The 55,089-nt window shown below is 62.9% G+C and carries 57 protein-coding genes (1 of these 57 only partly in view); 30 read left to right on the top strand and 27 right to left on the bottom strand.

From position 1 onward, the window contains the following. On the top strand, positions 1–343 hold a 343-nt coding region (locus JV241A_RS17615; RefSeq protein WP_134063742.1), incomplete at its 5' end, for a transposase. Between the two features lie 134 nt (positions 344–477). Here the strand turns inward: JV241A_RS17615 and JV241A_RS17620 are convergent. Together JV241A_RS17620 and JV241A_RS17625 are read right to left on the bottom strand one after the other, a co-directional pair. Beyond that, a complete protein-coding gene (locus JV241A_RS17620; RefSeq protein ID WP_010223065.1) occupies positions 478–1,077 on the bottom strand; it encodes an FMN-dependent NADH-azoreductase in 600 nt (199 codons plus the stop codon). Between the two features lie 109 nt (positions 1,078–1,186). Beyond that, a complete protein-coding gene (locus tag JV241A_RS17625) occupies positions 1,187–1,501 on the bottom strand; it encodes a 3-phosphoglycerate kinase (RefSeq protein WP_115088191.1) in 315 nt (104 codons plus the stop codon). 49 nt (positions 1,502–1,550) lie between these two features. Here JV241A_RS17625 and JV241A_RS17630 point away from each other — a divergent pair, with 49 nt between their 5' ends. The 4 genes from JV241A_RS17630 (at position 1,551) to JV241A_RS17645 (ending at position 5,749) form a co-directional block, all read left to right on the top strand. Next, the gene (locus tag JV241A_RS17630) at positions 1,551–2,474 is read left to right on the top strand and encodes a LysR family transcriptional regulator (protein ID WP_038996518.1); all 924 of its coding nucleotides are present in this window, start codon (positions 1,551–1,553) and stop codon (positions 2,472–2,474) included. A gap of 14 nt (positions 2,475–2,488) precedes the next feature. Then, the gene (locus JV241A_RS17635; protein WP_134063743.1) at positions 2,489–3,301 is read left to right on the top strand and encodes an alpha/beta hydrolase; all 813 of its coding nucleotides are present in this window, start codon (positions 2,489–2,491) and stop codon (positions 3,299–3,301) included. After that, entirely contained in the window at positions 3,295–3,852 is a 558-nt protein-coding gene (locus tag JV241A_RS17640; RefSeq protein ID WP_115088193.1) for a peptidylprolyl isomerase, read from the top strand. Before JV241A_RS17635 ends, JV241A_RS17640 begins: the two co-directional genes overlap by 7 nt. Positions 3,853–3,916: 64 nt before the next feature. Continuing rightward, the gene (locus JV241A_RS17645) at positions 3,917–5,749 is read left to right on the top strand and encodes an ABC transporter ATP-binding protein (protein ID WP_115088194.1); all 1,833 of its coding nucleotides are present in this window, start codon (positions 3,917–3,919) and stop codon (positions 5,747–5,749) included. Positions 5,750–5,830: 81 nt separating this feature from the next. Here the strand turns inward: JV241A_RS17645 and JV241A_RS17650 are convergent, their stop codons facing one another. From JV241A_RS17650 to hrpA, 6 genes are all read right to left on the bottom strand, one after another. Next, on the bottom strand, positions 5,831–6,955 hold the full coding sequence (locus JV241A_RS17650) for a GNAT family N-acetyltransferase (protein WP_134063744.1): 1,125 nt from the start codon (positions 6,953–6,955) through the stop codon (positions 5,831–5,833). Positions 6,956–7,039: 84 nt separating this feature from the next. Continuing rightward, entirely contained in the window at positions 7,040–8,353 is a 1,314-nt protein-coding gene (locus JV241A_RS17655; RefSeq protein ID WP_115088196.1) for an OprO/OprP family phosphate-selective porin, read from the bottom strand. A 198-nt stretch (positions 8,354–8,551) separates the two neighbouring features. Continuing rightward, positions 8,552–8,782, bottom strand: a complete 231-nt coding sequence (locus tag JV241A_RS17660; protein WP_115088197.1) for a zf-HC2 domain-containing protein — start codon at positions 8,780–8,782, stop codon at positions 8,552–8,554. Next, positions 8,776–9,387 (bottom strand): RNA polymerase sigma factor, encoded by a 612-nt coding sequence (locus JV241A_RS17665; RefSeq protein WP_115088198.1) that lies wholly within the window; start codon positions 9,385–9,387, stop codon positions 8,776–8,778. The genes JV241A_RS17660 and JV241A_RS17665 overlap by 7 nt, the downstream gene beginning before the upstream one ends. A 111-nt stretch (positions 9,388–9,498) precedes the next feature. Beyond that, a complete protein-coding gene (locus JV241A_RS17670) occupies positions 9,499–10,620 on the bottom strand; it encodes a beta-ketoacyl-ACP synthase III (protein ID WP_115088199.1) in 1,122 nt (373 codons plus the stop codon). Positions 10,621–10,826: 206 nt separating this feature from the next. Continuing rightward, positions 10,827–14,732: an ATP-dependent RNA helicase HrpA gene (hrpA, locus tag JV241A_RS17675; protein WP_134063746.1), complete on the bottom strand. Its 3,906-nt coding sequence runs from the start codon at positions 14,730–14,732 to the stop codon at positions 10,827–10,829. Between the two features lie 186 nt (positions 14,733–14,918). Here hrpA and JV241A_RS27475 point away from each other — a divergent pair, with 186 nt between their 5' ends. The 3 genes from JV241A_RS27475 (at position 14,919) to JV241A_RS17685 (ending at position 17,883) form a co-directional block, all read left to right on the top strand. Further along, positions 14,919–15,083, top strand: coding sequence for a hypothetical protein (locus tag JV241A_RS27475; RefSeq protein ID WP_166675713.1), 165 nt, complete (start codon positions 14,919–14,921; stop codon positions 15,081–15,083). Positions 15,084–15,179: 96 nt separating this feature from the next. Then, positions 15,180–16,544 (top strand): glutamine synthetase family protein, encoded by a 1,365-nt coding sequence (locus JV241A_RS17680; RefSeq protein ID WP_134063748.1) that lies wholly within the window; start codon positions 15,180–15,182, stop codon positions 16,542–16,544. Positions 16,545–16,575: 31 nt separating this feature from the next. Beyond that, complete coding sequence (locus tag JV241A_RS17685) at positions 16,576–17,883, top strand: FAD-binding oxidoreductase (RefSeq protein WP_134063750.1); 1,308 nt, start codon at positions 16,576–16,578, stop codon at positions 17,881–17,883. A 97-nt stretch (positions 17,884–17,980) separates the two neighbouring features. On the opposite strand, the gene fadD1 is transcribed toward JV241A_RS17685, so the two are convergent. Further along, the gene (gene fadD1, locus JV241A_RS17690) at positions 17,981–19,678 is read right to left on the bottom strand and encodes a long-chain-fatty-acid--CoA ligase FadD1 (protein WP_115088203.1); all 1,698 of its coding nucleotides are present in this window, start codon (positions 19,676–19,678) and stop codon (positions 17,981–17,983) included. Positions 19,679–19,984: 306 nt separating this feature from the next. Continuing rightward, the gene (fadD2, locus tag JV241A_RS17695) at positions 19,985–21,673 is read right to left on the bottom strand and encodes a long-chain-fatty-acid--CoA ligase FadD2 (RefSeq protein ID WP_134063752.1); all 1,689 of its coding nucleotides are present in this window, start codon (positions 21,671–21,673) and stop codon (positions 19,985–19,987) included. 209 nt (positions 21,674–21,882) lie between these two features. Between fadD2 and JV241A_RS17700 the strand changes: the two genes are divergently transcribed. Continuing rightward, the gene (locus tag JV241A_RS17700; protein ID WP_134063754.1) at positions 21,883–22,827 is read left to right on the top strand and encodes an alpha/beta hydrolase; all 945 of its coding nucleotides are present in this window, start codon (positions 21,883–21,885) and stop codon (positions 22,825–22,827) included. 34 nt (positions 22,828–22,861) lie between these two features. Further along, positions 22,862–23,332 carry a MaoC family dehydratase gene (locus JV241A_RS17705; protein WP_045187560.1) on the top strand — a complete coding sequence of 157 codons (471 nt, stop codon included), beginning with the start codon at positions 22,862–22,864 and terminating at the stop codon, positions 23,330–23,332. A 3-nt stretch (positions 23,333–23,335) separates the two neighbouring features. Here JV241A_RS17705 and JV241A_RS17710 read toward each other — a convergent pair whose 3' ends face one another. The 9 genes from JV241A_RS17710 to JV241A_RS17750 form a co-directional block, all read right to left on the bottom strand. Continuing rightward, entirely contained in the window at positions 23,336–24,571 is a 1,236-nt protein-coding gene (locus JV241A_RS17710) for an RNA polymerase sigma factor (protein ID WP_134063757.1), read from the bottom strand. Further along, the gene (locus JV241A_RS17715) at positions 24,571–25,062 is read right to left on the bottom strand and encodes an SRPBCC family protein (RefSeq protein ID WP_115088207.1); all 492 of its coding nucleotides are present in this window, start codon (positions 25,060–25,062) and stop codon (positions 24,571–24,573) included. Before JV241A_RS17715 ends, JV241A_RS17710 begins: the two co-directional genes overlap by 1 nt. A 19-nt stretch (positions 25,063–25,081) precedes the next feature. Next, positions 25,082–25,426 carry a YciI family protein gene (locus JV241A_RS17720; RefSeq protein ID WP_115088208.1) on the bottom strand — a complete coding sequence of 115 codons (345 nt, stop codon included), beginning with the start codon at positions 25,424–25,426 and terminating at the stop codon, positions 25,082–25,084. 86 nt (positions 25,427–25,512) lie between these two features. After that, positions 25,513–25,947, bottom strand: coding sequence for a nuclear transport factor 2 family protein (locus JV241A_RS17725; RefSeq protein WP_115088209.1), 435 nt, complete (start codon positions 25,945–25,947; stop codon positions 25,513–25,515). Positions 25,948–26,167: 220 nt separating this feature from the next. After that, positions 26,168–26,653 carry a GyrI-like domain-containing protein gene (locus JV241A_RS17730; protein WP_134063758.1) on the bottom strand — a complete coding sequence of 162 codons (486 nt, stop codon included), beginning with the start codon at positions 26,651–26,653 and terminating at the stop codon, positions 26,168–26,170. Positions 26,654–26,951: 298 nt separating this feature from the next. Beyond that, positions 26,952–27,611: a LysE family translocator gene (locus tag JV241A_RS17735; protein WP_115088210.1), complete on the bottom strand. Its 660-nt coding sequence runs from the start codon at positions 27,609–27,611 to the stop codon at positions 26,952–26,954. A gap of 81 nt (positions 27,612–27,692) precedes the next feature. After that, positions 27,693–28,025 carry a type II toxin-antitoxin system HicB family antitoxin gene (locus tag JV241A_RS17740; RefSeq protein ID WP_010223090.1) on the bottom strand — a complete coding sequence of 111 codons (333 nt, stop codon included), beginning with the start codon at positions 28,023–28,025 and terminating at the stop codon, positions 27,693–27,695. Further along, entirely contained in the window at positions 28,022–28,255 is a 234-nt protein-coding gene (locus tag JV241A_RS27710) for a type II toxin-antitoxin system HicA family toxin (protein ID WP_345789731.1), read from the bottom strand. The genes JV241A_RS17740 and JV241A_RS27710 overlap by 4 nt, the downstream gene beginning before the upstream one ends. A gap of 78 nt (positions 28,256–28,333) precedes the next feature. Continuing rightward, the gene (locus JV241A_RS17750; RefSeq protein ID WP_134063761.1) at positions 28,334–29,290 is read right to left on the bottom strand and encodes a threonine dehydratase; all 957 of its coding nucleotides are present in this window, start codon (positions 29,288–29,290) and stop codon (positions 28,334–28,336) included. 87 nt (positions 29,291–29,377) lie between these two features. Here JV241A_RS17750 and JV241A_RS17755 point away from each other — a divergent pair, with 87 nt between their 5' ends. The 3 genes from JV241A_RS17755 to ada all read left to right on the top strand — a co-directional run bounded on the left by JV241A_RS17755 (position 29,378) and on the right by ada (position 32,488). Continuing rightward, entirely contained in the window at positions 29,378–30,721 is a 1,344-nt protein-coding gene (locus tag JV241A_RS17755) for a PLP-dependent aminotransferase family protein (RefSeq protein WP_134063763.1), read from the top strand. Continuing rightward, on the top strand, positions 30,721–31,350 hold the full coding sequence (locus tag JV241A_RS17760; RefSeq protein ID WP_134063765.1) for a DNA-3-methyladenine glycosylase: 630 nt from the start codon (positions 30,721–30,723) through the stop codon (positions 31,348–31,350). The genes JV241A_RS17755 and JV241A_RS17760 overlap by 1 nt, the downstream gene beginning before the upstream one ends. Before the next feature lie 76 nt (positions 31,351–31,426). After that, the gene (gene ada / locus JV241A_RS17765) at positions 31,427–32,488 is read left to right on the top strand and encodes a bifunctional DNA-binding transcriptional regulator/O6-methylguanine-DNA methyltransferase Ada (RefSeq protein WP_134063767.1); all 1,062 of its coding nucleotides are present in this window, start codon (positions 31,427–31,429) and stop codon (positions 32,486–32,488) included. Positions 32,489–32,494: 6 nt separating this feature from the next. Here the strand turns inward: ada and JV241A_RS17770 are convergent, their stop codons facing one another. Beyond that, entirely contained in the window at positions 32,495–33,124 is a 630-nt protein-coding gene (locus JV241A_RS17770) for a lytic polysaccharide monooxygenase auxiliary activity family 9 protein (protein WP_115088216.1), read from the bottom strand. A gap of 99 nt (positions 33,125–33,223) precedes the next feature. After that, entirely contained in the window at positions 33,224–33,481 is a 258-nt protein-coding gene (locus JV241A_RS17775) for a DUF2790 domain-containing protein (RefSeq protein WP_134063769.1), read from the bottom strand. Positions 33,482–33,766: 285 nt separating this feature from the next. Between JV241A_RS17775 and JV241A_RS17780 the strand changes: the two genes are divergently transcribed. Then, complete coding sequence (locus JV241A_RS17780) at positions 33,767–34,219, top strand: GNAT family N-acetyltransferase (protein WP_166675714.1); 453 nt, start codon at positions 33,767–33,769, stop codon at positions 34,217–34,219. Here JV241A_RS17780 and def read toward each other — a convergent pair. From def to JV241A_RS17795, 3 genes are all read right to left on the bottom strand, one after another. Then, positions 34,171–34,710, bottom strand: coding sequence for a peptide deformylase (def, locus tag JV241A_RS17785; protein WP_115088218.1), 540 nt, complete (start codon positions 34,708–34,710; stop codon positions 34,171–34,173). The two genes, JV241A_RS17780 and def, sit on opposite strands and share 49 nt — an antisense overlap. After that, positions 34,700–35,686 (bottom strand): YihY/virulence factor BrkB family protein, encoded by a 987-nt coding sequence (locus JV241A_RS17790; RefSeq protein ID WP_038996548.1) that lies wholly within the window; start codon positions 35,684–35,686, stop codon positions 34,700–34,702. The genes def and JV241A_RS17790 overlap by 11 nt, the downstream gene beginning before the upstream one ends. A 166-nt stretch (positions 35,687–35,852) precedes the next feature. After that, positions 35,853–36,032: a CsbD family protein gene (locus JV241A_RS17795; RefSeq protein WP_115088219.1), complete on the bottom strand. Its 180-nt coding sequence runs from the start codon at positions 36,030–36,032 to the stop codon at positions 35,853–35,855. Between the two features lie 235 nt (positions 36,033–36,267). On the opposite strand from JV241A_RS17795, the gene JV241A_RS17800 reads away from it, so the two are divergent. Next, positions 36,268–37,758 carry a NosD domain-containing protein gene (locus tag JV241A_RS17800; protein WP_134063771.1) on the top strand — a complete coding sequence of 497 codons (1,491 nt, stop codon included), beginning with the start codon at positions 36,268–36,270 and terminating at the stop codon, positions 37,756–37,758. Positions 37,759–37,772: 14 nt separating this feature from the next. On the opposite strand, the gene JV241A_RS17805 is transcribed toward JV241A_RS17800, so the two are convergent. Continuing rightward, on the bottom strand, positions 37,773–38,189 hold the full coding sequence (locus tag JV241A_RS17805) for a hypothetical protein (RefSeq protein WP_115088221.1): 417 nt from the start codon (positions 38,187–38,189) through the stop codon (positions 37,773–37,775). A gap of 198 nt (positions 38,190–38,387) precedes the next feature. Here JV241A_RS17805 and JV241A_RS17810 point away from each other — a divergent pair, with 198 nt between their 5' ends. After that, on the top strand, positions 38,388–38,768 hold the full coding sequence (locus tag JV241A_RS17810; protein WP_115088222.1) for a hypothetical protein: 381 nt from the start codon (positions 38,388–38,390) through the stop codon (positions 38,766–38,768). On the opposite strand, the gene JV241A_RS17815 is transcribed toward JV241A_RS17810, so the two are convergent. After that, positions 38,769–39,605 carry a S1-like domain-containing RNA-binding protein gene (locus tag JV241A_RS17815; protein ID WP_115088223.1) on the bottom strand — a complete coding sequence of 279 codons (837 nt, stop codon included), beginning with the start codon at positions 39,603–39,605 and terminating at the stop codon, positions 38,769–38,771. Between the two features lie 145 nt (positions 39,606–39,750). Here JV241A_RS17815 and JV241A_RS17820 point away from each other — a divergent pair, with 145 nt between their 5' ends. Then, positions 39,751–40,620 carry a DUF6279 family lipoprotein gene (locus JV241A_RS17820; protein WP_115088224.1) on the top strand — a complete coding sequence of 290 codons (870 nt, stop codon included), beginning with the start codon at positions 39,751–39,753 and terminating at the stop codon, positions 40,618–40,620. A 134-nt stretch (positions 40,621–40,754) separates the two neighbouring features. On the opposite strand, the gene aceK is transcribed toward JV241A_RS17820, so the two are convergent. Then, positions 40,755–42,476 carry a bifunctional isocitrate dehydrogenase kinase/phosphatase gene (gene aceK, locus JV241A_RS17825; RefSeq protein WP_134063773.1) on the bottom strand — a complete coding sequence of 574 codons (1,722 nt, stop codon included), beginning with the start codon at positions 42,474–42,476 and terminating at the stop codon, positions 40,755–40,757. A gap of 186 nt (positions 42,477–42,662) precedes the next feature. Here aceK and JV241A_RS17830 point away from each other — a divergent pair, with 186 nt between their 5' ends. From JV241A_RS17830 to JV241A_RS17890, 13 genes are all read left to right on the top strand, one after another. Beyond that, positions 42,663–43,547: a DMT family transporter gene (locus JV241A_RS17830; RefSeq protein ID WP_115088226.1), complete on the top strand. Its 885-nt coding sequence runs from the start codon at positions 42,663–42,665 to the stop codon at positions 43,545–43,547. Between the two features lie 410 nt (positions 43,548–43,957). Next, a complete protein-coding gene (locus tag JV241A_RS17835) occupies positions 43,958–44,794 on the top strand; it encodes an ABC transporter ATP-binding protein (protein ID WP_240047886.1) in 837 nt (278 codons plus the stop codon). 39 nt (positions 44,795–44,833) lie between these two features. After that, positions 44,834–45,832 carry an ABC transporter substrate-binding protein gene (locus JV241A_RS17840; RefSeq protein WP_134063777.1) on the top strand — a complete coding sequence of 333 codons (999 nt, stop codon included), beginning with the start codon at positions 44,834–44,836 and terminating at the stop codon, positions 45,830–45,832. 29 nt (positions 45,833–45,861) lie between these two features. Further along, positions 45,862–46,638 (top strand): ABC transporter permease, encoded by a 777-nt coding sequence (locus JV241A_RS17845; RefSeq protein WP_045193442.1) that lies wholly within the window; start codon positions 45,862–45,864, stop codon positions 46,636–46,638. Further along, positions 46,638–47,402 carry an SDR family oxidoreductase gene (locus JV241A_RS17850; RefSeq protein ID WP_115088510.1) on the top strand — a complete coding sequence of 255 codons (765 nt, stop codon included), beginning with the start codon at positions 46,638–46,640 and terminating at the stop codon, positions 47,400–47,402. The genes JV241A_RS17845 and JV241A_RS17850 overlap by 1 nt, the downstream gene beginning before the upstream one ends. A gap of 14 nt (positions 47,403–47,416) precedes the next feature. Continuing rightward, positions 47,417–47,956, top strand: a complete 540-nt coding sequence (locus JV241A_RS17855; protein ID WP_115088229.1) for a cupin domain-containing protein — start codon at positions 47,417–47,419, stop codon at positions 47,954–47,956. A gap of 4 nt (positions 47,957–47,960) precedes the next feature. Then, complete coding sequence (locus tag JV241A_RS17860; RefSeq protein ID WP_115088230.1) at positions 47,961–48,830, top strand: alpha/beta fold hydrolase; 870 nt, start codon at positions 47,961–47,963, stop codon at positions 48,828–48,830. Continuing rightward, positions 48,827–49,654 (top strand): IclR family transcriptional regulator, encoded by an 828-nt coding sequence (locus JV241A_RS17865; RefSeq protein WP_115088231.1) that lies wholly within the window; start codon positions 48,827–48,829, stop codon positions 49,652–49,654. Before JV241A_RS17860 ends, JV241A_RS17865 begins: the two co-directional genes overlap by 4 nt. Position 49,655: 1 nt before the next feature. After that, complete coding sequence (locus JV241A_RS17870; RefSeq protein ID WP_115088232.1) at positions 49,656–50,456, top strand: SDR family oxidoreductase; 801 nt, start codon at positions 49,656–49,658, stop codon at positions 50,454–50,456. After that, positions 50,449–52,131 carry a thiamine pyrophosphate-binding protein gene (locus tag JV241A_RS17875; protein ID WP_115088233.1) on the top strand — a complete coding sequence of 561 codons (1,683 nt, stop codon included), beginning with the start codon at positions 50,449–50,451 and terminating at the stop codon, positions 52,129–52,131. Before JV241A_RS17870 ends, JV241A_RS17875 begins: the two co-directional genes overlap by 8 nt. A 10-nt stretch (positions 52,132–52,141) precedes the next feature. Further along, positions 52,142–52,945: an aspartate dehydrogenase gene (locus tag JV241A_RS17880; RefSeq protein WP_134063779.1), complete on the top strand. Its 804-nt coding sequence runs from the start codon at positions 52,142–52,144 to the stop codon at positions 52,943–52,945. Between the two features lie 10 nt (positions 52,946–52,955). Then, positions 52,956–54,446 (top strand): aldehyde dehydrogenase, encoded by a 1,491-nt coding sequence (locus JV241A_RS17885; RefSeq protein WP_115088235.1) that lies wholly within the window; start codon positions 52,956–52,958, stop codon positions 54,444–54,446. After that, positions 54,443–55,089, top strand: partial view of a VOC family protein gene (locus JV241A_RS17890; RefSeq protein ID WP_134063781.1) — the 5' portion only. The gene runs 319 nt beyond the window's last position; 647 of the gene's 966 nt are visible here — the first part of the coding sequence; the start codon lies at positions 54,443–54,445; its stop codon lies off the right edge, out of view. Before JV241A_RS17885 ends, JV241A_RS17890 begins: the two co-directional genes overlap by 4 nt.

Below are 55,089 nucleotides of genomic sequence, written 5' to 3' on the forward strand. Positions count from 1 at the left end.
TCGAGTAACCGCCGCAAATCTGCTCGCCTCACTGCCTGAACTGGGGCAGTTGGACCGCCGTCAGATCGCCGCTCTGGTGGGCGTAGCGCCTTACAACAACGATAGTGGTAGCCATCGAGGGCACCGCCAGATATGGGGTGGTCGGGCCCATGTAAGGCGAGTGCTGTACATGTCGAGCTGGATCATCATCCGTCACAACACAGAATTTAAAGCACGCTACGAAGCACTTCGGGCACGTGGCAAGTGCGCCAAGGTGGCACTCGTAGCTTGCATGCGGGTGCTGATTGTCAGGCTGAATGCAATGCTGCGGGACAATACCCCTTGGCGAGAGCAAACAGCCTGATCAAGACAGTTGCTCCCACAGACAGTTGCTCGCACAGCAATCACCATAAAAAAGCCCGGTCATGCGCAAGGCAGTGACCGGGCAGGTACACCCAAAGGAGCAACAGGTGTCAGGCGGGAAAATTCATTGCCGGCTCATGCCACCGCGGCGAGCTGCGCCTTGGCCTGGTTCAGGCCCTTCTCGTGGAAATCACCGCCCATGTTCAGGCCTTCGGCGTGGATGAAGGTCACGTCATGGATACCGATAAAGGCCATGACCTGGCGCAGGTAGGGTTCCTGGTGATCGCTGCTGGCGCCGGCATGGATGCCACCGCGGGCAGTGAGGATGTAGGCGCGCTTGCCGGTCAGCAGGCCCTGCGGCCCGGTTTCGGTGTACTTGAAGGTGATGCCGGCGCGCAGTACATGGTCCAGCCAGGCCTTGAGGGTGCTGGGGATGGTGAAGTTGTACATCGGCGCAGCCAGGACCAGTACATCGGCCGCCAGCACTTCATCGGTCAACTCGTTGGAGCGGGCCAGGGCCTGCAGCTCTTCGGCATTGCGCTGGGCTTCGGGCTTCATCCAGCCACCGAGCAGGTTGCCATCCAGGTGCGGCACCGGGTTGACGGCCAGGTCGCGCAGGGTGACCTGGTCGGCCGGGTGGGCGGCTTGCCACTGGCTGACGAAGTCACGGGTCAGTTGCCGGGAGATCGAGTCCTGCTGGCGGGCGCTGCTTTCGATGACGAGTACACGGGACATGGGGCTTGCCTCCATCGGCGAGTTCGGTAAGTCGATGGAGGCAAGATTAATGATTGACCTATCGATAAAAAAGCGTAAAAACTGGGTCCAATCTATCAGTTAAATTGTTTTATTGCGGTTTGCAGCTCAAGGCAATGCGCAGCTTGATGATTTCCCGGTTGAACTTGGCGGTGGCATCGACGCTTTTTTTCGCCGGCACCAGCACACGGCGCACCCGGGGCGCTTCCGGGCCGTTGCGGAAAGTCACCTTGCACTGCGCATCGACGTCGCCATAGTTATTGACGGTGATCGAACCGATATCACGGTCGGTGTCGTAGGTGGTGTAGTCGACCTTGACGCCGTCGATGTCCTTTTCCACGTCGATGGGATAGGCCAGGGCCGTGAGCGGAAGCAGGGCCAGCAATACAGCACAACATTTCTTCATACGACGCTCTCCATGAAAGAGCGCCAGCTTAGGACAACAGGAGCCGAAGATGAAAGCGCCGCGCGTAACCCTGGATCAGTGGCGGACCCTGCAGGCGGTGGTCGACCACGGTGGTTTTGCCCAGGCCGCGGAGGCCCTGCACCGCTCGCAATCCTCGGTGAGCTATACCGTGGCACGCATGCAGGACCAGCTCGGCGTACCGCTGCTGCGCATCGACGGGCGCAAGGCGGTACTCACCGAGGCCGGCAACGTGCTGCTGCGCCGCTCGCGGCAACTGGTCAAGCAGGCCAGCCAGCTTGAAGACCTGGCCCACCATATGGAACAGGGCTGGGAAGCCGAAGTGCGCCTGGTGGTCGATGCCGCCTACCCCAACGCCCGCCTGGTCCGCGCCTTGAGTGCGTTCATGCCGCAAAGCCGTGGCTGCCGGGTGCGCCTGCGTGAAGAGGTACTGTCCGGGGTCGAGGAAGTCCTGCATGAAGGCGTCGCCGACCTTGCCATCAGCGGCTTCAATATTTCCGGCTACCTGGGCACGGAGCTCAGTTCGGTCGAGTTCGTTGCCGTTGCCCACCCCGAACACAGCCTGCACCGCCTGGGTCGGGAGCTGAACTTCCAGGACCTGGAAAGCCAGTTGCAGGTGGTGATCCGCGACTCCGGCCGCGCGCAGCCCCGCGATGTCGGCTGGCTGGGCGCCGAACAGCGCTGGACCGTCGGCAGCCTGGCCACCGCCGCCACCTTCGTCAGCAGCGGTCTGGGCTTTGCCTGGTTGCCGCGCCACCTGATCGAACGCGAGCTGCGTGAAGGCCTGCTCAAGCCGTTACCGCTCGATCAGGGTGGCAGTCGCCACCCACTGTTCTACCTTTACTCGAACAAGGATAAACCCCTGGGCCCGGCGACGCAGATCCTCGTCGAGTTGCTGCGCAACTTCGACACCGCACCGCTGGATGTGCCCTTCGCCGCGCCCGCCCAAGCCTGACAGGAATCACGCCGATGGCCTACTTCGAACATGAAGGTTGCTCGCTGCACTACGAGGAATACGGCCAGGGCGAGCCGCTGGTGCTGCTGCACGGCCTGGGCTCCAGCTGCCTGGACTGGGAGATGCAGGTGCCGACGCTTGCCCACCACTACCGGGTGATCCTCATGGACATCCGTGGCCACGGCCGCTCCGACAAGCCGCGCGAGCGCTACAGCATCGCCAGCTTCAGCGCCGACCTGCTGGCCCTGCTCGAGCAGTTGCAGACCGGCCCGGTGCACCTGGTCGGCCTGTCCATGGGCGGCATGATCGGTTTCCAGTTTGCCGTCGATCACCCCGAGTGGCTGCGCAGCCTGTGCATCGTCAACAGCGCCCCGGAGGTCAAGCGCCGCAGCCGCAGCGACTGGATCTGGTGGGCCAAGCGCTGGGCCCTGGCCCGGGTGTTGAGCCTCGAAACCATCGGCAAGGGCCTGGCCGAGCGGTTGTTCCCCAAGCCGCAGCAGGCCGATTTGCGGCGCAAGATGGCCGAGCGCTGGGCCAAGAACGACAAACGCGCGTACCTGGCCAGTTTCGACGCCATTGTCGGCTGGGGCGTGGCGGAACGCCTGGGGCAGATTCGCTGTCCTACCCTGGTCATCAGCGCCGACCAGGATTACACCCCGGTACAACTTAAAGAGCGCTACGTTGCCCTGATTCCACAGGCACGGCTGGCGGTCATCGAAGATTCCCGGCACGCTACGCCCCTGGATCAACCTCACGTATTCAATCAGACGCTGCTGCAGTTCCTGGCGGCGTCCACCACCTCTCAAGGATCATTGAGCCCATGCTGAAAAAACTCCTGCTCGCCACCTGTTCAGTCGTCTTCGCCACCAGCCTGATGGCCGCCGAAAAAGCGCCTCATGTACTGCTGGATACCAGCTTCGGCCAGATCGAAATCGAACTGAACGAAACCAAGGCGCCGATCAGCAGCAAGAACTTCCTGCAATATGTGGACAGCGGCTTCTACAACAACACCGTCTTTCACCGGGTGATCCCGGGCTTCATGGTCCAGGGCGGTGGTTTCACCGAGCAGATGGTGCAAAAACCCACCAAGGACCCGATCCGCAACGAAGCCAGCAATGGCCTGCAGAACGTCCGTGGCACCCTGTCGATGGCGCGCACCTCCGACCCGAACTCGGCCACCAGCCAGTTCTTCATCAACGTCGCCGACAATGCCTTCCTCGACCCGGGCCGCGACCGTGGATACGCGGTGTTCGGCAAGGTCGTCAAAGGCATGGAAGTGGTCGACCAGATCGTCAACTCGCCAACCACAATGAAAAAAGGCATGCGCGATGTACCGGTCGACCCGGTGTTCATCAAGTCGGCCAAACGTATCGACTGACCTTGGGCTTCACAGGGACGTGAACCAGGCCCGAGGGTCGAACTGAACAGGAGTTACCGTTTTCATGCTGTTTCGCCGCTTCGAAAAGCTCATCGACATCTTCCGTGAGGCGCCTACTGCGGCGCCGCCCACCACGGTATGGCCGTTCTATGTGTACTACCTGCGCCAGGTCTGGCCGAGTTTTGCCGCGCTGCTGGTGATCGGATTCATCGGCGCATTGATCGAAGTGGCCCTTTTCAGTTACTTGAGCCGGATCATCGACCTGGCTCAAGGCACCCCTTCGCCTGATTTCTTCAGCGATCACGCTGCCGAACTGCTGTGGATGCTGGTGGTGGCGCTGATTCTGCGCCCGGTGTTTCTCGGCCTGCACGACCTTCTCGTACACCAGACCATCAGCCCGGGGATGACCAGCATGATCCGCTGGCAGAACCATACCTTCGTGCTCAAGCAGAGCCTGAACTTCTTCCAGAGCGATTTTGCCGGGCGCATCGCCCAGCGCATCATGCAGACCGGCAACTCGCTGCGCGACTCGGCGGTGCAGGCGGTGGACGCGCTGTGGCACGTGCTGATCTATGCGATCAGCTCGCTGGTGCTGTTTGCCGAGGCCGACTGGCGGCTGATGCTGCCGCTGATTACCTGGATTGCCTGCTACATCGGCGCACTTTGCTACTTCGTGCCACGGGTCAAGGCCCGGGCAGTCATCTCCTCCGATGCCCGCTCCAAGCTCATGGGCCGCATTGTCGATGGCTACACCAACATCGCCACGCTGAAACTCTTCGCCCACACCGACTTCGAGCAACAGTACGCCCGCGAAGCGATCAGCGAACAGACCGAAAAAACCCAACTGGCCGCCCGCGTGGTCACCAGCATGGACGTGGTCATCACCAGCCTCAACGGCCTGCTGATCGTCAGCACCACGGGCCTGGCGCTGTGGCTGTGGACCCAGTCGCTGATCACGGTCGGCGCCATCGCCCTGGCCACCGGCCTGGTGATCCGCATCGTCAACATGTCCGGCTGGATCATGTGGGTGGTCAACGGCATCTTCGAGAACATCGGCATGGTCCAGGACGGTCTGCAGACCATCGCCCAGCCGGTGAGCGTCACCGACTCGCCGAGCGCACCCAAGCTCAAGGTCGATCGCGGCGGGGTGAAGTTCGACAACGTCAGTTTTCACTATGGCAAGGGCAGCCGCATCATCGACAGCCTGAACCTGGACATCCGCCCTGGCGAGAAGATCGGCCTGATCGGCCCGTCCGGCGCGGGCAAGTCGACCTTGGTCAACCTGCTGCTGCGCCTCTACGACCTGGAAAGCGGGCGCATCCTCATCGATGGCCAGGACATCGCCCAGGTGACCCAGGCCAGCCTGCGTGCGCAGATCGGCATGATCACCCAGGACACCTCGCTGCTGCACCGCTCGATTCGCGAAAACCTGCTGTATGGCCGGCCCGACGCCACCGAAGAAGAGCTGTGGGAAGCCGTACGCCGGGCGCGTGCCGACGAGTTCATCCCGCAACTGTCCGATGCCCAGGGCCGTACCGGCTTCGATGCCCATGTGGGTGAGCGTGGGGTCAAGCTCTCCGGCGGCCAGCGTCAACGCATCGCCATTGCCCGGGTGCTGCTCAAGAATGCGCCGATCCTGATCATGGACGAGGCGACTTCAGCATTGGACTCGGAAGTTGAAGCAGCAATCCAGGAGAGCCTGGAAACCCTGATGCAAGGCAAGACCGTGATCGCCATTGCCCACCGGCTGTCGACCATTGCCCGCATGGACCGTCTGGTGGTGCTGGAGAAAGGCCGGATTGCCGAAATGGGCAGCCATTCGGAATTGCTCACGCATCAAGGGCTGTATGCACGGTTGTGGCATCACCAGACCGGGGGGTTTGTCGGGATCGACTGAACACCGTGGTGTCTTCATCGCTGGCAAGCCCGCTCCCACACAGGACCAGTGTGGGAGCGGGCTTGCCCCGCGATGAGGCCCTCAACCTTGCCGATAAGGCAAAGCCAAACGCGCTTCCCCGGCATACGCCAACACCCCTGCCCGCTCCTGCTCCAGGAATTCCTCCACCGCCCGGCGCAAGCCCGGGTGCAGCAGGTAATGCCAGGAGCGGGTGATCACCGGTTCAAACCCGCGAATCAACTTGTGCTCACCTTGCGCCCCGGCATCGAAACGCTGCAGGCCTTCGGCAATCGCCAGGTCCATGCCCTGGTAGAAACAGGTCTCGAAGTGCAGCCGGTCGAATTCGTCCAGGCACCCCCAGTAACGGCCATACAGGCTGCCACCACCGACCAGGCTGAAGGCCATGGCGACATCACGGCCGCCCTGACGAGCCATCACCACACGAATCGCAGCGGGCATGCGCTCAGCCAACAGGCTGAAGAACTCCCGGGTCAGGTAAGGCGCGCGACGGCGTACGGCATAGGTATTGGCATAACAGGCAAAGACGAAATCCCACTGTGCCTCGCTCAGTTCATCCGCGCGCAACCAATAAAACTCGATGCCCTGCCCCGCCACCTGTTCGCGCTCCTTGCGCATCTGCTTGCGCTTGCGTGAGCTCAAGGTGTCGAGAAAATCCTGGAAGTCGCGGTAGCCCTGGTTACGCCAATGAAACTGGCATCCCAGGCGCTCCATCCAGCCTTCGCGCTCGCGCATCAGCGCATCCGCCTGCGCATCGGTGAAGTTGATGTGGGCGCCGGACATCCCCTGTTCGAACAGCTCGTCGGTCAGTTGATCCACCAGCTCGGCCGCCGCCTGCGGGTCGCCAAGCAAGCGCGGGCCGGTCACCGGCGAGAACGGCACGGCGCAGAGCAGCTTGGGGTAATAGGCAATGCCTGCCCGCTCACAGGCATCGGCCCAGCCGTGGTCGAATACGTACTCGCCGAATGAATGGGTTTTCACATAGGCGGGCAAGGCGGCGCGCAACTGCCCGGCGCTGTCGGTCAGCAACTGGTGCGCCGGGCTCCAGCCGGTGTTGCGGCTGACGCTGCCGCTGTCCTCCAGACTGGACAGAAACGCGTGGCGCAGGAACGGTTGTTCGTCCGGCACCAGGGCATCCCAGGTGGCAGGCGTGAGTTCGGCAAGGTGTTGCAGGATGAGCTTGGGCATTGACGCAGTCTGCCTCGTCGCGCAGGCGAAAAAAAGCCCCGCGCAAGCGGGGCTGAAGATCTAACGGATGAGGAGCGGTGTTGCTTAGAACACGTACTGCGCGCGCATTACGAAACCGTCGCCGCTGTCGTCGCCGGCAGCGTTCTGGGCATTGTCGACCTTGGCCTTGACGTACACGCCGCTGAGTTTGATCGACTCGTTGGCGTACCAGTTCAGGCCGACGTTGTGGACCTTGCCTTCGATATCGCTGACGTTGGCAAACGCGCCGTTGTCGTCATCGACGCTCAGGTGGTCATAGCGGTAGAACACTTCCCAGGCACCGATCTGCTTGTTCGACGGCTTGATGCTGTCGAACTTGCCGAGCTTGTAGCCACGGGCCTCACCGGTGATGGTGTAGGCCAGCTGGCCGTAGTAGCCGTCAGCCTTGATGTCGGAGAACGCGGCGCTGTCGGCTTCGACCTCACGCTTGATGTATTCGCCCTGTACCGAGAACGGGCCCATGGCCCAGGCCGCTTCCAGCCCCCAGGCCTGGTCGGTGTCGTAGGCACCGGCCGGGGTGTTGTTCTGGCCACCCAGGGTCAGGCGGTTGCCATTGGTACCGGCATCCTGACCACCGTCGGTGCTCACCCCACGCATGCCCAGACGGCTGCGGATACGACCATCGAAAGCGGTGTCGGAAAGGTCACGCTGGGCGTAGTTGATACCGAAGTGCAGGACGTTGCCGGCTTCGTGCATCGGCGCGAAGACGCCGCGCAGGTTGAACTGCTTGGTGCTGTCGCCGTCCTTGTCCTGGTTGGTGGCGTCCTTGGCAAAGGCACCGACCGAACCATACAGCGAATCGCCGGCGTTACCCGACGCCTGGATACCCAGGCCGCCGTTGTGCGAGTTGGTCCAGTCGACCAGGTCGTAGGCAGCGGTACGTTCCTGCGCCGTCACCCACTTGGAGCTGGTGGCTTTTTCCAGACCGAATTCAGGGTCGAAACGACCGAACTTGATCGACACCGGCTTGAAGCCGTTGTAGGCCAGCGACGCTTCGTCGAAGTAGCCGTCTTCGGAACGGTTGTCACCACCGGAGTTGTGCGAGAAGTCGTAGGCGATCTGGTAGGCCCAGTCGGTGTACATCACGCCGCCCAGTTCCAGGTAGGCGCGGCGGAAGTAACCGGCGTCGGCGGTGTTGCCGTTGTTGGTGTAGAAACCGTCGAAACGGCTGTAGTCAGCCTGGATCCGACCGCCCAGCTTGAAGCTGAATTCCTTGTCGGTGGTAGCGACCTCGAGGCCACCCTTGGTCTTGACTACGATATCGGCGCCGTCGGTGGTCACGGTACCCGCAAAAGCCTGGGCGGTAACGGCCATGGCCAAGGCGCTGGCTACGAAACCTGCGAAGTGCTTACGGATCATCGAAGAAGCTCCCCTACTTTATGGTCTTGATAATGTTGAAAAAACACGCGGCTCAGGCCACTTGTGCTGGGGAGGAATCTTGGCGGGGGTGTATGTCAGATCAGTGGCTTTTAGATAAATGTTTTGTGACAGGGGAACTTTTTTACTTCGAAAGGAAATAAGCCGGAAAGCTCCGTTGCAGAGCCTCCCAAGCGTGATTCAGGAGTTTTTCAGTTCACGGGCCAGACGCTCGGCCAGGGCATCGCTGTCGACCACCGGTTCTTCCGGCAAGGCCCGTACCGTGGCCTGGGCCATGCGCATCTGCTTGAGAAAGCGGCGGCAATGGCGACAGAACATCAGGTGCTGGCGGACCATCAGACGCTCGCCCAGGGTCAGTTGCTCATCGAGATAGTCGCTGGAGCGGGCGACGAGTTCCTTGCAGCTCAGCATTGGCCGGTTTCCTCGAAATGTTCCAGGGTGGCGAAGACCTTCAGGCGCGCCCGATGCAGCAGCACGCGGACATTGGAGAGGGAAATCTCGAGAAGATTACAGATCTGCTCCAGCTCCAGGCCCTGTCGCTCGCGCAGCACCAGCACACTGCGTTGCAGCTGCGACAGGCTCAGCAGGGTGTGCTCCAGGCATTCACGCATCTGCTCACGACTGAGCATGGCCTCTGGCGTGTCTTCATGCCAGGCCGAAGGTCCTTGCAACCAGTGGCCATCGGTGGCGAAGCGCTCGTCACCGATCGTGCCATGGGGGCCTGGCAGGTCATCCAGGAGCACTTCGCGACGGTTCTGTTTGTAGCGGGTCTTGGCTGCGTTGGCGGTAATGGTAAGCAACCAGGTCTTGAGGCTCGAGCGCTGCTCGAATCCCTTGAGGTTACGTACCACCGCCAGCCAGGCGTCCTGTACCGCTTCGTCGGCATGCCGGCTGCCGACAATCGCGTAGGCGACGGCGCGCATGGCGCCCTGATAGGTGTCGACCAGTTCCTTGAACGCTTGTTGCTCACCCTTGAGCAGCCGCTCCAGCAAGCGGGCTTGTTGTTCGCCAGTCATCGCCATCCATCCATCGTTCTGCGGGTAGAGTCCGATTAGGCGGATTTGTTACAGCTAAAGCCATCAGCCAAGTGTCCCAGCACAGTAGGACACTTCGTAAGCAACTGAAGCTTAACGCTTGCGCAGGATCACGCTACCGATCGAATAACCGGCGCCGAACGAGCTGAGCACGCCCAGGGCACCCTGTGGCAGGTCATCCTGATGCTTGTGCAAGGCGATCACCGAGCCGGCCGAACTGGTGTTAGCGTAGCTGTCGAGGATCACCGGTGCCTCTTCTTCCAGCGCATCACGGCCGAGCAGTTTCTTGACGATCAAGTGGTTCATGCTCAGGTTGGCCTGGTGCAGCCAGAAGCGCTTGACGTCGCTGACGTTGAGGTTGTTCTCGGCCAGGTGCTGGCCGATCAGCTCGGCAACCATCGGGCAGACCTCGCGGAACACCTTGCGGCCTTCCTGGACGAACAACTTGTCGGGGGCGCCGATGCCCTCTTCGGCAGCACGGTTGAGGAAGCCGAAGTTGTTGCGGATGTTGTTCGAGAACTGGGTCAGCAGTTTGGTGCTGACAATGTCGAACTGGTGTTTGGAGGTGGCCAGGTCGGCGCGCTCCACCAGTACGGCCGTCGCTGCATCACCAAAGATGAAATGGCTGTCGCGGTCACGGAAGTTCAGGTGGCCGGTACAGATTTCCGGGCTGATCACCAGCACCGCGCGGGCCTGGCCCAGTTGCACGCTGTTGCAGGCGGTCTGGATGCCGAAGGTGGCCGACGAGCAGGCCACGTTCATGTCGAAACCAAAGCCGTTGATGCCCAGGGCCTGTTGCACTTCGATGGCAATGGCCGGGTACGGGCGCTGCAGATTGGAGCAGGCAACGATGACCGCATCGACGTCTGCGGCTGTGCGGCCGGCGCGTTGCAGGGCCTGCTCGGCGGCAGCCACGGCCATCTGGCAGAGGATCGACGGTTCGTCATTGGAGCGCTCTGGCAGGCGCGGCTTCATGCGCTGCGGGTCGAGGATGCCGTCCTTGTCCATGACGAAGCGGCTTTTGATGCCCGAGGCCTTTTCAATGAAGGCGGCGCTGGACTCGGCCAGGGCCTGGACCTCACCGCGCTCGATGGCGGCGGCGTTGTCGCGGTTGAACTGCTGCACGTAGGCGTTGAAGGATTCCACCAGCTCTTCGTTGGAAATGCTGTTGGCCGGGGTGTACAGGCCGGTGCCGCTGATGACGACGTTATGCACGGTCGTTCCTCTGTTCGGGGCCATTGCCAGCCCGGCAACGGCCTGTTCGGTCGGTTTGAATTGGTACCAAAGTACCAACTTTGACTGGCAATGACCCTGGCTTGCCGGGCCACTGCGCAGTGCTGCATGCGTGAGCCGCGCAGGCCCGGCAGGTAATTCCGGGGTGCGCGGCGTATATCAGCCAAGTGTGCCACAACTGCGGGGGTTTAGGCTTCCACCTGACTCCACTGCTTGCTCAGTCGCTTGTCGGAAACCGGCACCTTGGTGCCCAACTGCTGGGCGAACAACGACACCCGGTACTCCTCCAGCCACCAGCGGTACAGCTGCAGCTGCTCGTCGCGCTTGCCTTCCTGGGCGTGCTTGTCGAGGCGGGTCTGGTACTGGCTCCAGAGGTTGCCCAGTTCACCGCTCCAGACCCTGTCCTTCTGCACCTGGGCGCCGAGTTTCTCCAGGCGCAGCTCGATCGCCTTGAGGTAGCGCGGCAGCTCCTTGAGCCAGAGCCCCGGGGTTTCGCGGACAAAGCCCGGGTAGACCAGGTTGCCCAGCTGCTGCTTGATGTCGTTGAGGGCCACGGCCTGGGCCAGGTCGATCTTGCCCTTGAAGCGCTTTTGCAGGCCGTGCCAGAGCTTGAGGATTTCCAGGGTCAGACGCGCCAGGCGTTCGGCGTGCTCGGCCCAGCTACCGCGTTTGCGCTCGGCTAGCGAGGCCAGGCCTGCGCCATCACGCGGCAGGGTGCTTTCGCCTTCAAGGATGCAGCTGTCCAGGCTGGCCAGCAGGATATCTTCGACCAGCGCCTCGACCCGGCCCAGTTCACGGTACAACAGGCCCAGCTCGGTCAGCCCCGGCAGCTTGCCACGCAGGAACTTGGCCGGCTCCGCCAGTTGCTGCAGCAACAGGCGCTGCAAGGCGCGGCGGTGCTGGAATTCGGCTTCGGCCTGGGTCGAGAAACGCCCTTCCTTGACCGTGCCGTTTTCTTCCACCAAGGCCGGATAGACCGTCATCGACAGCCCGGCAAACTTCTGCTGCGCGGTCTCGGCCACCTGGGTGAAGGCCTTGGCCTGCACCGGCTGCTGGCTTTGTGCGGTCTGCGGTACCGCCAGAGCAGCCTGGCTGGCAGCGGCAAAGCGTGCAGTCAGCTCAGCCAGGTCGCGGCCTTCGCCGAGGAACTTGCCCTGGCCATCGACCACTTCCAGGTTCATTTTCAGATGGCTGTCGACCTGCGCGGCGGCTTCGACCCAGGCTTCATCGCTGACCCGCGCACCGGTCATGCGCAGCAGCTCGCGGCCCAGCGCCTGGGGCAACGAACCTTCGCCGAAGCTCATGCGTTGCAGCGCGGCCTTGACGAAGTCCGGCACCGGCACGAAGTTCTTGCGCAGCGCCTTGGGCAGGTTGCGCACCAGGGCGATGCACTTGGCTTCGAGCAGGCCCGGCACCAGCCACTCCAGGCGCTCGCCCGGCAGGCTTGGCAAGAGTGGCGCCGGCACCCGCACGGTGACGCCGTCGCGCGGATGGTTAGGCTCGAAGTGGTAGCTCAGGGCCAGGCTCAGGTCGCCCAGGCGCAGGGTGTCCGGGTACTGCGCGGCGGTGACTTCACTGGCTTCGCGGGCCAGCACGTCTTCCTCGCGCATGATCAGCAACTGCGGGTCTTTCTGGCTGGTGACCCGGTACCAGCTGTCGAAGGTTGCGGTCTGGTGGATCTCCGCCGGCAAGCGCGCTTCATAGAAGCCGTACAGGGTTTCTTCATCGGCGAGGATGTCGCGCCGACGGGCCTTGGCTTCCAGCTCGTCGAGTTGCTCCAGCAAGCGCCGGTTGGCGGTCAGGCATTTGGCTTTGGACTGGATCTCGCCACCCACCAGTGCCTCGCGGATAAACAGCTCGCGGGACATCACCGGGTCGACCGGGCCGTAATGCACTGGCCGCCGGCCGACCACGATCAGGCCATAGAGGGTGACCTGCTCGAAGGCCACCACCTGGCCGCGCTTCTTTTCCCAGTGCGGTTCGAAATGGTTCTTCTTGATCAGGTGCCCGGCCAGCGGCTCGATCCAGTCCGAATCGATCTTGGCCACCATGCGCGCATAGAGCTTGGTGGTTTCCACCAGCTCGGCGGTCATCAGCCACTGTGGACGCTTCTTGCCCAGGCCGGACGACGGGTGCACCCAGAAGCGCCGTTGACGGGCGCCGAGGTAGTCACCATCTTCGGTCTTCTGGCCGATCTGGCTGAGCAGGCCGGAAAGAATCGCCTTGTGCAGGCGCGGGTAGTCAGCAGGCTCTTTATTGATGCTCAACTGCAGGTCGCGGCAGATCAGGCTCAGCTGACGGTGAGCATCGCGCCACTCACGCAAACGCAGGTAGTTGAGGAAGTTCTTCCGGCACCAGTTGCGCAGCGGGCTGGCGGTCAGGGCCTGGCGTTGTTCTTCAAACCCACGCCACAAATTGACCAGCGCGGCGAAATCGGAGTCGACGTCCTTCCATTGCGCATGGGCCTGGTCCGCCGCTTGCTGGCGCTCCGGCGGACGCTCGCGCGGGTCTTGTACCGACAGCGCACTGGCGACGATCAACAGCTCGTTGAGGCTGCCCTGCTTGGCGCCTTCAAGGAGCATGCGGCCCAGCCGCGGGTCGACCGGCAAGCGCGCCAGTTGCCGGCCCAGGGGGGTCAGCTGGTTCTCGCGGTTGACCGCCGAGAGCTCCTGCAACAGATTGAAGCCGTCGCTGATGGCCTTGCCATCCGGCGGCTCGATGAACGGGAACGCGTCGATCTCGCCCAGGCGCAGGTGCAGCATCTGCAGGATGACCGCAGCAAGGTTGGTACGGAGGATTTCCGGGTCGGTAAAGGCCGGCCGCGCGTTGAAATCCTCTTCGCTGTACAGGCGCACGCAGATGCCCGGCTCGACCCGCCCGCAGCGGCCCTTGCGCTGGTTGGCGCTGGCCTGGGACACGGCTTCGATCGGCAGGCGCTGGACCTTGGCCCGGTAGCTGTAGCGGCTGATGCGTGCGGTGCCGCTGTCGATCACATAGCGAATGCCCGGAACCGTCAGCGAGGTTTCGGCGACGTTGGTGGCCAGCACCACACGCCGCCCGGGATGGGACTGGAAGATCTTTTGCTGCTCGGCGGGCGACAGGCGCGCGTACAACGGCAGGATCTCGGTGTGGCGCAACTGGGCCTTGCGCAGCATCTCGGCGGCGTCGCGAATCTCGCGCTCGCCCGGCAGGAACACCAGCACGTCACCCGGGCCCTTGCCCTGGCTGCGCTCGAAGGCGGCGATCTCGTCGAGGGTGGCGAGGATTGCCTGGTCAACGGTGAGGTCGTCCTCGACGCGGTTGCCCTCCTCGTCCTGCTCACTGGTTAACGGCCGATACCAGGTTTCCACCGGATAGGTGCGGCCCGACACTTCGATGATCGGCGCATCGTTGAAGTGCTTGGAGAAGCGCTCAAGGTCGATGGTCGCGGAAGTGATGATGACCTTGAGATCAGGGCGGCGTGGCAGCAGGGTCTTCAGGTAGCCGAGCAGAAAGTCGATGTTCAGGCTGCGCTCGTGGGCTTCGTCGACAATGATGGTGTCGTAGCGCTCAAGAAAACGGTCGTGCTGGGTTTCGGCCAGGAGGATGCCGTCGGTCATCAGCTTGACCAGGGTGTTGGCGTCGCTCTGGTCTTCAAAGCGCACCTGGTAGCCGACCAGCGCCCCCAGTGGCGTGCCGAGCTCTTCGGCGACCCGGGTGGCGACGCTGCGGGCGGCAATCCGCCGTGGCTGGGTATGGGCGATCAGGCCGTGCTGGCCGCGGCCCAGTTCCAGACAGATCTTCGGCAACTGGGTGGTTTTGCCCGAGCCGGTTTCGCCGGCAATGATCAACACCTGATGCTCGGCCAGGACCTTTTTGATCTCGTCACGCTTGGCCGCAATCGGCAGGCTGTCATCGTAACGGATGCTCGGCACGCTGGCCTTGCGCGCAGTGACCTGGGCGCAGGAGGCCTGCACCTTGTCGACCCACTGCGCAAGCTTCGCCTCATCCGGGCGCTTGCGCAGCTCGTGCAGCTGCCGGCGCAGGCGGTGACGCTCGGAAATCATGGCGTGGTCGAGGTTTTTCAGCAGTTGATCAATCGCGTGGTCAGTCATGGGGGCTTTTTAGTCGTGCAGGTGAGCCTGCTTTTGCATGATCGGCTTTTCAAGGGCTGCGATTGTCGCAGATTTGCCGACGCTCGGCACGGTTGCGGGCTGGCGAGCCATTGTTTAGCCAAGACTTACCTGAAGTTGTACAAAGGCTTATTTAATGAACCTTCCCCGGCATGGGAGTATCCAGGCATGACTTCGTCTCCCGGCTTGCCCCGTCCGCTGCTGCGCCCTTCGTTCCCGAAGGTGCGGGCATGCTGCGGGGAAAATCCGCTGGTGCACATCATTCTCGCCTTCTGGGCCTTGTGGCACTGCCGCCATGCCCGCCCACCGGACGCCCGCCTCGCTCTGCACTGAACCGTGCGGCCAGTTTCTGGCCGACCTTCTTTGTCGAAGACTGCCGCCTGACCGGCTAGGCAGTCCTGTGCGCCTGACGGCGCGAGCGAGAGCACCATGCAATTTGCCCCCATCGAGCAGGCCCGAACGTTCCTGGCCGCCAACCCCGATATCGAGATGATCGAGCTGTTCATCCTCGACGCCAATGGCGTGCCGCGCGGCAAGCTGCTGCATCGCGAAGAGCTGCTGGCGGTGTACGAAAGCGGTCGGCCATTGCCCAGCACCATCCTCGGCCTGACCCTTAACGGCGACGATGTGGAAAACTCCGGGCTAGTCTGGGATGTCGGCGATATCGACTGCCGCGCCTACCCCCTGGAACACAGCCTGGTGCGCCTGCCCTGGCGGCAGATCCCCACGGCGGCGCTGCAGGTCAGCATGCACCCCAGCGAAGGCCTGCCGGCAAGCATTGCCGACCCGCGCCACCTGCTGGTCAAGGTCATCGATGCACTGAAGGCCGAAGGTTACTACCCGGTAATGGCCTGCGAGCTTGAGTTCTACCTGCTCGACCAGAAGCGCGACAGCCATGGCCGACCGCAACCGGCACTGGACAGCGACGGCGGCCGGCCGCGGGGCACCCAGGTCTATGGCCTGCGCGAGCTGGAACAGATCGAGCCGTTTCTCGCCGACCTCTATGCCGCTTGCAAAGCCCAGGGCATTCCGGCGCGCACGGCGATTTCCGAATATGCCCCGGGCCAGGTGGAAATCACCCTGGAACATGGCGATGCGCTGCTGGCCATGGACCAGGCGGTGCGCTACAAGCGCCTGGTCAAGGGCGTGGCGCACAAGCACGGGATGCAGGCCTGCTTCATGGCCAAGCCGTTCGATCACCTGGCGGGCACCGGCATGCACATGCACGTGAGCCTGGCCGATGCCCAGGGCAACAACCTCTACGCCAGTGAAGACAAGGCCGGCACGCCACTGCTGCGCCAGTCGGTGGCCGGCATGCTCAAGCTGCTGCTCGATTCGCTGCTGCTGTTCTGCCCCAATGCCAACTCCTACCGACGCTTCCAGGCCAACAGCTATGCGCCGCTGGCACCGACCTGGGGGGTCGACAACCGTACCGTCAGCCTGCGAGTGCCAGGCGGCCCGGCCAACAGCCGACACATCGAGCACCGCATCTGCGGCGCCGACGCCAACCCGTACCTGGCTGCCGCAGCCATCCTTGCCAGCCTGCATCACGGCATCCGCCAACAGCTCGACCCGGGCGCGCCGGTCGAGGGCAATGGCTACGCCCAGGCCACCGAACTGCTGCCCACCGACTGGCTGACTTCGCTCACCGCCCTGGAGCGCTCGAGCTGGGCCCGCGAGGCCTTCGGCGCCGAATTCCTCGGTGTTTATCTGGCGGTCAAGCGTGCCGAGTACCGCCAGTTCATGGCCGAGGTCGGCGAACAGGACTGGCGCTGGTACCTGACCCAGGCCTGACTCTTTATTTTTGCGCCAAGGATTTTTTGTCATGAATGCAGCCGTGAATGCCGGCCCTGCCCAGCGCAGTGCCTCCTACTACACCGCAAGCCTCAACGACGCCACCCAGTATCCGACCCTCAAGGGCACGGTGAAGGTCGATGTGGCAATCATCGGCGGTGGCTTTACCGGGGTCGCCAGCGCCGTGGAGCTGGCCGAACGCGGCCTGAAGGTCGCCATTGTCGAAACCAATCGCATCGGCTGGGGCGCCAGCGGGCGCAACGGCGGCCAGGTCACCGGCAGCCTCTCGGGCGATGAAGCGATGCGCAAGCAGATGCGCGACAAGCTCGGGGACGAGGTCGATGACTTCATCTGGCACCTGCGCTGGCGCGGCCACCAGATCATCGAGCAAAGGGTTGAACGCTACGGCATCGACTGCGACCTCAAGCGCGGCCACCTGCACGCGGCGATGAAAGCTTCGCACATGGGCGAACTACGCGCCTTCGCCGCCGAGGCCGAGCGCCGTGGCATGGCTGATCAGGTCGAGCTGCTCGACCAGAGCGCCATGCGCGAACACCTGCAAAGCCCGCTGTACCTCGGCGCCCTGAAAAACCGCCGCAACCTGCACCTGCACCCGCTCAACCTGTGCCTGGGTGAAGCCCGTGCCGCGCATAGCCTGGGTGCACTGATCTTCGAAAACTCCGAGGTGCTGGACATCGTTCATGGCGATCAACCGGCGCTGGTGACTGCCCACGGGCGGGTCGAGGCCAAGCAGATCCTGCTGGCCGGCGACGTCTATCACAAACTGGAAAAGCGCCAGCTCAAGGGCAAGATCTTCCCGGCCATGGGCGGCATCGTCACCACCGCGCCACTGGGTGACTTGGCCGCGCAGATCAACCCCCACGACCTGGCGGTGTACGACTGCCGCTTCGTCCTCGACTACTACCGGCTGACCGCCGATGGCCGCCTGCTGTTCGGCGGTGGTGCCAACTATTCCGGGCGCGATTCACGGGATATCGCCGGTGAACTGCGCCCGTGCATCGAGCGCACGTTTCCGGTGCTCAAGGGCGTGCCGATCGAGTTCCAGTGGAGTTGCGCGATGGGTATCGTGGTCAACCGCATCCCGCAACTGGGCAAGCTTTCGGATAACGTCTGGTACTGCCAGGGTTATTCCGGGCACGGCATCGCCACCAGCCATATCATGGGCGAAATCATGGCCGAAGCACTGACCGGGACACTGGAGAAATTCGATACCTTTGCCGGCTGCAAACACATCAAGGTGCCGATGGGCGATGTGCTGGGCAATCCGTTGCTGGCGGCGGGGATGTGGTATTACCAGATGCTCGAAAAATTGCGCTGAAACCATCGCTGGCAAGCCAGCTCCCACAAGGTCTAATTACACCGTACCTGTGGGAGCTGGCTTGCCAGCGATCGAGCGCGAAGCGTTCGCCTGAAACTCAGGCGATCTTCTTCAGGCCCAGCTTCTTCAGCTCTTCATCACGCAGTTCACGGCGCAGGATCTTGCCAACGTTGGTGGTCGGCAGCGCATCGCGGAACTCGACGAAGCGCGGTACCTTGTAGCCGGTGACATTGGCACGCATGTGCTCCATCACCTGCTCCTTGGTCACCGTCATGCCCGGCTTGACCACGATGAAGATCTTGATCACTTCACCGGACTTCTCGTCCGGCACGCCGATGGCTGCACACTGCAGCACGCCCGGCAAGGCCGCCAGCACATCTTCGAGTTCGTTCGGATAGACGTTGAAACCGGAGACCAGGATCATGTCCTTCTTGCGATCGACGATGCGCATGTAGCCGTCGGTCTGGATCAGGGCGATGTCACCGGTCTTCAGCCAGCCATCGCTGTCGAGGATCTCGTTGGTGGCGTCTTCACGCTGCCAGTAGCCCTTCATCACCTGCGGCCCTTTCACGCACAACTCGCCGATTTCGCCCAGGGCCAGTTCGACACCGGCGTCGTCGATGATCTTGCACAGGGTCGAGGGCATCGGAATACCGATGGTGCCGATCTGGTTCTGCTCGGCCGGGTTGACCGCTGCCACCGGGCTGGTTTCGGTCATGCCGTAACCTTCGCAGATGGCGCATCCGGTCACTGCCTTCCAGCGCTCGGCGACACTCATCTGCAGCGCCATACCGCCCGACAGGGTGATCTTCAGGCCGGAGAAATCCAGCTTGCGGAAATTCTCGTTGTTGCACAGGGCGACGAACAAGGTGTTCAAACCGACAAAGCCGCTGAACTTCCACTTGCCCAGTTCCTTGACCATCGCCGGCAAGTCGCGCGGGTTGCTGATCAGGATGTTGTGGCTGCCGATCAGCATCATCGCCATGCAGTGAAAGGTGAACGCGTAGATGTGGTACAGCGGCAGAGGGGTGATCAGGATCTCGCAACCTTCGTTGAGGTTCGAGCCCATCAGCGCCCGGCATTGCAGCATGTTGGCCACCAGGTTGCGGTGGGTCAGCATTGCGCCCTTGGCCACCCCGGTAGTACCGCCGGTGTACTGCAACACGGCGACGTCGTTACTGTCCGGATTGGCTTCCTGAACAGCCTTGCCACGACCTTTGCTCAACACATCGTTGAACTTGACCGCCTTGGGCAGGTTGTACGCCGGAACCATTTTCTTCACGTACTTGATCACGCTGTTGATCAACAAGCGTTTAACCGGTGGCAACAAGTCGGCCACTTCGGTGACAATAACGTGTTTGACCTGGGTCTTGGGCACCACCTTCTCGGCCAGGTGCGCCATGTTCGCCAGGCAGACCAGCGCCTTGGCGCCGGAATCGTTGAACTGGTGTTCCAATTCCCGCGCGGTATACAACGGGTTGGTGTTGACCACGATCAGGCCCGCACGCAGGGCACCGAAGACGGCAACGGGGTATTGCAGAACGTTGGGCAGCTGCACGGCAATACGATCACCCGGCTGCAGGTCGGTATGCTGTTGCAGGTAAGCGGCAAAGGCCCCCGACAACTCATACAACTCGCCGTATGTAATGGTTTTGCCCAGGTTGCTAAAGGCCGGTTTATCGGCAAAGCGTTGGCAAGACTGCTTCAATACCGCCTGAATATTCGGATACTCATCAGGATTGATTTGCGAGGCAATCCCGGCTGGGTACTTATCCTTCCAAAAATTTTCGATCATGGAAGCCCACTCCTCCAGCAGCAGCGAATTCTTCACCGCAGTCGATGCGATTATTATTGATATAAGATTACGGTTTATTGCAAACCTGATAATCCGAAGCGGGCCGAGAGTAGCAGCTTTGCCAAGGGCCGCCTAGAGCTAAAGTAGCCCGAACAGTCACGTAAATGACTCTTGATTATGTCGTAGTCATTTTTAGAGTAAAAATTCTAAAGCGCGTTGTTGGAGCGGGCTTGCCCCGCGATAGCGCCCTGTCTGGCACGGCACATCGCGGGGCAAGCCCGCTCCCACAGTGACTCATCGCCGCCGTCAGGCTATATCCCGAAGCTCCCTGCGCAAAATCTTGCCCACCGCCGTCATCGGCAACGAGTCCCTCAACACAATGTGCTTGGGCACCTTGTAGCCAGTGAAGTTGGCCTTGCAATAAGCCTTCAGCTCTTCAAGGCTCACCCCACCCTCGCGCGGCACCACGAACAGCTTCACCGCCTCGCCCGAACGCTCATCAGGGACGCCGATCACCGCGCAACTGGCCACTTGCGGATGGCTCATCACCACCTCTTCGATCTCGTTCGGATACACGTTGAAACCCGAGACGATGATCATGTCCTTCTTGCGGTCGACGATACGGGTAAAGCCATCCGGGTCGATCACGGCAATATCGCCAGTCTTGAACCAGCCTTCGCTGTCCAGCGCCTCGGCGGTCGCCTCGGGGTGCTGCCAGTAGCCCTTCATTACCTGCGGGCCCTTGATGCACAGCTCGCCGCGCTCTCCAAAGGGTTGCTCCTCCCCCTCATCGTCAATGACCTTGAACGCCGTGCCCGGCACCGGAATGCCCACGGTCCCCAGGCGCGCCAGCTGGCCATAAGGGTTGGTACTGGCCACCGGCGAGGTCTCGGTCAGGCCGTAGCCTTCGACAATGCGGCAACCGGTGATGCTCTCCCAACGCTCGGCGGTGGCGCTGACCAGTGCGGTACCACCGGAATTGGTCACTTTCAGCGCCGAGAAGTCGAGGTTCTTGAACTCGGGGTGGTTCATCAGCGCCACGAACAGGGTGTTAAGCCCCAGCAGTGCAGAGAACTTCCACTTTTTCAGCTCCTTGACGAAGCCGGGGATGTCCCGCGGGTTGGTGATCAGCACGTTGTGGTTGCCGGTGACCATCATGCACATGCAGTTCGCGGTGAAGGCATAGATATGGTAGAGCGGCAGCGGTGCGATCATCACCTCCTGCCCCTCCTTGATCAGGCGCTGGCCATCAGGCCCATGCTGGGAGAAACACGCCAGCACCTGGAGCATGTTGGCCACCAGGTTACCGTGGGTCAGCATCGCGCCCTTGGCCATGCCCGTGGTGCCGCCGGTGTACTGCAACACGGCGATGTCGTCGAGGCTCAGCGATACCGGCTTGAGCGACTGGCCACGGCCCTGGGCCAGGGCGCTCTTGAATGGCACAGCCTGTGGCAGGCGGTAGTCCGGGACCATCTTCTTGACCTTGCTGACGATGGTATTGACCAGCCAGCCCTTGGCCGTCGGCAGCATGTCGCCCATCTTCGCTTCGATGAGGAATTCAATGCCGGTGTCCGGCAGCACCTCCTGCACCAGCTTGCCGAACATGTTCAGGTACACCAGCGCCCTGGCGCCGGAGTCCTTGAACTGGTGGCGCATCTCGCGGGCGGTGTACAGCGGGTTGGTGTTGACCACGATCAGCCCGGCGCGCATGGCGCCGAATACGGCGATGGGGTACTGCAGCACGTTGGGCATCTGTACCGCGATGCGGTCGCCCGGCACCAGGTCGGTGTGCTGCTGCAGGTAAGCGGCGAAGGCCGCGGAATAGCGTTCGAGTTCGGCGTAGCTCAGGGTCACCCCGAGGTTGCTGAACGCCGGGCGGTCAGCAAACTTCTTGCAGGAGCGTTCGAACACTTCGACCACTGACTTGTAAGCGTTTATGTCAATTTGCGAAGGAACGCCTGCCGGGCGCTTGTCATTCCAGAAATCAGCTTGCATTTATTCTTGTCCTCATACCTGAGCCGTTCCGGCCCCCTTGCCTGCTTGGCGAAGAAGGTGCTCTGCCGACGTTAGCAGGTATGTCGCAGGTGGCAAATACGCCAAGCGCTGTCATTAACATTGTGAATCTTATTGCTGATGACCCTGCGATTGTGTGCCTGGGTTATACACTGTGCTGACTCACCGACTTGCGTGCACAAGGACCCGCCATGCACCACGACGCGTTCTGGCTTCCGGCCAGCGATCACTGCAGCCTCTACGTTTATCAATGGCTGCCGGCCACGCCGATCAAGGCGGTGGTGCTGCTGGCCCACGGCATGGCCGAGCATGCCGGGCGCTATCAACGCCTGGGCGAGGCGCTCAGCAAGGCCGGCTACGCCCTGTTCGCCCATGACCAGCGCGGCCATGGGCGCACCGCCGAACTTGGCACTTTAGGCCTGTTCGCCCGACACAATGGCTGGAACAGCGTAGTCAACGATCTGGGCCCGCTCAGCCAGCACATCGGCCAGCAGTTTCCGGGCACACCGGTATTCCTGTTTGGCCACAGCATGGGCAGCTACATCGCCCAGGCTTACCTGATGCACCATGGCGCCAGCCTGCAAGGCGCGATTCTCAGCGGCTCGAACTTCCAACCCCCTGCCCTGTACCGAACGGCTTGCCTGATTGCCCGCTTCGAAGCCTGGCGCCAGGGTCCGCTGGGGCACAGCGCGCTGATCGAGTGGTTGTCGTTCGGCTCGTTCAACAAGGCCTTCAAGCCCAACCGCACCGCCTTCGACTGGCTCAGCCGCGACAACGACGAAGTCGACAAGTATGCTGCCGATCCGTTGTGCGGCTTTCGCTGCAGCAACCGTTTGTGGATCGACCTGCTGATGGGCCTGGAGCAAATCAGCCAGCCGCGTAACCTGGCGCAGATCGATCCGAACCTGCCGATCCTGGTGATGGGCGGTGAATGTGATCCGGTCAGTGCCGGCAAGCGTCTCAAGGATCTGGCGGGTGCCTTGCGCCTGGCCGGCAATCAGCATGTGCAGCTGCAGCTCTACCCCCAGGCGCGGCATGAGCTGCTCAACGAAACCAACCGTGACGAGGTCACGGCCGCCATCATCGACTGGCTGGACCAGGCCCTGGCTATTGGCCGCCCCGCCCGCAGCGAATGACGACCGCCCCGCACGATAGAAGGAAAGCCAAGCGATGACCCAGGTCACCAACACCCCGTACGAAGCCCTCGAAGTCGGCCAGACCGCCAGCTTCAGCAAGACCGTCGAAGAACGTGACATCCAGCTGTTCGCTGCAATGTCCGGTGACCATAACCCGGTGCACCTGGATGCCGAGTTCGCGGCCAAGAGCATGTTCAAGGAGCGCATCGCCCACGGCATGTTCAGTGGCGCGCTGATCAGCGCCGCGGTGGCCTGCGAACTGCCTGGACCGGGCACCATCTACCTGGGCCAGACCATGAGCTTCCAGAAGCCGGTCAAGTTCGGCGACACCCTGACCGTGCGCCTGGAAATCCTCGAGAAACTGCCGAAGTTCAAGGTGCGCATCGCCACCCGCGTGTTCAACCAGAACGACGAGCTGGTGGTTGACGGCGAGGCCGAGATTCTCGCCCCGCGCAAGCAACAGACCGTCGAGCTGGTCAGCCCGCCGCCGATCACCATCGGCTGAGTGTCACAACTCGCTCAGGCGGCGCTCGATAAAGCGCCGCTCGGGGCCCTGACGGGTCAGTTCGAGAGCTCTGCAATAGGCCTCGCGGGCTTGATCCAGCAGGCCTAGCTGGCGGCACAGTTCAGCGCGGGCCGAATGGGCCAGGTGGTAGTCCTGCAACTGACCGCGGGCCAGAATCGCCTCCACCGCCGCCAACCCCGCCTGGGCGCCATCGCGCCGGGCCAGGGCAGCGGCGCGGTTGAGTTCGACCACCGGCGACGGCCAGCGCTGCCACAGTACATCGTACAGACCGACGATCTCTGCCCAGTCCGTGTCCTCGGCACTGGCCGCTTGCGCATGCACGGCGGCAATCGCTGCCTGCAAGCTATAGACGCCAAACTGCTGGCTACGCAGGGCCTGCTGCACCAGCTGGCAGCCTTCGGCAATCAGTTCACGGTTCCACAGCCTGCGGTCCTGCTCATCCAGCAGCACAAGCTCGCCCTGGGCATCGCTGCGCGCCTGCTGCCGCGAAGCCTGCAGGAGCATCAGCGCCAGCAGGCCGAGCACTTCCGGATCGGGCAGCAATTGCTGGAGCAAACGCCCAAGGCGGATCGCTTCATCGCTCATGTCGTGGCGCATCAGGCTCTCCCCCGAAGACGCCGAGTAGCCTTCGTTGAACACCAGGTAGATCACCCGCAACACGCTATCAAGACGCTCCGGCAGTTCGGCCAGAGACGGCACCTGATAGGGAATTCGCGCATCGCGGATCTTGGCTTTGGCGCGGACGATGCGCTGGGCGATGGTCGCCGGGCTCTGCAAAAACGCGCGGGCGATTTCTTCGGTGGTCAGGTCACAGACTTCGCGCAAGGTCAGCGGCACCTGGGCATCGGCGGCCAGCGCCGGGTGACAGCAGGTGAAGATCAGGCGCAGGCGGTCGTCCTCCAGCTCTTCGTCATTCACCTGAGCCTCCTCGAGCGACTCCAGCGCCTGCACCAACTGCGCCTGGGAACGGTCGAAACGCGCACGCCGGCGCAGGCTGTCGATCGCCTTGAAGCGCCCGGTGGACACCAGCCAGGCCCTGGGGCTGGCAGGAATACCGTCACGCTGCCAGCGTTCGACGGCAATGAAAAATGCTTCGTGCATGGCCTCTTCAGCCAGGTCGAAGTCGCCCAGCAGGCGAATCAGTGTCGCCAGGATACGCCGCGACTCCTGGCGATAGACCGTCTCCAGTTGTGCCCGTACCGTAGCAAGCGTGGCCATCAGTCGGGCATCTGCGTAGTCACCAGCGCCACCAGGCGATCCAGGCTCTCACCCCAGCCACGGTGAAAGCCCATCTCTTCGTGGGCCTGGCAATCGGCGGCACTCCAGTGCCAGGCGCGGGCGGTGTACTGGGTCTTGCCGTGAATGTCGTCGAAGGTCACGACAACGGTCATGAAAGCCTTGTTCGACGGGACCCAACCCGGGCCGAAAGCATCGGTAAAGACGATCCGCGCCGGCGGCACAATCTCCAGAAACACCCCCTGATTCGGATACTCGCTGCCGTCAGGTGCACGCATCACAGTACGAAACAAGCCGCCCACCCACAGCTGCATTTCGCATTCCGGCGTAGTCATGCCGTTGGGGCCCCACCACCGGGCAAGCAGTTGCGGCTCGGTCCAGGCGCGAAACACCTTGGTCCGCGGCGCGTCGATCAGGCGCGTCAACGACAGCTCATGCTGCGCCTTGGGCTGCTCGGGGTGTAGAAGGCTCATCGTGTTGTTCTCCTTGGTTTCAGGGTTGCAACTCGCGGATTGGCCGCACCTCGACACTGCCGACCCGCGCAGCGGGAATGCCGCGGGCAATGTTCAAGGCCTCGTTCAAGTCCCGCGCATCAACCAGATAGAAGCCGGCCAGTTGCTCCTTGGTTTCGGCGAAAGGGCCGTCGGTCAGGCTCATCTGCCCGCCGCGCACACGCACGGTGGTTGCGGTCTGCACCGGTTTGAGCGCCTCCGCGGCGAGCATTCGGCCGCTGCCCTGGATCGATTCGGCGTAGGCCATGCACTCGGCGTCGGCCGGGCTTTCGGGCAAGCTATGCAGCAGACTTTCGTCACAGTAGACCAGGCACAGGTATTTCATCGTCGTCTCCACAGCTGGGGATACTATGGCGGTAGATCACACCGCCTTAGAAAGCGCGATTCGGCATAACTCTCGGGGTTCTAAGCTCAAGGCTTGAGCGAGAACAGCGCGGCACCTGATTCCATGTCGAACGGCGCTGACCAGTGCTCATGAATCACCTTCCATTGCCCGTCGATCCGCTGGTAGCCCACGGTCGCGCGCATGTAGCAGCCTTGATCCTCACCCCCTTCGCTGCTGGCCGGGCCACAGCGATTGAGCCAGTGGGCCAAAGCCAGTTCCGGGGTGGCCTGGATCTGCAATTGCTCGATTTCGAAGATCATTTCGCCGGGGCAGTGATCCATGCAGGCCTGCCAGTGGGCGCGATAGGCGGCCTTGCCTTGGAACTGCAATTGCTGGATCGCATCAAAAGCGCGAATGTTCTCGGCGTAAGGCGCGGTAATGGCCTCGACATCCCGCGAGCGTACTGCGGGAAGCCATTGTTCGATGAGTTGGCGGATTTCGTTCTCGGCGGCGCTGTTCATGGTCGTGTCCTCTGCGCGATCAGGCGCCGAACAACTCGGCGCGTTCACAGATGGTCGAATGGCAGCGGCTGAAATCGACAGACTGGGGAAACTGATTGCGAGCCTCAGAAACCCAACCCAAGGATCACATACGCGAAGAACCAGAAAAGACTGACGGTGGTCCTCCAGCGGGCAATCGGGCCAAAGCGCCTGGCTTGTTGTGCAGCGCTACAGCGTTCGATCATTTGTCTTCCAAAGGTAACCAGATTTCCATCACGCTGTGGCTGTCGTTGGGGTTGAAGTCCCGGCCATAACGCTCGAACTCAGGCGCGTTGGCCACGGTTTCGCCGGACACCGGCACCCAGTCCTGCCAGATCGCCTGAAAGGTAGCCTTGAGATTGTCCAGGCTACCGTGGTGCTCAAACACCGCATAACGCCGGGCCTTGAGCTCGACATGCCGAAACTCTGCAGGCAGCGGCTCAGTGCCCTGCACTTCAACCCCGGCGATATAGTCGAAATTGCCTTTGCCATCACCGTTGCAGCACACCCCGTAGGCTTCCTCGCCCACCTGCCCGGGTACCCGGCCAATGTGCTGCTCGAAGCGTTGCCACAGGGTGGGGATTTGCTGGAGGGTGGCCTGGCCATAGCGCTTACCAAGTCCGGCAACCGTGAAGGTACGACCATCTTCGAAACGCGCGGGTTTGATCGGGGGAGTCTGCAGAGTCATGTCCTTTGCCTCGTTCGCCAGGGTAATGGGCACAGCGCATCCGTACCCACCGCTAGAGTAGCGGCAATTGCCCATTCTCGTAATCTGCTTGAGGTTCTGCCACGGACGAAAAGAGCCCCTTGCGGAGCTCTTGGCCTTATTGCGGAAGAAAACTGTCGCCGGAGCGTTTGGCGCGTTTGGCGGCGTGTTTTTCTTTGGCGGTTTTCAGTGGTTTTTTCTTCGTCATCTTTTTCGCATCAAGACCTTTCATCGAAGATCCTCCTGCCTGACGGCACCTGCGCACCGGTGTCTCGAATCATTATAGACCCGGGGTGGCCGCAGGCACGGCGAGGATGAACTCGCGGTAACCGGAAAGAACCACGTAGCCGGCGAAATAACAGAAGATGCCCGCCGACAGCAGGTACGACCAGGTCAGCAAGCGGTCACCCAACAACCGCCCGCCATGGCTGGCAATGCCGCACAACGACAGGCACCAGATCAGCCCGGCGGCAAAGAAGCCGGAGAGAAACAGCCCGGCTTCGAACAGGCTGCCGCCACCGGAACGGGAAATCAGCACCCCGCCGACCGCGGCAAACCAGAGAATGGCGCTGGGTGACGACATGGCCAGGAAGATCCCGCGCATGAACTCGCGCCAGCCCGATTCCACGACCACCTCGCCACGGGTCTCCAGGTGGGTGTTGCCGCGCAGCGCCGCCAGCAGCATCTTGATGGCAAACCACACCAGCAACACCGACCCGCCCAGCCACAGCACCCAGCGTACCGTTTCAAATTGCAGCAACACGGTCATCCCCGCCAACGCCGCAATGGCATACAGCAGATCACCGACACAGGTGCCCAGCCCCAGCCAGAAGCCCTGCAGGAACCCCCGCTGCATGGCCAGGGTGATCATGGCGATATTGGCAATGCCGATATCCAGGCACAACGACAAACTCAGCAGAAATCCATTTGAAAAAGGCATCGACGTTCCGTAACCGCTGTTGAGGGCAGGCGCTATTTAAACGGTTTTTCGCCGGGCTGTATTGGAAGAAATTGCCTTTATTCAGGCTTGTGCTGCACGCTCAAAAACTTCATCGGCCCATTGGTTGAGGCTCTTGCCTGCCGACTGAGCTGCGATGGTCGCCGCGGCGTGGACTTCTGGCCTGATACGCAGCATGACCTTGCCGGAAGCGGGTTTTTCCGGCTTGACCCCACGCTCGGCGCAATCGGCCAGGTAGTCATCCAGCGCCAGGTGAAACGCCTCGTGCAACTGCCTGACGGCGCTGGCGTGGAAGCTGATGATGTCACGCACACCCAGGACACGACCGACGAAAATATCGTCCCGTGGGTCGTATTCGACTCGGGCGGTGTAGCCCTTGTAGCTCATAGTGTTCATGGTTGAACTCCTGCCCGTAGAAGAAACTCGCGGGCTTCTTCCACCTGATATCGCTTAGCCTCTTTGCCCGGGTGCGGCCGGTGACAGCGCCAAAGCTGATCACCCAGGATCAACTTGACCCTGGAGCCCTCACGTTCCTGCACTTGCCCGCCCAGGTACAGCACTAGCGCCTCGATGTCGGTAAACCCCAGGCTGGCGCTGGTCGGTGTGCGGAAGATGCTGTCGAGGATCGTTCAATATCGATTGTTCATCGGAAAATGCTATCAAAATAAGATAGCACTTTTTCCAATGCTTCAATTCAGGATTTTTCAATCACCCGCCAACACCTGCGCATACCGCTGCCGATCAACATTCGCCCCACTGAGAATCACCGCCACCTTGCACCCCTGCTGACGCTCGCGCTCCTGGATCAGCGCGGCAAGCCCGGCGGCGCCTGCGCCTTCGGCGGTGTTGTGGGTGTCTTCGTGGTAGATGCGCATCGCCTGGGCAATTTCCTCATCGCTGACGCGCACGATGCGCGCGGCGTGCTGGCGGATGATTTCGAAGGCTTCGGGCAACGGCATACGGCAGGCCATGCCGTCGGCGAAGGTGTTGGCCGTGGCGGTGGTGACGATGCGGCCCTGCTCCAGGCTCTGGGCAAAAGCGTCCGCGGCGCTGGACACCACGCCGACGATCTCGGTGCGCAGGCCAAGCAGGTTGCGCGCCTGGATCAGGCCGCATATGCCCGAGCCCATGCCGATCGGTACGTAGACGCAATCCAGCTCGTGTACCGCTTCCAGCAGCTCCAGCGCATAGGTGGCGACGCCGCGGATCAACTCGGGGTGAAACGGCGGGACGCTCTCGTAGCCGTGTAACTGGGCCAGGCGCGCGGCCTCTTCGCGGGACTGGTCAAAGTCGGTGCCGTGCTCGATCAACTGGGCGCCAAGGGCACGCATCGCCGCGTTCTTCTCCTGTGAGTTGCCTTCGGGAACCACGATGATGATCGGCAGCCCGGCATTGCGCGCGGCCAGCGCCATGCTCTGGCCGTGGTTGCCACGGGTCGCGGTGACCAGGCCGCGAACCGTCGGCTTTTGCGCCAGCAACCACTGCACATACATCAGCCCGCCGCGCACCTTGAAGGCGCCGGTCGGTGCATGGTTTTCATGTTTGACCCAGACCTCGCAGCCCAGCCGTTGCGCCAGGCGCGGCCAGGCATATTGCGGGGTGGCGGGTACGCTGGCATGAACCAGGCGGGCAGCATCGCGCAGGGCAGGCAGATCGAACATGAAGCACCTCGGCAGGATCGGATTTGACCTGATCCTAGTCGCCGCGCATTGTATGGGTAAATTCTTATATTGCATGGCCAACAATAAATGTGGACCCCTGCCCTCACCGAGGATGCCCAGCCGCGCTACCTGGCCCTGGTCGACGCTATTGCCGCCGCCATCGAGCGCGGCGAGCTGAAAGTCGGCGAACGTCTGCCGCCACAACGGCGCCTGGCCTGGAACCTGGGGCTGAACCCCAGCACCACTCAGCAGGCCTACCGCGAGGCGGCGGCACGGCACCTGGTCTCGGGCGAAGTCGGGCGTGGCACCTATGTGCTGGCCGGCAGCAAGGAGGCTACGCTGTTTCGCCTCAAGCAGCGCGACGTGCAATCAAGCCTGATCGACCTGTCGACCAATGTGCCCGTGATCGACCCGGCCAACCGCGACAGCGAAACGACCTTGCAGGCGTTGTTGCAGGACGGTCAGGCGGGCTGCCTGGACCATTACCTGAGCGCCGAAGAGTTGCTGCGCGGCCGTGTGCACGGCGCCGCCTGGCTGGCCAATCGCGGCCTGCAACTGAACGACCGGCAACTGCTGCTGTGCGGCGGCGCCCAGCAGGGCTTGTTCACGACCTTGCTGTCACTGTGCCAACCGGGCGAAGCAGTGCTGGTCGAAGCTCTCACGGCCCCCGGCATCAAGGCCGCCTGCCGGCAATTGCGCCTGCCGCTGCATGGCATCGCCCTGGACGATCAGGGCATTGTTGCCGATGATCTGGATCGGGTCGCCCGTGCCACCGGCGCGCGCGTCATGGTGCTGACCCCGAGCCTGCACAACCCTACCGGTGCATGCATGAGCAGCGCTCGCCAGCAGGCGATTGCCGAGGTGGTCGAGCGGCATGACCTGCTGGTGATCGAAGACGATGTCTACGGTGCGCTGACCGACCAGCCACCGCTATGGCGGTTGCTCGGGCGGCGCGGCCTGTTGATCAGCAGCCTGTCGAAAACCGTCGGCGCTGGCCTGCGCCTGGGCTGGATCGTGGCTGACCCGGCGTTACTGGCGCAGGTCGATCCCCATGCCCAGGCCACTCACTGGCAGGTGTCGCCGCTGAACCTGCAGATTGCCTATCGCTGGATTGCCGATGGCACGGCGCAAAGGCGTCTGGCCTGGCAGCGCGAGGAAGTCCGCCAACGCTGGCGCCTGGCCTGCAGGATTCTGGGCAGCTACCTGGTCAACAGCAGCCAGCCTGCCCCACACATCTGGGTCAAGGCCGGGCACAGCGCCGCACGCTTGACCGAGGCTTGCCGGGCCAATGGCGTGGCGGTGGTGCCAGCCGAGGTGTTCGCGGTAAAACAGCATGACCTGGCAGCGATCCGCATCAGCCTGTCGGCGGCTGCCAGCCGGGCCGAACTCAAGCAGGCATTGGAGCACGTGGCAAAGGCACTGGAGGCCTGATGAGCAAGCACGCTTTCTATACCGAGGCGCAAACCTACCTCGCCGCGATGGACCCGCAGTGGGCCGCACACATCGAGGCGGTGGGCCCTTGCCTGCATCAACCCAAACCCACCCGTGACCCGTATCAGGCACTGGTGCGGGCCATTGCCTACCAGCAACTGCATGCCAAGGCGGGCGATGCGATTCTCGGACGCTTTCTGGCGCTCTACCCGGGGTGCGGGTTTCCCAGCCCCGAGCAGGTGCTGGCGACCACCCCGGAGCAATTGCGCGGCTGCGGATTCTCGGCGAGCAAACTGGCAACCATCCAGGGTATCGCCAGGGCACGTGTCGAAGGGCGGGTGCCAGACTACCAACAGGCCTCGGCACTGGCAGATGAAGCGCTGATCGAGCGCCTGGTCAACCTGCGTGGGGTAGGCCGCTGGACTGTCGAGATGCTGCTGATCTATACCCTGGAACGCATGGACATCCTGCCGGCCGACGACTTCGGCGTGCGCGAGGGCTATCGCCGCTTGCAGGGCCTGGAGAAGCAACCGACGCGCCGGCAGATGAACGATCTGGGCAAGCGCTGGAGCCCTTACCGGACCGTGGCCGCCTGGTACCTGTGGCGGGTACCAGCCAAGCGAGTTTGAACGCAAGACCCGGAGTTTTTCCCGTGAGCCGCAGCCGTAGCCTGAACCCATCGATCAACGCCAGGAGCACCCCGTCATGAGTACAGGCAAACCACGGATCAGCGAATCCGACCCGCGCTGGCAGGCCATACTGGCCCGCGACCCGGCCGCTGACCAGGCCTTTGTCTACGCCGTGCGCACCACCGGTGTGTACTGCCGGCCGAGCAGCACCTCGCGCCTGCCGCGCATCGACAATGTCGAGTTCTTCGACAGCGCCGAACAGGCCGAAGCCGCCGGCTACCGGCCGAGCAAGCGCCGCGGCGCCGACCAGACCCATGTCGCCGAACAGCACCGGGCCCAGGTCACCCGCGCCTGTGCCTTGATCGAAAGCGCCGACCCGGCGCCGAGCCTGAACCAGCTGGCTGAACAGCTGAAGATGAGCCCGTTCCACTTTCACCGGGTGTTCAAAGCCGTGACCGGGCTGACGCCCAAGGCCTATGCCACGGCTCACCGTGCGCGCAAGGTACGCACTCAACTGCAGCAGTCGGCAACGGTCACCGACGCCTTGTACGAGGCCGGGTTCAACTCCAACAGCCGCTTCTACGAATCGAGCAATGCACGCCTGGGCATGACCCCGGGCGCCTATCGTGACGGCGGTGCCAATACCGACATCCGCTTTGCCATCGGCCAGTGCACGTTGGGGGCAATTCTGGTGGCGCAGAGTGAACGGGGGATTTGCGCAATCCTGCTCGGTGACGATCCGCAGGCGCTGCTCAATGACCTGCAGGACAAATTCCCCAAGGCCAACCTGATCGGCGGCGACGAAGGCTTCGAAAGCCTGATTGCCAGGGTCGTGGGTTTTATCGAGGCACCGGGCATCGGCCTGGACCTGCCGCTGGACCTGCGCGGCACAGCCTTTCAGGAACGCGTCTGGCAGGCCTTGCGGGCGATCCCGGCTGGTTGTACGGCCAGCTATGCCGAGATCGCCCAGCGGATCGGCTCTCCCAGGGCGGTGCGCGCCGTGGCCCAGGCTTGCGCGGCCAACGCCCTGGCTGTGGCCATCCCGTGTCACCGGGTGGTGCGCAGCGACGGCAACCTCTCGGGCTACCGTTGGGGCGTGGAGCGCAAGCGTGAACTGCTGGCGCGCGAGAGCCAGTGAGGCGGGTTACTGGAAGTTGACGTCGAAGGCCTGGTAGAAGGCGTTGCCGGTATCAGCGACCAGCCACAGCAGCACGATGACGTGATGGCCGCGCTTGTTGCCGGGTAGCTTGACCTCGTGTTCGACCTTGGCCTTGAGCTTGTCCTTATGATCGAAATACGGCGTATACGGATAGAGGTCGTCGGCAAACGGCGCCGTCTCGAGCTGGGCACGACTGATGCGTTTGTTCACATCCCATCCATCTTTGGTAATAAACCAGCGATAGCCACGGGTGGTGTGCGGGGCTGTGTATTCCCACTTCACATGAAAGGTCTGGCCTGGCGTGACATTCAACAACGGCCAGGTAAAGGGCGAGCCCAGTTTGGCGGACATTTCGGCATTGGTGTAATTGACGACGTCGCGAGCATCCTCTTTGCCGCCACTTAGAATATATCCATCCGCCGGTGGCACGACACTGGCGACATCCGACTGGAAGGGCGCGGGTACCGGCCCACCCACCAGGCTGGGGAAGTTTTTACCGCCTTCCATTTCGTTGACTTGCCAGTTGCCGAGCAATCCCAGTTCGACAGTCTTGGAACCACGGCTGGCCGGTGAAATGACCCGACCGTGACGCAGATTCTTTTCAGGGCTGTTCATTGCATTCACTCCTTGTGAGATAGAAAAACCTGTCCACCCTGGACACGATTCACCCTAGCTCAAGCCCTGCAATGCGCAACCCAGAGGCGCCAAACGGTATCAACCGTTGCTGCAGCCGTCGCCCATGGCGCGGTATGCGATGGTGTGGCGCTGACCCTGATGGTCTTCGTAGGTCATGGTTGCCGGTACCACTTCACAGACATTGGGAATGGTCGACAAACTGATGACTTTGGCAATATCCAGGTTAGTGCTGTAGTCATACTGCTCAACAACAGGTTGCGCAGCAGCACTATTGATTTCATCCGCCATGGCGAACGACGACATGGCAACCAGGGCAAGTGCAAATAAACTTTTCATGATAATAGGCCTGCAAAGCAATCAAACTAATCGATTGACTTCATTTGCCAATAAGGGCGCGGAGAAGTTGTTATATCAAGCAATGGGACATAACACGAAGTACCGACCCCACTACAACTTATTCCGTGGGATGTGGTTAGTTTACAAGGTACTTCGGGCGGTTAAATCGCGAAGCCGGACATTCACTGTTACCGCCTGTGCAACAATAAGCCCGACACAACGCCCTCGACACTTTTCGCCTTCCCGTGTAAAAGCCCGGGGTAGAGCCTTTGCCAGATCAAACCAGTGACCTTGTTACGCTATTGCCCGCTGCCCGCCGCCGAGCGGCCCCTGCTGAATAAATTCTACCGAAACCAGGGTTCGCCCATGCGCGCGGCTGCCCAGGGCCAGCTTTGGGTAGCCAGGGCCGATGAGATCGTCGCTGCCTTGTGCCTGAGCCAAGTACCAGGCGGCCATTGGCTGACCGGGTTGTTCGTCGCGCCCGCCTGGCGCGGCCAACGGGTCGCCCGCCAGCTGATCGAAGCGGCCGCGAGCGAGTTGCAAGGGGACATCTGGTTGTTTTGCCATCCGGCTCTGGTGGGCTTCTACGAGCGGCTGGCGTTCAGCACCAGCGACGCCCTGCCCGCCACTCTGGCCGAGCGCCTGGCCCGCTACCAGCGCAGCAAGCCCCTGTTGGCGATGACGCGGATTCAGTCGTCGCTGGCCGGGTCCAGCCCGGGGAACAGCACCTCGGTATAACCGAAGCGGCTGAAATCGTGGATGCGCGAGGGGTAAAGGCGGCCGATCAGGTGATCGCACTCATGCTGCACCACCCGGGCATGAAAACCTTCGGCGTTGCGCACGATCGGCTGCCCCTGCGGATCGATGCCTTCGTAACGGATCCGCTGGTAGCGCGGCACCACACCACGCAGCCCCGGCACCGACAGGCAGCCTTCCCAGCCGTCCTCGACCTCGGTGCCCAAGGGTGTGATCAGCGGATTGAGCAGAATGGTGCGCGGCACCGCCTCGGCATCCGGGTAGCGCTCGCTGCGCTCGAAACCGAAGATCACCAGTTGCAGGTCGATACCGATCTGCGGCGCGGCCAGGCCAACACCGCCGACATGCTCCATGGTTTCGAACATGTCGGCGATCAGTCGCTCAAGCCCGGTGCTGCCGATCATGTGCTTCGGCACAGGCGGGGCGATGCGCAGCAAGCGCTCATCGCCCATTTTCAGGATGTCATGAATCATGCTGGCTTCGACTCAGGGGTTCGCTGGCAGGCGTGGTTTCATGATCGAGTGAATGATCGCGGCCAAGCCCGGAAACATGCTTTTTATCATGCTCGTGGGCGACACCATCAAAGTCTTTTTCGCCGGGGTCCTTGCCTTCCTCGGACATATGCTCGATCACCGCATTCATCTCCGCGCCCAGCAACAACACCGCAGCGGAGATATAGAAGTACAACAGCAGGACAATGATCGCCCCGATGCTGCCGTACATGGCGTTGTAGTCGGCGAAAGTCTTGACGTAATAACCGAAGCCCAAGGACGCGATGATCCACACCACTACTGCCAGCACCGAACCGGGGGTAATGAAGCGAAACTTCTGCTTAACGTCGGGCATCACGTAATAGATCAGGGCCACCGCGACCATCATCAGAATGATGATTGCCGGCCAGCGCAGCACGGTCCACAAGGTGACGATGAACTCCTGCATGCCGATCTGCGAGGCAATCCACTCCATCACCTGCGGCCCCAGCACCATCAGTGCGGCAGCCGCCAGGAGCATGCCGGCAATGCCGACGGTGTAGATCACCGACAACGGGATACGCTTCCACACCGGGCGCCCTTCGACCACGTCGTAGGCGGCGTTCATCGCGCTCATCATCAGCCGCACACCGGCTGACGCGGTCCACAGGGCGATGACGATACCCACCGAGAGCAAACCGCCCTTGGATTGCTGCAACTGGTCGATCACCGGGTTGACCTGCTCCAGCGCCTGGGGCGGCAACACCAGTTCAGACTGCAGGCGCAGCCAGGAGAAGAAATCCGGCAAATGCAGGAAGCCGATCAGGGCGATCAGGAACAGCAGGAAGGGAAACAGCGAAAACAGCATCTGGTAAGCCAGCGCCGAGGCGTAGGTGGACATCTCGTCATCGAGAAACTCCTTGACTGTGCGCACCAGCACACGGTGCAACGGCAAGCCGCGCAGGTCGGGGAAAATCATAGCGTCTCCTTTCGCCGCTCGAGGGTCATGGGCAAAGTTCCTCAAACACTTATCAGACAGGTTCGACCTGAAGTCTAATCGACGATCGCCTCACAGTTGCGACTGATTGCTGCAGATAGCACAACGGCCACCCGAGGATGGCCGTCGTCCTACCCTGCACACAGGTTCAAGGCTTCTTCATGGCGTCCTTGACCTTGCCAACCGCTTGCTGAGCTTCGCCCTTGAGTTCCTGGGCCTTGCCCTCGGCGCGCAGCTTGTCGTTGTCGGTCACCTTGCCAACACCTTGCTTGACGTTGCCAACAGCCTCGTTGGCCATACCTTTTACTTTGTCTTTAGTGCCACTCATGGGAGTTCTCCTGAAGGGGAAATAACACGCGGTCAGAGTCGACAGTCTGTGGACCCATGGCCTGTTGCGAGAGTTTCAATTATTTGCCCGCTGGCAAAACAGCGGGCGAATATCGCCCCGATTCGCTCAAGCAAGCCGCTGAATCGCAAAGGCTTATCCTAGAATCGACAGCCACGCTGCAGGCTTTTTGCGCCTGCGCTATAACAACAACAGCCGACTGCGGAAACCTTTGCCCATGCGCGTCACGCCCCTGCTGGCAGCCCTTTTGCTGCCCCTGTCCGCCATTGCCGCCGCACCGGCAACGGCCCTGACCACGCTGGTGGTCGATCGATACGCCGATGACCAACAGCCCGGCAGCCTGCGTTGGGCGATCGAGCGCAACAACGAAAAGCCCGGCCAGTACCGGATCGAAATCCGCCCGGTAGGCAAGCCCCCGTACCTGATCAAGCCAGCCTCACCGCTGCCGCCGATCCAGGGCCCGGCAAGCATCGAAGGCACGGCCTGGGCCCGCGACGGCCAGTTCATCGCCATCGACGGCTCGGCCTACATCATCGGCGACGGCACCCAGGCCTGCCCCGGCGCCGTACCCGGCCAGTTCGGCACCAATGTACGCACCACCACCGGCCCCGGGCTGGTGCTGCGTGACACCCAGGGCGTGCGCATTTCCGGCCTGGAAGTGCGTAATTTCTGCATCGGCATCCTGCTCAACCGCGCCAGCAACAACGTCATCGAAGACAACCGCATCGTCGCCAACAAGGGCGGTGCCGGGATCATGCTCACCGGCGACGATGGCCAGGGCAACCCGACCGCGACCACCACCAATAACAACAAGGTGCTGCGCAACCAGCTGATCGATAATGGCGATGGCCTGGAACTGACCCGCGGCGCGGCGTTCAACCTGGTGGCTGACAACCTGTTCCGCTCCACCGAGGCCAACCCGGAACCGTCCCAGGGCATCGAAATACTCTGGGGCAACGACAACAGCGTGGTGCGCAATCGTTTCGAGAACTACTCGGACGGTTTGCAGATCAACTGGGGCCAGCGCAATTACCTGGCCGCCAATACCTTTACCGGCAACTCGATCGGGGTCAGCGTCAGCGGCGCCGGTAATATCCTTGACGGCAACCTGATCCATGGCAACCGCATCGGCGTGGCCCTGCGCCCGGAGCCAACCACCACCAGCAACCGCCTGAGCGCCAACCGCATCTGGGACAACGGCAAGGACATCCGTCGCTGCCAAGCCGGTGGCTCGTGCATTGCCGAGCAGCGCACCGGGGCCATCGTCTTTGGCGTACCGGCGCTTGAGCATGCGATCTATGAGGGCTCACGGGGGATTGGCGTCGATCAGTCGGCGAACAACCGGGCGATCATCTGCGACGCCAAGGCGCCCGTAGAAGGCTGCCAGCCGTTGCCCAACCGTAACCAGCCAGCACCGCAGCTCACTGAACTCAAGGACGGTCGCTTGAGCGGTACGGTCCATGCTGAGCCTCACAGCCTGCTGCGTGTTGAAGTATTCGCCAATGGGCAAGCCGCTGGCCGCGAAGCCGAGCAGTACCTGGGCGAAGTGATGGTGCCGACTGACGCACGCGGCGAGGGGCACTTCGACTATCGGCTGGAACAGGCGCAGCGGTTCGGCGCCTTTACCGCGACGGTGACACGCACCGATGGTGCCACCTCACCGCTGAGCCAGCCGTTGTCGCCAGCAACGGCCAGCGCCAACCGCTAAGCCCCGTTGCGGGGTCAGTGTTTCCTGGCATCGCATTGGGCGCGCAGATCGCGGTTGTCGATGCTGCCGCAACTGCTGCCTTTCATGGCGTTGCAGTAGGCGCGCTGATCCCGGTCGTCGATCGAGCCACAGCTGCCACCCTGGGTTTCGGCATTGCAGGCGGCACGCAGGTCGCGGTTGTCGATACTCCCGCAACTGCCGCCTTTCTTGGCATTGCAGTAGGCGCGCTGGTCACGGTCATCGATGGAGCCACAGCTGCCGCCCTGGGTTTCGGCATTACAGGCGGCACGCAGATCGCGGTTATCGATACTCCCGCACGAGCCCCCTTCGCGGGCATAACAGTAGGCACGTTGATCGCGGTCATCGATACTGCCGCACCCTGCATAGGCATAGCCACTGAGCATCAACAACAGGGCAATCACTACTTTCATTTGCGTTCTTCCTTGGGTTGCCAGGGAGGCGCCTGGCGCTGGTCGATCAATTGGCTGGCGCACCATTGCGCGCCATCATATTGATATCAAAGCAGGAAATAAGTTCCGCGCACGCCTGCGCTTGCCACGGCGGCTTTATGTTTCAAGTTAATCCCAGCACAATAAGCGACCTTTCAAGCGTCACCCGTAGGAACCTGCATGAAACTCGACAAACCCACCGCCATTGCCCGCCGCAACCAGGAACTGGAAAGACCCGTGCTCAACAGCGACAACACCCTGTTTGCCGTGCTCGACACCAAGCGCAGCCTGTGGTGGTTCGATGTGCCGGTGAAGCTGCTGCGCAAGGGCCAGCCCGACTGGGTCAACCTGCTGCTGCACACCCCGGAAACCGACGAGCTGCAGCATTTGAAGGTGCCGGTGAACTACCTGCAGGCGCATCAGGAAAAAATGGAAGTGCGCCACCCGGGCAAGCGCCGCTCGACCATCAGCCTGGCGCTGAGTGCCGATCGCGATTCGCTGCTCAAAGACCTGCGCCCAGGCGGTGAAAACCTGAATTTCGCAGGCTTCAAGCAGGTCTGATCAGGCCAGTTCGATGCGGTCGGCGTGGATGACGATGCGGCCATCCTTGTACAAGGCACCGATGGCTTTCTTGAAGTTGCCCTTGCTGACCCCGAACAGATCGCTGATCAGCTGCGGATCGCTCTTGTCGCTGACCGGCAACACGCCGTTGGCGTCCTTGAGCTTGGCGAGGATCTTGTCGTGCAGGCTGTTGGCCAGGTCCTGGCCGATGGGCTGCAGGCTCAGGGCAATCTTGCCGTCGCTGCGCAGCTCCTTGATGTAGCCCTTCTCCTGCTTGCCCGAACGCAGGAACTTGAACACTTCGTTCTTGTGAATCAGGCCCCAGTGCTTGTTGTTGATGATCGCCTTGAAACCCATCGGGGTTTCTTCGGCCACCAGCAAGTCGACTTCCTGGCCGACCTTGTAGGTCGCCGGCACCTTGTCCAGGTAACGGTCCAGGCGCGCGGTGGCGGTGATGCGGCGGGTACGCTTGTCGAGATAAGCGTGCACCACGCAGTACTCACCGGCCTTCATCTGGCGCTTTTCTTCGGAGTACGGCATCAACAGGTCTTTGGGCAGGCCCCAGTCGAGGAAGATGCCGATGCTGTTGATCTCTTTGACCTTGAGGCTGGCGAACTCGCCGACCTGCAACTTGGTCTTTTCCGTGGTGGCGATCAGCTTGTCTTCGCTGTCGAGGTAGACAAAGACGTTCAGCCAGTCTTCGACCTCGGTGGGCGTGTCCTTGGGGATGTAACGGTTAGGCAGCAGGATTTCGCCGTCCGCCCCACCGTCCAGGTACAGACCGAAGTCTGTGTGCTTGACCACTTGCAAAGTGTTGTAACGCCCAACTAAAGCCATTTCCGGAAATCCTCGTTGCGAGCGGGGCATTCTACACCTGAAGCGGCGATTGCGCCCGGTTGCCAATGACGGCCTGTCAGCAAAATGAACCGTGCGGGCCTGGCCTGTTCTATAAAGACAAGCAAGCCTTTGCAAGGATTCGCTCATGTACGCCAGCCTGTCCAAGTACCTGCGCACCGTTCTGTTGCTGGTGATATCGGCCATGCTGGTGGTCGCCTGCAACCGTATCGACCTGGCCTACCGCAACCTCGACATGCTGGTGCCCTGGTCGCTGAACGACTACCTGAGCATGAACCGCCAGCAGAAGACCTGGCTCAACGATCGGCTCAAACAGCAACTGGCCTGGCATTGTCGTACGCAGTTGCCCGGTTACCTGACCTGGATCGACGAAATCCAGACGATGGTCGCCAATAATGCGGTAACCGACCAGCAACTGCAGGTGCGCACCCAGCAAGCCCGGCAAGCGATTGCCAAGGTCGCCGACCAGATCACCCCCTCGGCCGCCGAGCTGTTGCGCAGCATGGACGACGATCAGGTGCGGGAAATGCGCGAGGCGTTTGCCGAGGACATCCGCGAACGTCAGGCCAAGTACGTCAATACGCCGTTGGCGCGGCAGATCGAACGCCGCGCAGAGCGCATGGAAAAGCGCCTGAGCACCTGGCTGGGCGAGCTCAGCCCGCAACAGAAGTTGCGGATCATGACCTGGTCCCAGGGCCTGGGCGAGCAGAATCGCCAGTGGATTGCCAACCGTGCCCATTGGCAGGCGCAGTTCAGCGCGGCGATGGACCAGCGCCACAGCGACACCTTCGAGCCACGCCTGGAAATCCTCCTGAAGAAACGCGATAGCCTGTGGACCCCGGAGTACCGGAGAGCCTTCCAGCGTACCGAGCAGGAGGCGCGGCGGTTGCTGGTGGATGTGATGGCGCAGAGCAGCGAGCAGCAGCGCCAGTACATGGGGCAGAAGCTTGGGCAGGTGCGGCAGAGTTTCAGCGAGTTGAAGTGCTTGAAGGGGTGACCCCCTGAAATCATCTCATAACCCCTGTGGGAGCTGGCTTGCCAGCGATGAGGCCAGTATAGCCTGCACTGCAGGCGGCGCCTGGAATACGAGCGCTTCGCGCTCGATCGCTGGCAAGCCAGCTCCCACAGTGTTCAGCTCTCCCGGCACTTGCGCCGGTACGGGAACACATCGATCACCTTGCCGCCGCGGATCGCCGCCTGCAGGCTCTTCCAGTAATCGGCGTCGTACAACTCGCCATGCAGCTGGCTGAACAAGCGGCGCTGGCCACTGTCGGCAAACAGAAACGGCGGAAACTCCTCGGGGAACACATCCAGCGGCCCGATCGAATACCAGGGCTCGGAGGCCATTTCATCCTCGGGGAAACGCGGCGGCGGGATGTAGCGGAAGTTGACCTCGGTGAGAAAGCAGATCTCGTCGTAGTCGTAGAACACCACCCGCCCGTGGCGGGTAACGCCAAAATTCTTCAGCAGCATGTCACCCGGGAAGATATTCGCCGCCGCCAGTTGCTTGATGGCCAGGCCATAATCCTCCAGGGCTTCGCGTACCTGGGCGCCGTTGGCGTTTTCCAGGTAAAGGTTGAGCGGGGTCATGCGCCGCTCGGTCCAGCAGTGGCGGATCAGTACGGTGTCGCCGTGCACTTCGACGGTGGACGGCGCCACTTCCAGCAGTTCGGCCAGGCACTCGGGCTCGAACTTGCTCAAGGGGAAGCGAAAGTCGGAGAACTCCTGGGTGTCGGCCATGCGCCCGACGCGGTCGACGCTTTTCACCAAGCGGTACTTTTCGATCACCGTGGCGCGGTCGACACTCTTGGACGGCGAGAAGCGGTCCTTGATGATCTTGAACACGGTATTGAAGCCCGGCAGGGTGAACACGCTCATGACCATGCCGCGCACGCCGGGCGCCATGATGAAACGGTCATCGGTGCCGGCCAGGTGGTTGATCAGGGCCCGGTAGAACTCCGACTTGCCGTGTTTGTAGAAGCCGATCGAGGTATACAGTTCGGCAATGTGCTTGCCCGGCAAGATGCGTTTGAGAAAACCGACGAACTCGGCCGGCACCGGCACATCGACCATGAAGTAGGAGCGGGTGAAGGAGAAGATGATCGACACCTCGGCCTCGTCGGTGATCAGCGCATCGATCTCGATACCGTGGCCTTCGCGGTGCAATAGCGGGATCACCAGCGGCCATTGCTCGTCCTGGGTGTACAGACGCCCGACCAGGTAGGCGCCCTTGTTGCGGTACAGCACCGAAGAAAACAGCTCGACGGCCAGGGCCGGGTCCTTGCACACCCAGTCCGGCAGGTTTTCCCGCAGCTGCGCGTCAAGGCGCGCCAGGTCGCCGGCAAGGTCCGAATACGGCACATCGAAGCGGTAGTCGGTAAAAATCTGCGCCAGCAGGGCGCTCAAGCCGTTTTGCGGCCGGTAGGTGCGCGTTTGCGCTGCCCGTTCGTGGCTGCGCAATGATGGCCGGGTGGTATGGATGAACATGCAACCATCGCTGATCAGGTCATGGCTGAACAGGCTGCAGAAGATCGAGTTGTACCAGGTCTCCGACAGTTCGTCGTCCAGGCGCGGGTCGATCAGGCCTATATAGGCGCTCTTGACCAGCGGCCACAGCGAGACGTCGAGCAGCACCTCGTCCTCGAAACCCTGACGCAGCCAGCCACTAACCTCGCTGACCTTTTCCTCATAGAGGTTGATGCGCGCCGCCGAGGCGCTTTGGGTCTGTTGCCACTGGGCCTGCTCGAAACGCTCGCGGGCGCCATCGGTGATCTGCCGGAAATGTTCGCGGTAATCGTCGAAGCCATCGAGGATCATCCGGGCAATATCGGCGGCCGGCCATTGCTGGGGCATACGTCAGACCTCTGCGGGAATGTCAAAGCCTGAGCTTAGCCAGTCGCCACGGGCAGGGAAAGCCTGTTGGCGCGGGTGTATCGGCCAAACTCGCCGAGCGCGCAATTCAAGCGCAAGAAAGGGAGAGAGCATGGCCCGGTTTGTAACGTAAACTCGCGCCCTGCCCCCAAAGGACCCGGAGAGCCCATGAGCCCCATCGCCATTTCCCGCCTGTTGATACTCGCTGCTGTCTGGGGGGCGAGCTTCCTGTTCATGCGCATCATTGCGCCGGTACTCGGCACCCTGCCCACGGCGTTTTTCCGCGTCTCCATCGCCTGCCTCGGCCTGCTGGTGATTCTTGCCCTGCTGCGGGTGCGCTGGGACTTCAATGGCAAGCTCAAGGCCTGCCTGGTGCTGGGCATGATCAACTCGGGGATACCGGCCACCCTTTATTCAGTGGCGGCCCAGGTGCTGCCAGCCGGTTACTCGGCGATCTTCAATGCCACCACGCCGTTGATGGGCGTGCTGATTGGCGCGCTGCTCTTCCGCGAGCCGATGACCCTGGCCAAGCTCGGCGGCATCTTTCTCGGCTTGTTCGGGGTTGGCATTCTCAGTGGTGCAGGCCCGGTGGCGTTCGACGCCAAGCTGCTGCAAGGCGCCCTCTCGTGCCTGGCGGCGACCGCTTGCTACGGCCTGGCCGGTTTTCTCGCCCGGCGCTGGCTCGACCAGCAAGGCGGCCTCGACAGCCGGCTGTCGGCGCTGGGCAGCATGATGGGCGCGACCTTGCTGCTGTTGCCGTTGTTCGGCTACAGCGTGCTGACCCAGCCGCCGGCAAGCTGGGGTGGCTGGCAGGTATGGGCGTCGTTGCTGGGGCTGGGGCTGGTGTGTACCGCCTTTGCCTACATCCTTTATTTCCGTCTGATCAGCGAGATCGGCCCGGTCAAATCCAGCACCGTGACCTTCATGATCCCGGCCTTCGGTGTGCTGTGGGGCGCCTGGCTGCTGGATGAGCCGCTGTCGATGGCGCACCTGTATGGCGGGCTGTTGATTGCCGTGGCGTTGTGGCTGGTGCTCAAGCCGGCTCGCGCCTGACGGGTCCCGTGGGAGCCGGCCTTGCCGGCGATGAGGCCGGTACAGTCAGCACCCTCAACCGCTGACTGAATTGCGACCGCTGCGCGCTCGATCGCCGGCAAGGCCAGCTCCCACCCTGCAGATGTTCTGGTTTCACCCATGAAACCAGCCTTTCACTTCCGTTACCGAAAAAAGCCTCTTTTCCTTGCACCAGCAATTGCCACGCGCAGTTGTTGTGCAATTTCGTGCCATATAGAAAACCTTGTTTCATATATAAAACAAACAGGTTTTTGCCTTAATCCAATAACTCTCTAATAAATAAGCACTTTTTAAATAAAACAGGGCCAATACACATTTGGCATTGTTCATGCACTAAACGGCGTATCACCTATAAAACAGACCAGAGAGCTTCCCCAATGGCTGTGAAAGAGATGTACGCAATCCCCTCTCAATGGAATACGCCGAACTCCAAGGAAGACCTGGAGCCGACCGAAATCGAATTTCGTAACGTCGGTAAATGTTTCCCGGCCAAGGGCAAGGCCGAGGCGCCCTTTGCCATTCGCGAGGTGAACTTCAAGATCCGCCGCGGCGAGGTGGTGTCGATCATCGGCCCATCCGGTTGCGGCAAGAGCACCATCCTCAATATGGGCTCCGGCCTGTACCGCCCTAGCGAAGGCGAAGTCTTCGTCGGCGGCGAGGCGGTGATCGGGCCGGTGCGCAAGGTGGCCTTCATGTTGCAGAAAGACCTGCTGATGCCCTGGCGCAGTATCCGCCGCAACGTCGAGCTGGGCCTGGAAATCCAGGGCATGCCCGCCGCCAAGCGCCAGCCGATTGCCGAAGATCTGCTCAATCGCTGCCACCTGCAAGGCTTTGCCGACCACTACCCGTTCCAGCTGTCGGGTGGCATGCGCCAGCGCGCCGCCCTGGCCCGGACCCTGGCCATCGACCCGCAGGTGCTGTTCCTCGACGAGCCATTCTCGGCCCTCGATGCGCAGACCAAGATGATCCTGCAACAGGACCTGGCGCGGATGTTGTTCGAAGAGAAGAAAACCGCGCTGTTCATCACTCACGACCTGGTCGAGGCGATTGCCATGTCCGACCGCCTGCTGGTCATGAGCGCCCGCCCCGGCACCATCATCGAAGAAATCACCGTCGACCTGCCGTTCCGTGACAACCCGCTGGAGCGCCGCAAGCTGCCGGAAATCGGCCCGCTGGCCGGGCGCCTGATGGAACTGCTGAAAGTCGGCGAAGACACCGAACTGCATTGATCAACGGCCACCGGCCCATCAACCGATTCAGGAGTACGCATGTTCAAGTCCCTGCAACGCCTGGCACAGACTTCGGTCATCGCCCTGGGCCTTGGCCTGGCGCTCACTGCCCAGGCAGAGCCGACCAAGGTCACCTACCTGCTGCCCGCGCCGCCCAACTCGCCGGCCTTCGCGCCGTGGATCATCGCCAAGGAAAAGGGCTACTACCGTGCCAGGGACCTGGACCTGACCTTCATCGCCGCCAAGGGCGGGGTCGATGTCGCCAAGCAGATCGGTGCCGGTAACGCCATGCTCGGCGGCGCCATCGGTGATACCCCGATCGTGGTCCGCGCCAACGGTATTCCGGTGCGGGCGGTGGCGGTGCTCGGTGCCGGCGGGGTGACCATGATCGCCACCAACGCAAGCGAGAACATCCAGTCGATCAAGGACCTCAAGGGCAAGACCCTGACCGTGATGTCCTACTCCGACACCACCTACTACGCCCTGCTCGCCTCGCTGCGCAAGGCCGGCCTGAGCAAGACCGATGTCGACATCCAGGCCGCCGGCCCGTCGGGCGTGTGGCAGCTGTTCTCGGCCAACAAGGCCCAGGCCATGGCCGGCGTACCGGACTGGGTGGTCAATGCCGAAGAAGCCGGGGTGAAGATCAACCTGATCCCGCAAAACCAGATCTTCGAGAGCATGGCCCAGGCAATCCTCGCCTCGGACGACGCCATCAACAACCAGCCGCAAGTGGTCGGCGGCGTGGTCCAGGCCACCCTGCAGGGCATGCGCGACATCATCCAGGACCCGAAAGCCGCCGCCGCCACCTTCGCCAAGGCGGTCCCGGCCTACGCCGGCAAGGAAGCGGCGCTGGAGAAAACCTTCCGCCTGTATGTCGAGCACGTCTACGCCAACCAGAGCGTGCTCGGGCGCATCGACCCGGCGCGCCTGGACGCGGTACGCAAGTTCTATGTCAGCGAAGGCATCGTCGCCAAGGAACCCAAGCTCGACGAGCTCTACAGCAACCGGTTCATCGAAACCACCACGGCCGCGCAATAAGCCTGGATGCATAACAAGGTATTAGCCCGATGAGAAACCTCAACACCTCCGTGCTCGGCAGCGTCGCCCTGCTGATCCTGTTCCTGCTGCTCTGGCAGTGGGGCCCCGGCCTGCTCGGCATGCCCGAGTTCGTCATGCCGCAACTGAGCCGCGTGGCCCAGGAAAGCCTGGTCATGTGGCAGTCCAGCGGCCTGCTGCAACACACCCTGATCACCGCCTTCGAGATCATCGTCGGCTTTGGCCTCGGCGCCCTGCTGGGCGTGGCCATCGGTGTGTCGCTGGGCCTTTCGCCGTCGGCCGAAGCCATGCTCTCGCCGTACATCCTGGCCCTGCAGATCGCCCCGAAGGTCGCCTTCGCGCCGCTGTTCGTGATGTGGCTGGGCTACACCATCTACCCGAAGATCCTCATCGCCATCCTCATCGTGTTCTTCCCGGTGATGATCAACGTGCTCTCGGCGATCCGCACGGTTGACCCGGACATGATCAACCTGGTTCGCACCATGAACGCCAGCCGCTGGCAGATCTTCCGCCTGGTGGAGTTCCCTTCGGCCATGGCCGCGCTGTTCTCCGGCCTGCGCATCGCGTCGACCCTGGCGGTGATCGGCGTCACCGTCGGTGAGCTGGTCGGCGGCAACCAGGGCCTGGGCTTCCTCTTGGTCGACGCTGAAGGCCAGGGCAACACCGCCGGGGTCTTCGTCGCCATCGTCATGCTCACCCTGATCGGCGTGCTGGCTTACGGCGCGGTGGTCTGGGCCGAGAAACGCGTTCTGCACTACCTGCCCAAAGCCATGCTGAGTACCCAATGATGAGCCCATTCAACTCCATGCTCGAAGGCCGCCGCGTGCTGGTCACCGGGGGCGCCCGCGGCCTGGGCTATGCCTTCGCCCAGGCCATCGGCCAGGCCGGCGCCCGGGTGGTGATCGCCGACATTCTCGAAGAGCGCGTGCTGCAGGCGGCCTGCGAGCTGCGCGAACAAGGCTTGCAGGTGACCGGCGTGACGCTCGACCTGGGCAGCCCGGAATCGATCAATGCCTGCGTCGCCGAGGCCGTTGCCGCACTGGGCGGCCTCGACGGCCTGGTCAACAACGCCTCGATCACCAACTCCGGCGGCAAGACCTGCGAGCAACTGGACATCGACACCTGGGACCAGGTCATGCAGGTCAACGTCCGTGGCACCTGGCTGATGACCCGCGCCTGCCTGCCGGCCCTGCGTGTCAGCGGCAAGGGTGCGGTGATCAACCTGGCTTCCGACACCCCGCTGTGGGGCGCGCCGAACCTGCTGGCGTATGTCGCCAGCAAGGGCGCGATCATCGCCATGACCCGCAGCCTGGCCCGGGAACTTGGCACTGACAACATCACCGTCAATGCCATCGCCCCCGGCCTGGTGCTGGTGGAAGCCACGGCCTATGTGCCCGAGGCGCGCCACCGCCTGTACACCGAACAACGGGCGATCCAACGCCCGCAACTGCCAGAAGACGTCAGCGGCGCCGTGCTGTTCGCCCTGTCCGACCTGTCGCGCTTCATCACTGGACAAACCCTGCCGGTCAACGGCGGGTTCGTCATGCCTTGACCAAGGAGAAACCCATGACCGACCTATCCGTACACAACAACGCTGCAAAGACCTGGGAACAACCCGCAGGCTCGGACCTGGCTGGCTGGATGCAGACCCGCATCGCCCGCTATGAAACCCGCAAGTACGACTGGGATGCGCTGAAGTTCCAGGCCGACTACGACCCCAAGTTCCGCCGCGCGCAAATGCGTTACGTCGGCACCGGGGGCACCGGGGTCAACAGCGACATGAACACCATCCCGTCGGAGAACTTCACCTTCTCGACCATGGTCATCCCGGCCGGCCATGAAGGCCCGCCGCATATCCATACCGACGTCGAGGAAGTGTTCTTCGTGTTGCGCGGCAAGCTCAAGGTGATCATCGAGAAAGACGGCGAGCGCTTCGAAACCGTGCTCACCGACCGCGACCTGATTTCGGTACCGCCGGGCGTGTACCGCGAAGAGATCAACATCGGCGATGAAGACGCGCTGATGTGCGTGATGCTCGGCGCGAAAAAGCCGGTCACCCCGACCTACCCGCCAGCGCACCCGCTGGCCTCGATCAAGCGCGGTTAAGCCCATGTTGCACGCCACCGATCACGCGCTCGCCGCCCTTGAGGCCCAGTTGCAGCAGCGCTTTCCCCAGCGCCTGGTGCCACTGGCCGGCGGCGCCCAGGCGATCCGCGAAGCCGGGCACGGGCCTGCCATCGTGCTGCTGCATGGCATTGGCTCGGGCGCTGCGTCCTGGCTGCAGGTGGCGCTGCAACTGAGCCCCCACGCCCGGGTGATTGCCTGGGATGCACCGGGCTATGGCGACTCAAGCCCGCTGGCCGCCCCTGCACCGCAAGCGGCGGACTATGCCCGGCGCCTGCTGCAATTGCTCGACGCGCTGCACATCGACGACTGCGTGCTGGTCGGCCATTCCCTGGGCGCTCTCAGCGCCGCGGCGTTGACCCATCGGCAGCCGCAACGGGTGCGCCGCCTGGTGCTGATCAGCCCGGCCCGCGGCTATGGCGACCCGGCCCGGGCCGAGCAGGCCCGGCAGGTGCGCAGCCAGCGCCTGCACAACCTCGAACAGCTGGGCATCAGCCAGATGGCCCGCCAGCGCAGCGCCCACATGCTCTCGCCAACGGCCAGCAGCGATGCCCGCGCCTGGGTGCAATGGAACATGGCGCGCCTGCTGCCCCAGGGTTATCGCCAGGCCATCGAGCTGCTGTGCGGCGATGACCTGCTGCGCTACGCCGCCCTGGCCGTGCCCTGCGACGTTTACTGCGGCGCCGCCGACAGCATCACCCGCCCTGAGGACTGCCAGGCCCTGGCCAAGGCCCTGGGCGCCAGTTTTGCGCTGATTGCCGAGGCCGGCCACGCCAGCCCCATCGAACAACCCGACGCGGTGGCAGGGCGCCTGGCCCTGGCCCTCGAAGACTCCCTGACAGGTACTGCGCTATGAATGATTCGGATCTGTTGAAAGACAACCAGGACAAGTACATCGTCCCCGGCCTTGAGCGCGGCCTGTTGCTGCTCTGTGAATTCAGCCGGCAAAACCGCACCCTCACCGCACCGGAACTGGCGCGGCGTCTGGAGCTGCCGCGCTCGACCATCTTCCGCCTGCTGACCACCCTGGAAACCATGGGCTTCGTCACCCGCAGCGGCAACGAGTACCGCCTGGGCATGTCGGTACTGCGCCTGGGCTTCGAATACCTGGCCTCGCTGGAACTGACCGAGCTCGGTCAGCCGCTGCTGGCGCGGCTGTGCGATCACCTTAATTACCCGAGCAACCTGGTGGTGCGTGACGGTCGCTCGATCGTCTACGTGGCCAAGGTTTCGCCACCGTCGGTGTTCTCCAGCGCCGTCAACGTCGGCACCCGCCTGCCGGCCCACGCCACCGTGCTGGGACGCATCCTGCTCGAAGACCTGAGCCTGGCCGAGCTGCGCGAGCTGTACCCGGAAGAACATCTGGAACAGCACTCGCCGTGCACGCCGAAAACCGTGCTGGAGCTGTTCGACCTGGTGCAAAGCGACCGTCAGCGCGGCTATGTCAGCGGCGAAGGTTTCTTCGAGTCGTCGATCTCGACCATCGCCGCCCCGGTGCGCGATCACAGTGGCCGGGTGGTTGCCGCGATGGGCGTGACCATTCCCACCGTGCAGGTTGGTCACATCAATTTTGACGGCTTACTCGGCCATGTCCGTGGCAGCGCCGACGAGCTGTCGCGCCTGCTCAACTACACCCCGCACGCAGGCTCCAGCCGCGTCACCGCGCTGATGAGGGACTGACATGAGCAACCTCTATCAACTGCAAGGGCGCACCGCCATCGTCACCGGCGGCTCCTCCGGGATTGGCCTGGCTTGCGTCGAGCAACTGCTCGAAGCCGGCGCCGCGGTGGCCTTCTGCGGCCGTGATCAACAGCGCCTGGACAGTGCCGAAGCACGGCTGCGCGAGCGCTTCCCCGAGGCGCGTTTGCTGGCCCAGGTCTGCGACGTGCTCGACAGCCAGTCGGTGCAGGCCTTCGCCGCCGCCAGCCTGGCCGCGCTGGGCCCGGCCCAGGTGCTGATCAACAACGCCGGCCAGGGCCGGGTCTCGACCTTCGCCGACACCACCGACGAAGCCTGGAGCGAAGAGCTGCAACTGAAATTCTTCTCGGTGATCTACCCGGTGCGCGCCTTCCTCCCCCAACTGCAAGGCCAGGCCGGTGCCTCGATCGTCTGCGTCAACTCGCTGCTGGCCAGCCAGCCGGAGCCGCACATGGTCGCCACCTCGGCGGCCCGTGCCGGGCTGAAGAACCTGGTGCGCTCGATGGCCACCGAGTTCGCCGAACAAGGCATCCGGGTCAACGGCATCCTCATCGGCCTGGTCGAGTCCGGCCAGTGGCGCCGGCGCTTCGAGGCCCGCGAAGAGCGCGGCCTCGACTGGTCGCAATGGACCGCACAACTGGCACAACGCAAACACATTCCCCTGGGTCGCCTGGGGCTGCCCAAAGAGGCTGCCCAAGCAATCCTGTTCCTGGCTTCGCCCCTGTCGGCTTACACCACTGGCAGCCATATCGATGTTTCTGGAGGCCTGTCCCGCCATGCGTAATGAAAACACTGTCACCGTTGGCGCTGCCATCACCGCGTTCCTCGAACAATGCGAGGTCAAGGCCGCCTTCGGCGTGATCTCGATCCACAACATGCCGATCCTCGATGCCTTCGCCGTGCGCGGCAACATCCGCTTCGTCATGGCCCGCGGTGAAGCCGGGGCGACCAACATGGCCGATGCCTATGCCCGCACCACCGGTGGCCTGGGCGTGTGCCTGACCTCCACCGGCACCGCTGCGGGCAACGCTGCCGGTGCGCTGGTCGAAGCACTGACCGCCGGCACGCCGCTGCTGCACATCACCGGGCAGATCGAAACGCCGTACCTGGACCAGGACTTTGCCTACATCCACGAAGCCCGCGACCAGCTGACCATGCTCAAGGCCGTGTCCAAGGCGGCCTTTCGCGTGCGCAGTGTCGAGACCGCGCTGAGCACCCTCAAGCTCGCCGTGCAGACCGCCCTCACCGCACCGACCGGCCCGGTCAGCGTCGAGATCCCGATCGATATCCAGTCGACCTTCATCCCGATGCCGACCGACCTGTCGCCGCTGCCGATCCCGGTTGCCGTGCCGGCGCCTGAAGCCCTGGACCTGGTCGCCGAACGCCTGGCCAGCGCCACCCGCCCGCTGCTCTGGCTCGGCGGCGGCGCCCGCCACGCCGGCGCGCAGGTCAAGCGCCTGCTGGACATGGGTGTCGGCGTAATCACCTCGACCCAGGGTCGCGGCGTGGTCAACGAAGACGACGAGCGCTGCCTCGGCGCTTTCTCGCAGAACAAGCTGGTCGAAGGCTTCCTGCAAAGCTGCGATGCGCTGGTGGTAGCCGGTTCGCGCCTGCGCAGCAACGAGACCTTCAAATACGCCCTGAAGCTGCCGCGCACCACCCTGCGCATCGACGCCAACCCGGCCATCGAAGGACGCAGCTATTCCAGCGAACTGTTCATCTGCGGCGACTCGGCCCTGGCCCTCGATGGACTGGCTGATCGGCTTGAAGGCCGGCTGAACATCGACCCGAACTTCATCGACGAGTTGAAGGCGGTGCGCACGCAATCCCGCGCGCAACTGGTGGCCGACCTCGGCCCGTACTCGGCGATGGTCGAGCAGTTGCAGGGGCTGACCGGGCGCAATTTCTCCTGGGTACGCGACGTGACCCTGTCCAACAGCATCTGGGGTAACCGCCTGCTCAACCTCTACCACCCGCTGGCCGGCGTGCACGCCCTCGGCGGCGGCATCGGCCAAGGGTTGGCCATGGGCATTGGCGCGGCGGTGGCAGCGGCGGAAACCGACCCGCAGCGCAAGGTCTTCGCCCTGGCCGGTGACGGCGGCTTCATCCTCAACCTCGGTGAGCTGGCGACCCTGGTGCAGGAGAAAGCCAACGTGGTGATCCTGCTGATGAACGACCAGCGCTACGGCGTGATTCGCAACATCCAGGACGCCATCTACGGCGCCCGCCACGCCTATGTCGAACTGCACACCCCGGACTACACCAAGCTCGCCGAGTCCATCGGCCTGCGCCATGGCCTGGTCAGCGACCTCAAGGACTTCGGCCCGGTGCTGGACAACGCCCTGAGCCAGGGCGGGCCGTTCCTGCTGGAAGTCGACATGCTCAGCGTCGGCGGCTTTGCCACCCAGTTCGCCGGCCCGCCCAACAGCGAAACCAAAGCCCAGAAAGCCACGGCCTGAGGACTTGAAGATGCTCAATATCACCATGATCGGCTGCGGTGCCATTGGCGTCGCAGTGCTGGAACTGCTGGAGAACGACCCGCAACTGCGCGTCGAGCATGTGATCGCCTCGGCCGGCTCCGAAACCCTGGTAGAGCAGCGCCTGGCCAGCTTCAAGCGCCCGCCGCAGGTGCTCACCGCCCTGCCCGCCGACGCCCGCCCGGACCTGCTGGTGGAGTGCGCCGGGCACAAGGCGATCGAGGAACACGTACTGCCGGCGCTGGAGCGCGGCATCGCCTGCCTGATCGTCTCGGTCGGGGCCTTGTCGGAGCTGGGCCTGGTCGAACGCCTGGAGGCTGCCGCCGCCCGTGGCAACACCCGCATCGAGCTGCTGCCCGGCGCCATCGGCGGCATCGATGCGCTGTCGGCGGCCAAGGTCGGTGGCCTGGATTCGGTCGACTACACCGGCCGCAAACCGGCCAGGGCCTGGAAGAACACCCCGGCCGAGCAGGTCTGCGACCTGGACGCCATCGACCAGGCCACGGTGATCTTCGAAGGCAGCGCCCGCGAGGCAGCACGCCTGTACCCGAAGAACGCCAATGTCGCCGCCACCCTGTCGCTGGCCGGGTTGGGCCTGGACCGCACGCGGGTGACGCTGATTGCCGACCCGCTCAGCGAAGAGAACGTGCACCACTTCGAAGCCCGTGGCGCCTTCGGCGGTTTCGAGATGAGCCTGCGCGGCAAGCCGCTGCAGGCCAACCCGAAGACCTCGGCGCTGACCGTCTACAGCGTGGTCCGTGCCCTGGGCAACCACGCCCATGCCATTTCCATCTAGGGGAACGACGATGACTCTGGAACAGACTTTACCTATCTGCGTCGCCGGCACCTGGCGCCTGGGCGGTGGCGAGCGCTACGCCACGCGCTACCCGGCCACGGGCGAGCCGGTGGCCTGGCTCAACGCCGCCAGCCTCGAGGATGTCGAAGACGCCGTGCAAGGCGCCCATCAGGCGTTTCTCAACAGCGGCTGGGCCCAGCGCAAGCCCCACGAACGCGCCACAGTGCTGTACCGCATCGCCGAGCTGATCCGCCAGCGCAGCGAAGAGCTGGCGCAATTGCAGCGTCAGGACAACGGCAAACCGATCAATGAAACCCGGGCGCTGGTGGCCAGCGCCGCCGGTACCTTCCAGTTCTTCGCCGCCGCCTGCGAAACCCTGGAAGAAACCATCACCCCGTCGCGCGGCGACTTTGTCAGCATGAGCGTCTACGAGCCGATGGGCGTGGTGGCGGCCATCACCCCGTGGAACTCGCCGATCGCCAGCGAAGCGCAAAAGGTCGCCCCGGCCCTGGCCGCCGGCAACGCCGTAGTGATCAAGCCGGCGGAAATCACCCCGCTGCTGGCCCTGCAACTGGCACAGATCTGCGAAGAAGCAGGCTTGCCCAAGGGCCTCGTCAGCGTGTTGCCGGGCAAGGGCTCACTGCTCGGTGATGCGCTGACGCAGCACCCGCTGATCAAGCGTGTGTCGTTCACCGGCGGGACCAAAACCGGCAAGCACATCGCCCATATCGCCGCCGACAAGATGATGCCGGTGTCGCTGGAGCTGGGCGGCAAGTCGCCGACCATCGTCCTCGATGACGCCGACCTCGATCACGCCGTGGCCGGAGTGTTGTACGGCATCTTCAGTTCCTCGGGCGAGGCCTGCATTGCCGGTTCGCGGCTGTTCGTCGCCCGCGCCCTGTATGCGCCGTTCATGCAGCGTCTGGTGGCCGGGGCAGCGCGTTTGCGCCTGGGTGACCCGGCTGACGAATCGACACAGATGGGCCCGCTGATCAGCGCCGCGCACCGCGAGTCGGTGGAGCGCTATGTCGCTCTCGGCCTGGCCGAAGGCGGTCGCCTGCTGCTCGGCGGTCAGCGCCCCAGCGGCGGCATCTACGATCAAGGCTACTTCTACCCGCCGACCATCCTCGAAGGCCTGGGCAACAACCAGCAGACCTGCCAGGAAGAGATCTTCGGCCCGGTGCTGGTGGCCCTGCCGTTCGACAGCGAAGCCGAGTTGATCGAGCAGGCCAACGACAGCCTCTACGCCCTCGCCGCCGGCATCTGGAGCCGCGACTACAAGCGCGCCTGGGCCCTGGGCCGCAAGATCCAGGCCGGCACGGTGTGGATCAACACCTACAAGCAGTTCTCCATTTCCACGCCGTTCGGCGGCTGGCGTGACAGCGGCCTGGGCCGCGAAAAGGGCCGCCTGGGGATCCTGCAGTACATGGAACAGAAAAGCCTCTACTGGGGCATGAACGAACAACCACTGGCCTGGGCCGGTGCGGAGGCAAGGCCATGAGCGTATTGGGCATCGATGAAGTCACCTACGGCGTCGAAGACCTCGCCACCTGCGTGCGCTTCTTCAGCGACTGGGGCCTGGACAAGGTCAGCGAACAGGCCGACGAGGTGATCTTCGAAACCCTCAACGGCTGCCGGGTGGTGTTGGCCGACATCAACAAGGCCGGCCTGCCAGCGGCCATCGAGCTGGGCTCGACCGTGCGCGAAGTGGTCTGGGGCGTGGAGAGCGAAGCCGATCTGGCCCTGTACAGCCAGCGCATCGCCAACGACCCGGGCTTTGTCGAAGGTAACGGGCGCATCGGCTGCACCGACCCCAACGGCCTGGCGATCCGCCTGCAGGTGACCCGCAAGCGCGCGCTGGATATCGAGTGCAGCGGCCACAACACCTGGCAGACCAAGGGCCGGATCAACAAGCCGGCGCCGGTCTACGAGCGCGCCACGCCGATCGAAGTCGGCCACGTGGTGTTCTTCGTCAAGGATGTGAATGCCTGCGAAGCCTTCTACCACGAGCGCTTCGGCTTCCAGGCCTCGGACCGCTACCCCAATCGCGGCGCGTTCTTGCGCACCGCCGAGGAAGGTGGCCACCACGACCTGTTCATGCTCCAGCTGCCCGCGCCACGGGCCGGCCTTAACCACGTGGCCTT

Source organism: Pseudomonas sp. JV241A (genome assembly GCF_900275665.1).
Taxonomy (GTDB): Bacteria; Pseudomonadota; Gammaproteobacteria; order Pseudomonadales; family Pseudomonadaceae; genus Aquipseudomonas; species Aquipseudomonas wadenswilerensis.

What these genes read in the sequence shown, in the direction of transcription:
- JV241A_RS17620 (WP_010223065.1), bottom strand. Translation starts at nt 1,077, where the DNA reads ATGTCCCGTGTACTCGTCATCGAAAGCAGCGCCCGCCAGCAGGACTCG.
- JV241A_RS17625 (WP_115088191.1), bottom strand. Translation starts at nt 1,501, where the DNA reads ATGAAGAAATGTTGTGCTGTATTGCTGGCCCTGCTTCCGCTCACGGCC.
- JV241A_RS17630 (WP_038996518.1), top strand. Translation starts at nt 1,551, where the DNA reads ATGAAAGCGCCGCGCGTAACCCTGGATCAGTGGCGGACCCTGCAGGCG.
- JV241A_RS17635 (WP_134063743.1), top strand. Translation starts at nt 2,489, where the DNA reads ATGGCCTACTTCGAACATGAAGGTTGCTCGCTGCACTACGAGGAATAC.
- JV241A_RS17640 (WP_115088193.1), top strand. Translation starts at nt 3,295, where the DNA reads ATGCTGAAAAAACTCCTGCTCGCCACCTGTTCAGTCGTCTTCGCCACC.
- JV241A_RS17645 (WP_115088194.1), top strand. Translation starts at nt 3,917, where the DNA reads ATGCTGTTTCGCCGCTTCGAAAAGCTCATCGACATCTTCCGTGAGGCG.
- JV241A_RS17650 (WP_134063744.1), bottom strand. Translation starts at nt 6,955, where the DNA reads ATGCCCAAGCTCATCCTGCAACACCTTGCCGAACTCACGCCTGCCACC.
- JV241A_RS17655 (WP_115088196.1), bottom strand. Translation starts at nt 8,353, where the DNA reads ATGATCCGTAAGCACTTCGCAGGTTTCGTAGCCAGCGCCTTGGCCATG.
- JV241A_RS17660 (WP_115088197.1), bottom strand. Translation starts at nt 8,782, where the DNA reads ATGCTGAGCTGCAAGGAACTCGTCGCCCGCTCCAGCGACTATCTCGAT.
- JV241A_RS17665 (WP_115088198.1), bottom strand. Translation starts at nt 9,387, where the DNA reads ATGACTGGCGAACAACAAGCCCGCTTGCTGGAGCGGCTGCTCAAGGGT.
- hrpA (WP_134063746.1), bottom strand. Translation starts at nt 14,732, where the DNA reads ATGACTGACCACGCGATTGATCAACTGCTGAAAAACCTCGACCACGCC.
- JV241A_RS27475 (WP_166675713.1), top strand. Translation starts at nt 14,919, where the DNA reads ATGACTTCGTCTCCCGGCTTGCCCCGTCCGCTGCTGCGCCCTTCGTTC.
- JV241A_RS17680 (WP_134063748.1), top strand. Translation starts at nt 15,180, where the DNA reads ATGCAATTTGCCCCCATCGAGCAGGCCCGAACGTTCCTGGCCGCCAAC.
- JV241A_RS17685 (WP_134063750.1), top strand. Translation starts at nt 16,576, where the DNA reads ATGAATGCAGCCGTGAATGCCGGCCCTGCCCAGCGCAGTGCCTCCTAC.
- fadD1 (WP_115088203.1), bottom strand. Translation starts at nt 19,678, where the DNA reads ATGATCGAAAATTTTTGGAAGGATAAGTACCCAGCCGGGATTGCCTCG.
- fadD2 (WP_134063752.1), bottom strand. Translation starts at nt 21,673, where the DNA reads ATGCAAGCTGATTTCTGGAATGACAAGCGCCCGGCAGGCGTTCCTTCG.
- JV241A_RS17700 (WP_134063754.1), top strand. Translation starts at nt 21,883, where the DNA reads ATGCACCACGACGCGTTCTGGCTTCCGGCCAGCGATCACTGCAGCCTC.
- JV241A_RS17705 (WP_045187560.1), top strand. Translation starts at nt 22,862, where the DNA reads ATGACCCAGGTCACCAACACCCCGTACGAAGCCCTCGAAGTCGGCCAG.
- JV241A_RS17710 (WP_134063757.1), bottom strand. Translation starts at nt 24,571, where the DNA reads ATGGCCACGCTTGCTACGGTACGGGCACAACTGGAGACGGTCTATCGC.
- JV241A_RS17715 (WP_115088207.1), bottom strand. Translation starts at nt 25,062, where the DNA reads ATGAGCCTTCTACACCCCGAGCAGCCCAAGGCGCAGCATGAGCTGTCG.
- JV241A_RS17720 (WP_115088208.1), bottom strand. Translation starts at nt 25,426, where the DNA reads ATGAAATACCTGTGCCTGGTCTACTGTGACGAAAGTCTGCTGCATAGC.
- JV241A_RS17725 (WP_115088209.1), bottom strand. Translation starts at nt 25,947, where the DNA reads ATGAACAGCGCCGCCGAGAACGAAATCCGCCAACTCATCGAACAATGG.
- JV241A_RS17730 (WP_134063758.1), bottom strand. Translation starts at nt 26,653, where the DNA reads ATGACTCTGCAGACTCCCCCGATCAAACCCGCGCGTTTCGAAGATGGT.
- JV241A_RS17735 (WP_115088210.1), bottom strand. Translation starts at nt 27,611, where the DNA reads ATGCCTTTTTCAAATGGATTTCTGCTGAGTTTGTCGTTGTGCCTGGAT.
- JV241A_RS17740 (WP_010223090.1), bottom strand. Translation starts at nt 28,025, where the DNA reads ATGAACACTATGAGCTACAAGGGCTACACCGCCCGAGTCGAATACGAC.
- JV241A_RS17750 (WP_134063761.1), bottom strand. Translation starts at nt 29,290, where the DNA reads ATGTTCGATCTGCCTGCCCTGCGCGATGCTGCCCGCCTGGTTCATGCC.
- JV241A_RS17755 (WP_134063763.1), top strand. Translation starts at nt 29,378, where the DNA reads ATGTGGACCCCTGCCCTCACCGAGGATGCCCAGCCGCGCTACCTGGCC.
- JV241A_RS17760 (WP_134063765.1), top strand. Translation starts at nt 30,721, where the DNA reads ATGAGCAAGCACGCTTTCTATACCGAGGCGCAAACCTACCTCGCCGCG.
- ada (WP_134063767.1), top strand. Translation starts at nt 31,427, where the DNA reads ATGAGTACAGGCAAACCACGGATCAGCGAATCCGACCCGCGCTGGCAG.
- JV241A_RS17770 (WP_115088216.1), bottom strand. Translation starts at nt 33,124, where the DNA reads ATGAACAGCCCTGAAAAGAATCTGCGTCACGGTCGGGTCATTTCACCG.
- JV241A_RS17775 (WP_134063769.1), bottom strand. Translation starts at nt 33,481, where the DNA reads ATGAAAAGTTTATTTGCACTTGCCCTGGTTGCCATGTCGTCGTTCGCC.
- def (WP_115088218.1), bottom strand. Translation starts at nt 34,710, where the DNA reads ATGATTCATGACATCCTGAAAATGGGCGATGAGCGCTTGCTGCGCATC.
- JV241A_RS17790 (WP_038996548.1), bottom strand. Translation starts at nt 35,686, where the DNA reads ATGATTTTCCCCGACCTGCGCGGCTTGCCGTTGCACCGTGTGCTGGTG.
- JV241A_RS17795 (WP_115088219.1), bottom strand. Translation starts at nt 36,032, where the DNA reads ATGAGTGGCACTAAAGACAAAGTAAAAGGTATGGCCAACGAGGCTGTT.
- JV241A_RS17800 (WP_134063771.1), top strand. Translation starts at nt 36,268, where the DNA reads ATGCGCGTCACGCCCCTGCTGGCAGCCCTTTTGCTGCCCCTGTCCGCC.
- JV241A_RS17805 (WP_115088221.1), bottom strand. Translation starts at nt 38,189, where the DNA reads ATGAAAGTAGTGATTGCCCTGTTGTTGATGCTCAGTGGCTATGCCTAT.
- JV241A_RS17810 (WP_115088222.1), top strand. Translation starts at nt 38,388, where the DNA reads ATGAAACTCGACAAACCCACCGCCATTGCCCGCCGCAACCAGGAACTG.
- JV241A_RS17815 (WP_115088223.1), bottom strand. Translation starts at nt 39,605, where the DNA reads ATGGCTTTAGTTGGGCGTTACAACACTTTGCAAGTGGTCAAGCACACA.
- JV241A_RS17820 (WP_115088224.1), top strand. Translation starts at nt 39,751, where the DNA reads ATGTACGCCAGCCTGTCCAAGTACCTGCGCACCGTTCTGTTGCTGGTG.
- aceK (WP_134063773.1), bottom strand. Translation starts at nt 42,476, where the DNA reads ATGCCCCAGCAATGGCCGGCCGCCGATATTGCCCGGATGATCCTCGAT.
- JV241A_RS17830 (WP_115088226.1), top strand. Translation starts at nt 42,663, where the DNA reads ATGAGCCCCATCGCCATTTCCCGCCTGTTGATACTCGCTGCTGTCTGG.
- JV241A_RS17835 (WP_240047886.1), top strand. Translation starts at nt 43,958, where the DNA reads ATGTACGCAATCCCCTCTCAATGGAATACGCCGAACTCCAAGGAAGAC.
- JV241A_RS17840 (WP_134063777.1), top strand. Translation starts at nt 44,834, where the DNA reads ATGTTCAAGTCCCTGCAACGCCTGGCACAGACTTCGGTCATCGCCCTG.
- JV241A_RS17845 (WP_045193442.1), top strand. Translation starts at nt 45,862, where the DNA reads ATGAGAAACCTCAACACCTCCGTGCTCGGCAGCGTCGCCCTGCTGATC.
- JV241A_RS17850 (WP_115088510.1), top strand. Translation starts at nt 46,638, where the DNA reads ATGAGCCCATTCAACTCCATGCTCGAAGGCCGCCGCGTGCTGGTCACC.
- JV241A_RS17855 (WP_115088229.1), top strand. Translation starts at nt 47,417, where the DNA reads ATGACCGACCTATCCGTACACAACAACGCTGCAAAGACCTGGGAACAA.
- JV241A_RS17860 (WP_115088230.1), top strand. Translation starts at nt 47,961, where the DNA reads ATGTTGCACGCCACCGATCACGCGCTCGCCGCCCTTGAGGCCCAGTTG.
- JV241A_RS17865 (WP_115088231.1), top strand. Translation starts at nt 48,827, where the DNA reads ATGAATGATTCGGATCTGTTGAAAGACAACCAGGACAAGTACATCGTC.
- JV241A_RS17870 (WP_115088232.1), top strand. Translation starts at nt 49,656, where the DNA reads ATGAGCAACCTCTATCAACTGCAAGGGCGCACCGCCATCGTCACCGGC.
- JV241A_RS17875 (WP_115088233.1), top strand. Translation starts at nt 50,449, where the DNA reads ATGCGTAATGAAAACACTGTCACCGTTGGCGCTGCCATCACCGCGTTC.
- JV241A_RS17880 (WP_134063779.1), top strand. Translation starts at nt 52,142, where the DNA reads ATGCTCAATATCACCATGATCGGCTGCGGTGCCATTGGCGTCGCAGTG.
- JV241A_RS17885 (WP_115088235.1), top strand. Translation starts at nt 52,956, where the DNA reads ATGACTCTGGAACAGACTTTACCTATCTGCGTCGCCGGCACCTGGCGC.